This is a genomic window from Streptomyces afghaniensis (assembly GCF_044327915.1).
GTDB lineage: Bacteria > Actinomycetota > Actinomycetes > Streptomycetales > Streptomycetaceae > Streptomyces > Streptomyces afghaniensis.
Map to the genome: position 1 here is coordinate 68,514 of NZ_JBIRGJ010000013.1, position 56,237 is coordinate 124,750.

49 protein-coding genes and 1 pseudogene (1 of these 50 only partly in view) are annotated in these 56,237 nt (G+C 72.4%); 22 read left to right on the forward strand and 28 right to left on the reverse strand.

Translation table 11 applies throughout. The features are described 5' to 3' along the window. Window positions 1-124: 124 nt before the first annotated feature. The 5 genes from ACH4G3_RS40300 to ACH4G3_RS40320 form a co-directional block, all read right to left on the reverse strand. Window positions 125-1,492 (reverse strand): carbohydrate-binding protein, encoded by a 1,368-nt coding sequence (locus ACH4G3_RS40300; RefSeq protein ID WP_397629127.1) that lies wholly within the window; start codon window positions 1,490-1,492, stop codon window positions 125-127. A gap of 146 nt (window positions 1,493-1,638) precedes the next feature. Continuing rightward, window positions 1,639-3,303 (reverse strand): alkaline phosphatase D family protein, encoded by a 1,665-nt coding sequence (locus tag ACH4G3_RS40305; protein ID WP_397629128.1) that lies wholly within the window; start codon window positions 3,301-3,303, stop codon window positions 1,639-1,641. A gap of 163 nt (window positions 3,304-3,466) precedes the next feature. Continuing rightward, window positions 3,467-4,231, reverse strand: a complete 765-nt coding sequence (locus tag ACH4G3_RS40310; protein WP_397629129.1) for a metallophosphoesterase family protein — start codon at window positions 4,229-4,231, stop codon at window positions 3,467-3,469. Further along, window positions 4,228-4,515, reverse strand: coding sequence for a BON domain-containing protein (locus ACH4G3_RS40315; protein ID WP_020270681.1), 288 nt, complete (start codon window positions 4,513-4,515; stop codon window positions 4,228-4,230). The genes ACH4G3_RS40310 and ACH4G3_RS40315 overlap by 4 nt, the downstream gene beginning before the upstream one ends. 25 nt (window positions 4,516-4,540) lie before the next feature. Continuing rightward, window positions 4,541-5,218, reverse strand: coding sequence for a nucleotidyltransferase family protein (locus tag ACH4G3_RS40320; protein WP_037667622.1), 678 nt, complete (start codon window positions 5,216-5,218; stop codon window positions 4,541-4,543). A gap of 346 nt (window positions 5,219-5,564) precedes the next feature. On the opposite strand from ACH4G3_RS40320, the gene ACH4G3_RS40325 reads away from it, so the two are divergent. From ACH4G3_RS40325 to ACH4G3_RS40335, 3 genes are all read left to right on the forward strand, one after another. Next, a complete protein-coding gene (locus ACH4G3_RS40325) occupies window positions 5,565-5,807 on the forward strand; it encodes a hypothetical protein (RefSeq protein ID WP_397629130.1) in 243 nt (80 codons plus the stop codon). Between the two features lie 107 nt (window positions 5,808-5,914). Further along, window positions 5,915-6,493, forward strand: coding sequence for a hypothetical protein (locus tag ACH4G3_RS40330; protein ID WP_397629131.1), 579 nt, complete (start codon window positions 5,915-5,917; stop codon window positions 6,491-6,493). Window positions 6,494-6,509: 16 nt separating this feature from the next. Then, window positions 6,510-10,847 carry a cation-translocating P-type ATPase gene (locus tag ACH4G3_RS40335; protein WP_397629132.1) on the forward strand — a complete coding sequence of 1,446 codons (4,338 nt, stop codon included), beginning with the start codon at window positions 6,510-6,512 and terminating at the stop codon, window positions 10,845-10,847. Between the two features lie 122 nt (window positions 10,848-10,969). Here ACH4G3_RS40335 and ACH4G3_RS40340 read toward each other — a convergent pair whose 3' ends face one another. Further along, window positions 10,970-11,419 carry an SRPBCC family protein gene (locus ACH4G3_RS40340; RefSeq protein ID WP_397629133.1) on the reverse strand — a complete coding sequence of 150 codons (450 nt, stop codon included), beginning with the start codon at window positions 11,417-11,419 and terminating at the stop codon, window positions 10,970-10,972. Window positions 11,420-11,514: 95 nt separating this feature from the next. On the opposite strand from ACH4G3_RS40340, the gene ACH4G3_RS40345 reads away from it, so the two are divergent. After that, the gene (locus tag ACH4G3_RS40345) at window positions 11,515-11,967 is read left to right on the forward strand and encodes a flavodoxin family protein (protein ID WP_397629134.1); all 453 of its coding nucleotides are present in this window, start codon (window positions 11,515-11,517) and stop codon (window positions 11,965-11,967) included. 5 nt (window positions 11,968-11,972) lie between these two features. Here ACH4G3_RS40345 and ACH4G3_RS40350 read toward each other — a convergent pair whose 3' ends face one another. Continuing rightward, on the reverse strand, window positions 11,973-13,079 hold the full coding sequence (locus tag ACH4G3_RS40350; protein ID WP_397629273.1) for a YihY/virulence factor BrkB family protein: 1,107 nt from the start codon (window positions 13,077-13,079) through the stop codon (window positions 11,973-11,975). 158 nt (window positions 13,080-13,237) lie between these two features. On the opposite strand from ACH4G3_RS40350, the gene ACH4G3_RS40355 reads away from it, so the two are divergent. The 4 genes and pseudogenes from ACH4G3_RS40355 (at window position 13,238) to ACH4G3_RS40370 (ending at window position 17,953) form a co-directional block, all read left to right on the forward strand. After that, window positions 13,238-13,870 carry a GNAT family N-acetyltransferase gene (locus ACH4G3_RS40355; protein ID WP_397629135.1) on the forward strand — a complete coding sequence of 211 codons (633 nt, stop codon included), beginning with the start codon at window positions 13,238-13,240 and terminating at the stop codon, window positions 13,868-13,870. Between the two features lie 182 nt (window positions 13,871-14,052). Beyond that, window positions 14,053-14,724 carry a lytic polysaccharide monooxygenase auxiliary activity family 9 protein gene (locus tag ACH4G3_RS40360; protein ID WP_397629136.1) on the forward strand — a complete coding sequence of 224 codons (672 nt, stop codon included), beginning with the start codon at window positions 14,053-14,055 and terminating at the stop codon, window positions 14,722-14,724. 252 nt (window positions 14,725-14,976) lie between these two features. Continuing rightward, window positions 14,977-17,013, forward strand: coding sequence for a DUF1996 domain-containing protein (locus ACH4G3_RS40365; protein WP_397629137.1), 2,037 nt, complete (start codon window positions 14,977-14,979; stop codon window positions 17,011-17,013). Between the two features lie 191 nt (window positions 17,014-17,204). After that, window positions 17,205-17,953: pseudogene (locus tag ACH4G3_RS40370) on the forward strand (sulfite exporter TauE/SafE family protein). Window positions 17,954-17,963: 10 nt separating this feature from the next. Here the strand turns inward: ACH4G3_RS40370 and ACH4G3_RS40375 are convergent. From ACH4G3_RS40375 to ACH4G3_RS40385, 3 genes are all read right to left on the reverse strand, one after another. Beyond that, window positions 17,964-20,201 carry an MMPL family transporter gene (locus ACH4G3_RS40375; RefSeq protein ID WP_397629138.1) on the reverse strand — a complete coding sequence of 746 codons (2,238 nt, stop codon included), beginning with the start codon at window positions 20,199-20,201 and terminating at the stop codon, window positions 17,964-17,966. Between the two features lie 59 nt (window positions 20,202-20,260). Then, entirely contained in the window at window positions 20,261-21,250 is a 990-nt protein-coding gene (locus ACH4G3_RS40380; RefSeq protein WP_397629139.1) for a DMT family transporter, read from the reverse strand. Window positions 21,251-21,338: 88 nt separating this feature from the next. Next, window positions 21,339-22,160, reverse strand: coding sequence for a chitosanase (locus ACH4G3_RS40385; protein ID WP_397629140.1), 822 nt, complete (start codon window positions 22,158-22,160; stop codon window positions 21,339-21,341). A gap of 217 nt (window positions 22,161-22,377) precedes the next feature. Between ACH4G3_RS40385 and ACH4G3_RS40390 the strand changes: the two genes are divergently transcribed. Then, on the forward strand, window positions 22,378-22,560 hold the full coding sequence (locus tag ACH4G3_RS40390) for a hypothetical protein (protein WP_397629141.1): 183 nt from the start codon (window positions 22,378-22,380) through the stop codon (window positions 22,558-22,560). Between the two features lie 13 nt (window positions 22,561-22,573). Here ACH4G3_RS40390 and ACH4G3_RS40395 read toward each other — a convergent pair whose 3' ends face one another. After that, the gene (locus ACH4G3_RS40395; RefSeq protein WP_397629142.1) at window positions 22,574-23,302 is read right to left on the reverse strand and encodes an ankyrin repeat domain-containing protein; all 729 of its coding nucleotides are present in this window, start codon (window positions 23,300-23,302) and stop codon (window positions 22,574-22,576) included. 182 nt (window positions 23,303-23,484) lie between these two features. Here ACH4G3_RS40395 and ACH4G3_RS40400 point away from each other — a divergent pair, with 182 nt between their 5' ends. Beyond that, a complete protein-coding gene (locus ACH4G3_RS40400) occupies window positions 23,485-25,620 on the forward strand; it encodes a SpoIIE family protein phosphatase (RefSeq protein WP_397629143.1) in 2,136 nt (711 codons plus the stop codon). Window positions 25,621-25,638: 18 nt separating this feature from the next. Here the strand turns inward: ACH4G3_RS40400 and ACH4G3_RS40405 are convergent, their stop codons facing one another. Together ACH4G3_RS40405 and ACH4G3_RS40410 are read right to left on the reverse strand one after the other, a co-directional pair. After that, window positions 25,639-26,304 carry a GAF and ANTAR domain-containing protein gene (locus ACH4G3_RS40405; RefSeq protein WP_397629274.1) on the reverse strand — a complete coding sequence of 222 codons (666 nt, stop codon included), beginning with the start codon at window positions 26,302-26,304 and terminating at the stop codon, window positions 25,639-25,641. A gap of 112 nt (window positions 26,305-26,416) precedes the next feature. Further along, window positions 26,417-28,987 (reverse strand): SpoIIE family protein phosphatase, encoded by a 2,571-nt coding sequence (locus ACH4G3_RS40410; protein WP_397629144.1) that lies wholly within the window; start codon window positions 28,985-28,987, stop codon window positions 26,417-26,419. A 148-nt stretch (window positions 28,988-29,135) separates the two neighbouring features. On the opposite strand from ACH4G3_RS40410, the gene ACH4G3_RS40415 reads away from it, so the two are divergent. Next, window positions 29,136-29,723, forward strand: a complete 588-nt coding sequence (locus tag ACH4G3_RS40415; protein WP_397629145.1) for an AMIN-like domain-containing (lipo)protein — start codon at window positions 29,136-29,138, stop codon at window positions 29,721-29,723. 48 nt (window positions 29,724-29,771) lie between these two features. On the opposite strand, the gene ACH4G3_RS40420 is transcribed toward ACH4G3_RS40415, so the two are convergent. The 4 genes from ACH4G3_RS40420 to ACH4G3_RS40435 all read right to left on the reverse strand — a co-directional run bounded on the left by ACH4G3_RS40420 (window position 29,772) and on the right by ACH4G3_RS40435 (window position 33,920). Next, the gene (locus ACH4G3_RS40420) at window positions 29,772-30,875 is read right to left on the reverse strand and encodes a GNAT family N-acetyltransferase (protein WP_397629275.1); all 1,104 of its coding nucleotides are present in this window, start codon (window positions 30,873-30,875) and stop codon (window positions 29,772-29,774) included. A 719-nt stretch (window positions 30,876-31,594) separates the two neighbouring features. Beyond that, window positions 31,595-32,284 carry a hypothetical protein gene (locus ACH4G3_RS40425; RefSeq protein ID WP_397629146.1) on the reverse strand — a complete coding sequence of 230 codons (690 nt, stop codon included), beginning with the start codon at window positions 32,282-32,284 and terminating at the stop codon, window positions 31,595-31,597. 71 nt (window positions 32,285-32,355) lie between these two features. Then, window positions 32,356-33,414: an LLM class flavin-dependent oxidoreductase gene (locus ACH4G3_RS40430; protein ID WP_397629147.1), complete on the reverse strand. Its 1,059-nt coding sequence runs from the start codon at window positions 33,412-33,414 to the stop codon at window positions 32,356-32,358. After that, window positions 33,414-33,920, reverse strand: coding sequence for an SRPBCC family protein (locus ACH4G3_RS40435; protein WP_397629148.1), 507 nt, complete (start codon window positions 33,918-33,920; stop codon window positions 33,414-33,416). The genes ACH4G3_RS40430 and ACH4G3_RS40435 overlap by 1 nt, the downstream gene beginning before the upstream one ends. A gap of 325 nt (window positions 33,921-34,245) precedes the next feature. Here ACH4G3_RS40435 and ACH4G3_RS40440 point away from each other — a divergent pair, with 325 nt between their 5' ends. Further along, window positions 34,246-35,598 (forward strand): diacylglycerol/lipid kinase family protein, encoded by a 1,353-nt coding sequence (locus tag ACH4G3_RS40440; protein ID WP_397629149.1) that lies wholly within the window; start codon window positions 34,246-34,248, stop codon window positions 35,596-35,598. Between the two features lie 125 nt (window positions 35,599-35,723). Here ACH4G3_RS40440 and ACH4G3_RS40445 read toward each other — a convergent pair whose 3' ends face one another. From ACH4G3_RS40445 to ACH4G3_RS40470, 6 genes are all read right to left on the reverse strand, one after another. Next, complete coding sequence (locus ACH4G3_RS40445; protein ID WP_397629150.1) at window positions 35,724-37,100, reverse strand: pyridoxal phosphate-dependent decarboxylase family protein; 1,377 nt, start codon at window positions 37,098-37,100, stop codon at window positions 35,724-35,726. Window positions 37,101-37,171: 71 nt separating this feature from the next. Further along, window positions 37,172-37,852, reverse strand: a complete 681-nt coding sequence (locus ACH4G3_RS40450; RefSeq protein WP_397629151.1) for a haloacid dehalogenase type II — start codon at window positions 37,850-37,852, stop codon at window positions 37,172-37,174. A gap of 115 nt (window positions 37,853-37,967) precedes the next feature. Further along, window positions 37,968-39,104 (reverse strand): N-methyl-L-tryptophan oxidase, encoded by a 1,137-nt coding sequence (solA, locus tag ACH4G3_RS40455; protein WP_397629152.1) that lies wholly within the window; start codon window positions 39,102-39,104, stop codon window positions 37,968-37,970. Between the two features lie 169 nt (window positions 39,105-39,273). Next, window positions 39,274-40,332 (reverse strand): tartrate dehydrogenase, encoded by a 1,059-nt coding sequence (locus tag ACH4G3_RS40460; RefSeq protein WP_397629153.1) that lies wholly within the window; start codon window positions 40,330-40,332, stop codon window positions 39,274-39,276. A 73-nt stretch (window positions 40,333-40,405) separates the two neighbouring features. Beyond that, window positions 40,406-41,290 (reverse strand): LysR family transcriptional regulator, encoded by an 885-nt coding sequence (locus ACH4G3_RS40465; RefSeq protein ID WP_397629154.1) that lies wholly within the window; start codon window positions 41,288-41,290, stop codon window positions 40,406-40,408. Between the two features lie 116 nt (window positions 41,291-41,406). Further along, complete coding sequence (locus ACH4G3_RS40470) at window positions 41,407-41,736, reverse strand: antibiotic biosynthesis monooxygenase family protein (RefSeq protein ID WP_397629155.1); 330 nt, start codon at window positions 41,734-41,736, stop codon at window positions 41,407-41,409. A 114-nt stretch (window positions 41,737-41,850) separates the two neighbouring features. On the opposite strand from ACH4G3_RS40470, the gene ACH4G3_RS40475 reads away from it, so the two are divergent. Then, window positions 41,851-42,801 (forward strand): TIGR01777 family oxidoreductase, encoded by a 951-nt coding sequence (locus ACH4G3_RS40475; protein WP_397629156.1) that lies wholly within the window; start codon window positions 41,851-41,853, stop codon window positions 42,799-42,801. 7 nt (window positions 42,802-42,808) lie between these two features. On the opposite strand, the gene ACH4G3_RS40480 is transcribed toward ACH4G3_RS40475, so the two are convergent. Continuing rightward, complete coding sequence (locus ACH4G3_RS40480) at window positions 42,809-43,681, reverse strand: SCO4651 family lipoprotein (RefSeq protein ID WP_397629157.1); 873 nt, start codon at window positions 43,679-43,681, stop codon at window positions 42,809-42,811. 134 nt (window positions 43,682-43,815) lie between these two features. Continuing rightward, entirely contained in the window at window positions 43,816-43,962 is a 147-nt protein-coding gene (locus tag ACH4G3_RS40485; protein WP_274813646.1) for a hypothetical protein, read from the reverse strand. A gap of 138 nt (window positions 43,963-44,100) precedes the next feature. Here ACH4G3_RS40485 and ACH4G3_RS40490 point away from each other — a divergent pair, with 138 nt between their 5' ends. The 3 genes from ACH4G3_RS40490 to ACH4G3_RS40500 all read left to right on the forward strand — a co-directional run bounded on the left by ACH4G3_RS40490 (window position 44,101) and on the right by ACH4G3_RS40500 (window position 46,852). Beyond that, window positions 44,101-44,529 (forward strand): hypothetical protein, encoded by a 429-nt coding sequence (locus ACH4G3_RS40490; RefSeq protein ID WP_397629158.1) that lies wholly within the window; start codon window positions 44,101-44,103, stop codon window positions 44,527-44,529. 249 nt (window positions 44,530-44,778) lie between these two features. Continuing rightward, window positions 44,779-46,419 carry a phosphoglucomutase (alpha-D-glucose-1,6-bisphosphate-dependent) gene (pgm, locus tag ACH4G3_RS40495; RefSeq protein ID WP_397629159.1) on the forward strand — a complete coding sequence of 547 codons (1,641 nt, stop codon included), beginning with the start codon at window positions 44,779-44,781 and terminating at the stop codon, window positions 46,417-46,419. 145 nt (window positions 46,420-46,564) lie between these two features. Next, complete coding sequence (locus ACH4G3_RS40500; RefSeq protein ID WP_086602067.1) at window positions 46,565-46,852, forward strand: zinc-ribbon domain-containing protein; 288 nt, start codon at window positions 46,565-46,567, stop codon at window positions 46,850-46,852. Between the two features lie 33 nt (window positions 46,853-46,885). Here ACH4G3_RS40500 and ACH4G3_RS40505 read toward each other — a convergent pair whose 3' ends face one another. After that, a complete protein-coding gene (locus ACH4G3_RS40505; protein ID WP_397629160.1) occupies window positions 46,886-47,611 on the reverse strand; it encodes an ArsR/SmtB family transcription factor in 726 nt (241 codons plus the stop codon). Between the two features lie 66 nt (window positions 47,612-47,677). Here ACH4G3_RS40505 and ACH4G3_RS40510 point away from each other — a divergent pair, with 66 nt between their 5' ends. From ACH4G3_RS40510 to ACH4G3_RS40520, 3 genes are all read left to right on the forward strand, one after another. Further along, window positions 47,678-48,307, forward strand: a complete 630-nt coding sequence (locus ACH4G3_RS40510; RefSeq protein WP_397629161.1) for a flavin reductase family protein — start codon at window positions 47,678-47,680, stop codon at window positions 48,305-48,307. 142 nt (window positions 48,308-48,449) lie between these two features. Continuing rightward, on the forward strand, window positions 48,450-48,932 hold the full coding sequence (locus ACH4G3_RS40515; RefSeq protein WP_397629162.1) for an SRPBCC family protein: 483 nt from the start codon (window positions 48,450-48,452) through the stop codon (window positions 48,930-48,932). A gap of 281 nt (window positions 48,933-49,213) precedes the next feature. Next, window positions 49,214-50,221, forward strand: a complete 1,008-nt coding sequence (locus ACH4G3_RS40520) for a trypsin-like serine peptidase (protein ID WP_397629163.1) — start codon at window positions 49,214-49,216, stop codon at window positions 50,219-50,221. Window positions 50,222-50,379: 158 nt separating this feature from the next. Here ACH4G3_RS40520 and ACH4G3_RS40525 read toward each other — a convergent pair whose 3' ends face one another. Continuing rightward, window positions 50,380-51,243, reverse strand: a complete 864-nt coding sequence (locus ACH4G3_RS40525; protein WP_397629164.1) for an LLM class flavin-dependent oxidoreductase — start codon at window positions 51,241-51,243, stop codon at window positions 50,380-50,382. Between the two features lie 453 nt (window positions 51,244-51,696). Between ACH4G3_RS40525 and ACH4G3_RS40530 the strand changes: the two genes are divergently transcribed. Next, the gene (locus ACH4G3_RS40530; protein WP_397629165.1) at window positions 51,697-52,938 is read left to right on the forward strand and encodes a glycosyltransferase; all 1,242 of its coding nucleotides are present in this window, start codon (window positions 51,697-51,699) and stop codon (window positions 52,936-52,938) included. Between the two features lie 54 nt (window positions 52,939-52,992). On the opposite strand, the gene ACH4G3_RS40535 is transcribed toward ACH4G3_RS40530, so the two are convergent. Then, on the reverse strand, window positions 52,993-54,021 hold the full coding sequence (locus tag ACH4G3_RS40535; RefSeq protein ID WP_397629166.1) for a LacI family DNA-binding transcriptional regulator: 1,029 nt from the start codon (window positions 54,019-54,021) through the stop codon (window positions 52,993-52,995). 244 nt (window positions 54,022-54,265) lie between these two features. On the opposite strand from ACH4G3_RS40535, the gene ACH4G3_RS40540 reads away from it, so the two are divergent. Then, window positions 54,266-55,582 (forward strand): ABC transporter substrate-binding protein, encoded by a 1,317-nt coding sequence (locus tag ACH4G3_RS40540; RefSeq protein ID WP_397629167.1) that lies wholly within the window; start codon window positions 54,266-54,268, stop codon window positions 55,580-55,582. Window positions 55,583-55,626: 44 nt separating this feature from the next. Further along, window positions 55,627-56,237 carry the 5' portion of a carbohydrate ABC transporter permease gene (locus ACH4G3_RS40545; protein WP_397629168.1) on the forward strand. The gene runs 346 nt beyond the window's last position, so the window shows 611 of its 957 coding nt (coding positions 1-611); the start codon lies at window positions 55,627-55,629; its stop codon lies beyond the right edge, outside the window.

The window sequence follows — 56,237 nt, forward strand, 5'->3', positions numbered from 1 at the left end:
GCGCTCGCGCGCCCCCCCCGCGTTGCGGGGCGCGGTTTCCTGGTGTTGGGCGGTCCCCTGAGTGCCGCGGTGTCGGGGGGCGCTCGCAGGGGCGCCGGCGGCGCCGGACAGTCCTGACCCTTCGTCACACCCGCTGCCAGAGGGCCGGAGTGCGGGCGGGTGCCCACGCGCCCTGGGCCTGGTGGCTCTGCAGGCACCGGTAGCGCACACCGGCGTGGCTCACCGTGACACCGGCCTCATAGACCCGTCCGGCGGCCCACGCCTGCGTGACTTTGTCCTGCGGTGCCGAGGACCGGGCGGCGGCGGTCTTGAGGGTGAGGCCGAAGTCCCTGAGCAGGGGATTGATCGGCTGGTAGAAGGTGGTGCCCCCGCTCCTGCAGTCGCCCGTGCCGCCGGAGGTCACGCCCTGCGCCTGGACGCCCGCGACGAAAGGCCCGCCGGAGTCGCCCGGCTCGGCGCACACCGTCGTCCGGGTCAGGCCGTCCACCCTGCCCTCGGCGTAGCTGACACTGGTGTCGTGCTGCTCGATCTGCCCGCAGTGCCACCCGGTGGTGGAGCCGGAGCGGCAGACGGCGGCCCCGACGAGCGCCTGGACCGAGCCGGTGATCTGCACCTTCTGCTCGCCCTGGACCCTCACGTTCGCGGTGGTGGTCCACTGGTCGTTGACGGCCACCCAGGACATGTCCTTGCCGGGGAACGTGGAAGCCTGGATCGTGCCCTGCTCCGCGTTGTTGTACCCGGTCGTCCTGGCGCCGCTCTTGCCGCAGTGGCCCGCCGAGGCGAAGCCCTGCTGCTGGCCCTTGGTGACGGAGAAGCCGACCGAGCAGCGGGCCGAGCCGTCGATGTAGAAGGCGTCGCCGCCCGTGATCTCCGCGAAAAGGCGCGGCCGGTTCGCCGTCACCCTGACGCCCACGCTCTTGCCGTCGAGGCCTGCGGCCTTGACGAAGGCGGCGGCCGCGGCCTTGTTCGTGGCCTCCACCGCGACCCGGTTCGCCGGGATGTCGACGTACCACAGGGGCGTGTCACGCGTGCTGACGCGGCGCGCCGCCGCGTCCAGTTTCCGCTTGGCGGTCACGAGATCGCGGAGCGTCCTCTTCACGACGACCGCTTTGGCGCCTTGGGCCTTGATGGTGGGCACATCCGTCGCGTGGGTGGTCGCCACGATCAGCTCCTGCGACGTCGTGCCGCGCAGCCAGGCCCCCGCGAAACGGTTGCCCAGCGCGTTGCGCAGCCGCCCCGCCCGGGTGCCCGCCTCCGCCTCGTTGACCAGCCGCCGGGACGCCTGGGCCGGGGTCAGCCCGAGGTCGCGCTGCAGAGCACGCAGTACCGGAGCCGGTGCCCGGTCGGCGCCGACGGTCTGGGCGGCCGAGGGCAGAGGGCCCGCGGGCGGCGTCGGCTCGGCCGCCACGGCCGGGGGGATCCCGGTGGCGACGAGCGCGCCGAGCGCGGTCAGGGCCGCCCGGCGACCGGTCACGGCATGTCTGTGGACCATTCGGTGTGTCTCCTTCGCTCACGGTGGAACTGTCGCAAGGCCATAGGCCTTGCCGGAACGGCCCGGAGTGATGTCCCGGACCGCCGCGTTTCGCGCTTTGGCGCGGGGAAGGGGAGCCAACTGCAGTACTGCGGACGCCAGGCGGGTCACGCGGACTTCAGGCCGGGCGAACCCACCTCCGTGACGAAGGACGCGGCCGTCGAGACGGCACCCCCGGGCGTCGTGATGGCCGAGACCGTCCGGAAGTCGGCCTGGGCGTTCTCGCGGCCCAGCGCGACCCGGACGTAGCCGCGCCGGCCGTCGAAGAACTTCATGTGAGGGTTGGCCTTCATGTACGTGTCCCACTCGGTGGGCTTCTGGGCGCCGTTCCCGCCGCTGGCGATGGAGGTGCAGGTGAACTCCGTGCCCAGCGTCCTGGACGCCGGGTCGTCGAAGTCGTCCTTGATGTCGAAGGCGTACCCGACGTGGACGTCGCCGGTGAGCACCATCCAGTTGTCGACGCCCGCGGCCTTGGCGCCCGCCATGACGCGGTTGCGGGAGGCGCGGTAGCCGTCCCAGGCGTCCATGGAGACCCGGGCCGGCGCGGTCAGGTCGAACTTGCGCTGCGAGAAGCACACCTGCTGGGGCATCACGTGCCACAGCGCGGCGGAGTTCCGCCAGCCGTCCAGCAGCCAGCGTTCCTGCGCGGCGCCGGTGAGGGTGCGGGCCGGATCGTCGGACTCGGGGCCCGGCGCGTGCGGCCGGTCGTTGTAGGCCTGGTCGGAGCGGTACTGGCGGGTGTCGAGGATGTCGAACTGGGCGAGCGAGCCCCAGGCCAGCCGGCGGTACAACCGGGCGTCGGGCCCCTGCGGCAGCTGCTCGGCACGCAGTGGCTGGTTCTCCCAGTACGCCCGGTAGGCCGCGGCACGCCGCACCAGGAACTGCTCGGCAGGCCCGCCCTTCTCGTCGACGGCGCCCGCGTAGTTGTTCTCGGTCTCGTGGTCGTCCCAGGTGACGACGAACGGGTGCCGGGCGTGCGCGGCCTGCAGGTCCGGATCGCTCTTGTAGAGCGCGTAGCGCAGCCGGTAGTCCGCCAGCGTGGTGGTCTCGCGGTTGAACACATCGGGCAGCTTGCGGTCGGTGTAGCGGCGGTCCCCGCCGGCGGAGTCCACCGGGTACTCGTACAGGTAGTCGCCGAGGTGGAAGACCACGTCGACGTCCTCCTGCGCCAGATGACGGTGGGCGGTGTAGTAGCCGTCCTGGTAGGCCTGGCAGGCGACGGCGGCCAGTCGCAGGCTGTCCGTGTCACTGCCCTCGGCAGGTGCCGTCCGGGTGCGGCCGACGGGGCTGATCCAGGTGCCCACCCGGAACCGGTAGTAGTAGTGGCTGTCCGGCATCATGCCCTTGACGTCGACGTGCACGCTGTGCGCGTACTCGGGGTGGGCCGTGGCGACCCCCTGGTGCTGGACGATGACGAACCACTCGTCCAGGGCCACTTCCCACTGGACGGCGACCCGCTGCTGGCCCAGGCCGCCGTCCTGCGCGAACGGCTCGGGAGCGAGCCGGGTCCAGATCAGCACCGAGTCGGGCAGCGGGTCCCCGGATGCCACGCCGAGGGTGAACGGGTCGTTCGGGATCCGCGCCGCGTCGAGTTCGGGAGCGGCGGTGGCACCGCGGGCCGGCCGGTTGGTGGAGAAGGCGAGCATCGCGGCCGCCGCGGTGACGGTCAGGAAACGGCGGCGGGCCACGTGCGGTGCCGCGGTTCGCAGTACGGCGTCGTGCGGCGAGAAAGCATGCTCGGACGGTGTTTTTTGACGGCCCGTCAGCGCCATCTGTTGTCCTCTCGTACGGGGCGCGGAGCAAGCATGCTAAGCAGACAAAATGCCTGATAACGGCGCGACTTGCGGGGCGTTCACACCAGAGGCGGTACGAGAGCGGAACGGGACATGAGAACGCCGCCGGCGTGGGCCGGCGGCGGATGGGTGACTCGGCTGTCTAGTGGGCCGCGTGTGCGGCGGCCCCGGTGGTGGCGTGGTCGCGGACGGGCAGATGGTAGACGTGGAAGGCCCGCCCGATGACCGGCTGGGCGACGTTGCGCACCCGCACGCCGCCGCTCGTCATGCCGTGTTCCGTGCCGGCGTGCGCGTGACCGTGCACCGCGAGGTCGGCACCGGCGGTGTCGATCGCCTCGGCCAGCAGATAGCTGCCCAGGAAGGGATAGATCTCCAGCGGCTCGCCCGCCAGCGTGTCCGGGACGGGGGAGAAGTGCGTCAGGGCGATCCGTGCGTCACAGCCCTCCTCGCCCAACTGCTCCAGGGAGGTTCGCAGGCCGTCCGCGCACCGGCGCGAGTACCTGACGAACTCCTTCATGAGCGGCTCGCCGAACTCCCCGGCGCAGCGGCCGACGAAGCCGCCGCCGAACCCTTTGGTGCCGGCCACGCCGATCCGTGCGCCGCCGCTCGACACGACCGTCCCCTGCCCCTCCAGGACATGGGCGCCGGCGTCCCGGAGGATGGCCGTGACCTCGTCGGGCCGGTCGTCGTGATGGTCGTGGTTGCCCAGCACGGCGACCACCGGTACTCCGAGGTCCTGGATCTCCCGGGCCACCACCCGGGCCTCCTTGGGAGTGCCGTGCCGGGTCAGGTCCCCGGCCAGGAGCAGGAGGTCGGCGCACTCGGGCAGGGTCTCGAAGGCGGGGCGGAGCAGGCCCTGATCGTCGGGCCCCAGGTGGATGTCTCCGACGGCTGCGATGCGGATCATGCCAGTTCCTCCGCATGGTCGGGGGAGGACGTCTCGGTGACCACGAGGTCGCTGTGCACCGGGACCCCGGCGAGCTCCTCGTGGACGGTGCGCAGAATCTCCTCGCGGCAGGGCGCCGAGGGCACGGTGCCGGTCAGCAGCACCGTCTGGCCGCGGGCCTCGACCCGGACGCCCAGTTCACCGAGCTCACCGGAGGCGAGGCGGTCCTGGAGGTGGGCGATCCGGTAGTCCAGGTTCTGCGCCGGCTCCCCGCCGCCCGTGTGCTGTGGGCCGTGGGTACTCATGGATGTTCCTTCCGATCAGAGGCGATCAGATGACGTTCAGGCGCTCCAGGAGGAAGAAGAAGGCGGCGGGCATGGGCGCGTCCCCGCACTCGCGCCGCACCCGCTCCCAGTCGACCTTCTCGCGCAGGGCACGCGCGATGGGCAGGGCCGCGCCGAAGTCGCAGTGGTGCTCGGAGAACGCGGCGATCAGGCTCCACAACAGGTCGGTCGGGGCCAGCACGGGCATGCGCACCGAGTCGACCGAGACCTCCTCCGCCCGCTCCAGCATGTCCGCGCCGACCGGCCGGTGCGCCAGCTCGAAGATGATGTCCACCGGCTGGCCGAAGCAGGTGGCCTTGATCAGCCAGTCCTCCGGCGGGCTGTACACGGTCAGCCCGGCCTCGCGGAGCGTGGCCGCCACCGCGTCCGCGTCCTCGGGGCGGATGGCGAAGTCGACGTCGTGCTGGAGGTTCTTCTCGCCGCCGTGGGCGTAGGCGGCCACGCTCCCCGCCAGCGCGAACAGATGCCCCTTGCGCTTCAGCACGGCACCGACCTGCTTGGCCGCCTCCAGGATCGCCTGGTTGCGGTCCAGGGGCAGCTCCTGCGGCGGCTCGTCGGCCTGCGGGTCCTGTGGTGGCGCGGGCTCGGGCCCGTCCGGGGCCAGCCGGAAATCGGGGATTCCCGGTCGCCGGACGAGCGTCGCGTCATCACCGTTCTGCGTCATGACCACTCCATTCGCCGAACCGGGCACCCGCCGCCGCGCGGTGCCCGGACCCGTGACGGCCTGCGTGCCTGCACTGAGTACCCGGAGCCGTCACGCCGACACGGGAGGCTTACGAGGGTCCCCGGCCGAGGACCACTTACGGCCGACGCCGGCCGTGGCGGTGAGGGCTGGCTGTGGCGGGGAGGGGTGCTGTGGCGGGGAGGGCTGGCTGCTGCGGAAGGGGCGCTGTGCAGTCGGACCCTCCTCCCCGATGCGGCCCGGGCGGAGCACGTCCGGTGGCAGGCCTGGCCCGCCCTGGTGACGCTGGCATGGCACCGACACCCCCTCCCTGCACGAAGGAGCCCCCGTGAACAGGCTGAACAAGCTGCCGTACGCCCTGCTCACCGCCCTGGCCGGGATGGTGCTCGCCGCGCCCGCGCACGCCGCGGCCCGCCCGGCGGACGTCACCGCGAGCCAGTGCATCGCCGGCGGCGGCTCGATCGTCATCTCCGCCGTGGGCGACGGATGGCAGTCGTACACCAAGCGCTGCATGGGCGGCGCCCACGACGGCGAGACCGTCCTGCGGGGCCTCGGCCGGGCCCTCGCCTGAGACCTCGGCTCAACCCGACAAGCACTCGCTCCAGCAAAGGCGGAATATGGGGCAGAGAGCTGGGAAACCGGTTGAAGCCGCTGGACAACGCGCTTGTGGAGGTCGCCATGAACCAGGAGACATCACGTTCGCCCGATCTTCCGCAGCCGTTGCGGGCAGTCGCCTCAGGCCTGAGGCACCTGCCGGGTGCGGAGCAGGTGGGCAAGGTGGCCGGAGACACCCTGGACCGGATCGGCGCGGTGTCGCCGCGCGGGCGCCGGATGGCCGTCTACGCCGGTGCCGGTGTGCTCGGCGTGGCCGGAGTGGTGGAGTGGCCGGTGGCGCTGACCGGCGCGGCCGTCGCCTGGCTGACCCAGCCGAAGCCCGGACAACGACCCGACGACGCATCAGGGAACGGCGGCACGCAGACCGCCGGGGCCCGTGAACGCCGCGCCGGCGACCAGGCCAGGCCGGACGACGAGGGCACCTCCTCCTACGGCCCCGGCGACAAACTCGCCGCCTCGCACTACCGGCACGATCGGCCGGAACACCACATCCACGAACAGCCCGCCAAGGTGGGTGACACCGTCACCGCCTCCGCGCTGAAGCAGGTCGCCGAAGCCACCGCGCACCACGACCAGCACGGCGAGGAGCCGGACCGGGAGCAGGCCCACCGGCACGGACACGACAGCCGGCCCACCGGCTGAGTCGGGACAGCAGGAGATGCTCACACGCTTCGACGTCGCCCCGCTCGTCGGGGCCATGGCCGGGGCGGCGGCCGGCGCCGCCCGCAGCACCGCCCAGGGCGTGACGTCCGCCTACGACACCACGCGGCGCGTCCGCAACGTCGCGCGCAACGCCCTGTCCGGCGGACAGCACTGGATGGCGGGGCAGCGCGTCCACGTCGCCCTGCGGCGGTCCGACGGCGAGACCGGCGGCATCGCCCGCAAGGTCGCCGGGGAACTGCTCGACCACCCGGACGTCATCGCGGCGTACTGGGACGAGGGACTGTCCCGCCTGGTGATCACCGTGGCCGAGGACGCCGTCACCGACCGCGTCAGCGAGCGCGCCACCGCGCTCGCCGCCCGCTTCGGCCTGACCGAGGGCGCCGACCCCGAAGCCGAGGAGACCACCCACCCCGGCGACCCCGGCGAGGTGCGCCTCACCGCGGCGGCGGTGCTGCTGGACGCCGCAGGCGCCGCCGGCGCGCTGGCCGGCCGGTCCCTGCGCCTGCCGCCCACCTCACGCATCGTCACCGCCACGGTCACACTGCTGCGGGAGAACCCCCGCTTCCGGGCCCTGCTCCGGCAGCGGTTCGGCACCCACGGCATGGAACTCGTCCTCGCCGCCGCCAACGCCGCCGCACACGGCGTCGGCCAGACCCCGCTGGCGCTCGTGCTCGACGGTCTGCTGCGCAGCACGCAGCTGACCGAGGCCGTGGCCAGGGCCGCGGCCTTCGAGGCGCTCCACGACGACATCTGCCACGAGGAGCGCACCAGCCTGCCCTGCCCTCCGGACACCCGGCCGCCGCTCAAGGTGACGCCCGCCCAGGAGTACGCCTCCCACGCCAGCACCGGCAGCCTCGCGGGTGCCGCCGCCACCTTCCTCGTCACGCACTCCGCGAGGGAAGCGGCCGAAGCCGTCCTCGCCGGATCCCCGAAGGCGGCCCGGTACGGACCGGCCGCCTTCAGCGCCACTCTCGGTACCTTCCTCGCCCGGGCCGGGATCCTCGTGCGCAGCGCGGAGCGCCTGCGTCAGCTGGAGATCGCCGACGCCCTCGTCCTGCACGCCGACGCCCTGCGCAGCTCGCGGCAGGACGCCGAACGCGACTCCGACGGGCTGCCCGACGACCCGGTCCATCCCTTCGCGGAGGCCGTCCTGGACGCCGCCCGCCGGGCAGGACTGCACGTCGTGATCGCCGGCGGCTCCGACCTGAGGGACATCACCCGGCTCGCCGACGAGGTCGCGCCGGGCGCCAAGCCGTTCGGCGACGTCGTACGGGCCCTCCAGGGCGAGGGGCACGTCGTGGTGACCGTCGCCCGCCTGGACGGGTCCGGAGGCGGGCACGTGGCGGCCGGACTGCCCGCCGGCGACGTGGCGATCGCCCTCACCGACGACCGCGCGGCCGTCTCCTGGGGCGTCGACGCGCTGGCCCCGGGCGGACTCGCCGACGTCTGGCGGCTGCTGACGGCGATCCCGGCCGCCCGGCGGGTCGGACGCCGTTCGCAGACCCTGGCCCGTGCGGGGGCGGCCCTCTCGGGGCTCCTGGTCGCACGCGGCGGGCAGCCCCCGGGCCGCCGGCTCCTGTGGCCCCTCACCCGGCACGCCCCCGTCAACATCGCCGCCGCGAACGCCCTGCTCGCGGGCTGGCTCGAAGCCACCCGCGTGGCCCGGGCCACCCCGCCCCCGCCCCGGCTGCACATCCCCTGGCACGCCCTGGAACCCCACGAGGCCCGTGACCGGCTGGGACGCCCCGACAGCGACGGCGAGCCCACCGGAATCGCCCTCCTCGCCGACCGCTCGCGGCAACGCGCCGCGCGCGTCGGCCGCCACCCGGCCATGGCCCCCGCCCGCTGGACCTGGCAGGCCGCCGGCGCCGTACGCCGCGAACTGGACGATCCGCTCACGCCCGTCCTGGCCACGGGCGCCGTCGCCTCGGCGCTGCTCGGCTCGCTCGTCGACGCGCTGCTGGTCGTCGGAGCCATGGACCTCAACGCCGTGACCGGCGGACTCCAGCGGCTGCGCGCCGAACAGGCACTGGCCCGGCTGGCGGCCCGGCAGCAGCCCAAGGCCCGCAAGCGGGACGGCCGCAGGCGCACCGTCACCGTCGACGCCGCCCGGCTGCGACCCGGCGACGAGATCACCCTCGGCGCCGGCGACGTCGTGCCCGCCGACGCCCGGCTGCTCGACGTCGACGGTCTCGAGGTCGACGAGTCGGCGCTCACCGGCGAGTCCCTGCCGGTCACCAAGGCCCTCGAGGCCACCCCCGGCCTGCCGGTGGCCCAGCGCACCTGCATGGTGTTCGAGGGCACCACCGTCGTGGCCGGCAGCGCCACCGCCCTCGTCGTCGACACCGGCGACCAGACCGAGGCCGGCCGCGCCGTCACGCTCGCCGCCCGCACCCCGCCGCCCGCCGGTGTACAGGCCAGGCTCCAGGAGCTGACCCGCAAGGCCCTGCCGGTGACCTTCACCGGTGGCGCGGCCGTGACCGGGCTGTCCCTGCTGCGCGGCAGCCCCGTACGACGCGCCGTCAGCGGCGGTGTCGCGGTCGCGGTCGCCGCCGTACCGGAGGGGCTCCCGCTCGTCGCGACGGTCGCGCAGATGGCCGCCGCCCGCCGGCTGTCCCGGCGCGGTGTCCTGGTCCGCACCCCGCGCACCCTGGAGGCGCTCGGACGGGTCGACACCGTCTGCTTCGACAAGACCGGCACCCTCACCGAGAACAAGCTGCGCCTGGTCCGCGTCGCCACCGCCGACGGCACCGTCCTGTCCGTGGAGTCCGAGCAGGCCCTGCCGCTCCTGCGCCTGGCCGCCCGTGCCTGCCCGCAGGAGGAGACGGGCCAGGGCCGCCGGGTCGCGCACGCCACCGACGAGGCCGTCCTCGACGTCGCCCCGCCCGACGAGGGCTGGACACCCACCGGCGAGCTGCCCTTCGAGACACGGCGGGGCTACGCCGCCGCGGTCGGCCGCGACGGCGACCCGGACTTCGGCGAGCTCCTCGTCGTCAAGGGCGCCCCGGAGACGATCCTGCCCGCCTGCCGGGACCTCCCCGACGGCACGACCGACACCGCCCACGAACTGGCGGGACAGGGGCTGCGCGTCCTGGCCGTCGCCCGGCGCCCCTGCCGGGCCGGCGACGCCGACGCCGAACTCGACGCGCCGCTCGCGGACCTGGAGTTCAGCGGGTTCGTCGCCCTCGCCGACGTCCCGCGCGAGACCTCGCACGCGCTGCTGGCGTCACTGCGCCGCTCCGGCATCCTGCCCGTCATGCTCACCGGTGACCACCCGGAGACCGCCCGCGCCATCGCCCTGCAACTGGGCTGGCCGGAGGAGACCGAGGCGGTGACCGGCGACGAACTGGTCGCGATGGAACGCCGCGAGCGTGTCCGGGTGCTGCGTGGCGCGGGCGTCATCGCCCGGGTGGCCCCCGAGCAGAAGCTGCACGTCGTGGAGGCCCTGCAACAGGCCGGGCGGGTCGTGGCGATGGCCGGCGACGGCGCCAACGACGCCGCCGCCATCCGCGCAGCAGACGTCGGAGTCGGCATCGAGGCCCGCGGCTCCGCCGCCGCCCGCAACGCCGCCGACCTCGTGCTCACCTCCGGCGACCTGTCCGTCCTCGTGGACGCGGTGGCCGAGGGACGTGCCCTGTGGCGCAGCGTCGCCGACGCGGTGAGCATCCTCATCGGCGGCAACGCCGGCGAGGTCGGCTTCAGCGTCCTCGGCACCCTGCTGGCCGGCGCCTCGCCCCTCTCGACGCGTCAGCTCCTGCTGGTCAACCTGCTCACCGACATGTTCCCGGCCATGGCGGTGGCGGTCACGCCGAGCGACGACCCCTCGACGGCGGAGCACGCCGCGACCGGCCCGATGGGTCTCGACGTCCTCGGCGCGCCGCTGCTGCGCTCCATCCGGCGCCGGGGCATCACCACTTGCCTCGGCGCGGTCACGGCGTACCTCATCGGCCGCCTCACCCCCGGCACCGAACGACGGTCCACCACCATGGCCCTGTGCGGTGTGGTCGGCGCCCAGCTCGTGCAGACCCTCTCCGGCCGGCGCCACAGCCCCCTGGTGTGGGTCACGGCCCTCGGCTCCGCCGCCGTGCTCGCCGCCCTCGTCCAGACGCCCGGCGTCAGCCACTTCTTCGGCTGCACCCCGCTGGGTCCCGTGGGCTGGGCCGGCGTGGCCCTGGCCATCGCCCTGTCGGCGCTGGCCCCGCGCCTGGAACGCCTCCAGGCGGTCCACACCCTCTACGACGCCGCGGCACGACTCGCCCTGCGCCTCGACGACCTGAGCCGGCAGGCCCGGGAACGGCTGCAGAGCGCGACGGCCCGGCCGGCCGCGGCGTAGCGGTCGAAGACCGAAGGCGGCAGAAGGACCGAAGGCGGCAGAAGACGGCAGAAGAAGACGGCAAAAGACGGCAGAAGGCGGCCGCCACCACGATCAGTGGTGGCGGCCGCCGTTCTTGCTGATCACACCTCGCCGCGCCAGGCTCCGGTCTCCGTCCCACGGGACTCCATGAACTGCTTGAACCGCCGCAGATCACCGGAGACCTGCCGCTTCACGAACCCGAGCTTGTCGCCCACGGTCTCGGCCACGCCGCTGGGTTCGAACTCCATCTGGAGCATGACCTTGGTCGTGTCGTCCTGGATCCGGTGGAAGGTGACCACACCGGCCTGCCGGGCCTCGCCGTTCACGGTGGTCCAGGCGACGCGCTCGTCCGGGATCTGCTCGGTGATCTCCGCGTCGAACTCCCGCTCCTGGCCGCCGACCTTGGTCACCCAGTGCGTCAGGGTGTCGGTGCGCTGCTCGATGCGCTCCACGCCGTCCATGAACTGGGGGAAGTCCTCGAACTGCGTCCACTGGTTGTACGCGGTGTGCACCGGGACGCGGACCTCGATGGATTCCTCTACCTGTGACAAGGCGATACCTCTCTTTCACGTACGGAGAACGACGGACGGGTACCAGTTCTCGCGCGAGGCACTCATGGTCGTCACGACTTGTAAGGTCGGGTGACGTGGCCACCTTGCTGATCGTCCATCACACGCCCTCGCCCAACTGCCAGGCGATGTTCGAGGCCGTCGTCTCCGGGGCGAGCGACCCCGAGATCGAGGGCGTCCGGGTCGTCCGCGTGCCGGCCCTGGCCGCCACCGCCTCCGACGTCCTCGCCGCCGACGGCTGCCTCCTCGGCACCCCCGCGAACCTCGGCTACATGTCCGGCGCCCTCAAGCACTTCTTCGACCAGATCTACTACCCCTGCCTCGACGCGACCCGCGGCCGGCCCTTCGGGTACTACGTGCACGGCGGCAACGACGTCACCGGAGCCGTGCGGGGCATCGAGTCGATCACGACGGGCCTCGGCTGGCGCCGCGCCGCCGAGGCCGTGACCGTGACCGGCGAGCCCGGCAAGGACGACATCGAGAGGTGCTGGGAACTGGGCGCCACGGTCGCCGCCGGACTCATGGGCTGAACGGATCAGGTCCCTTCCATGCGGCGCCGGTCCTGGTCGTCCCACGCACGGGTGTCACGCGGCTGCGTGTACGGTTCCGCCTCGGGCGGATGACCACCGGCGATGGCCCGCTGCCGGACCGCCTCGGCGTCGAACTCCAGGCCCAGCAGGATCGCCAGGTTGGTGATCCACAGCCACACCAGGAAGACGATGACGCCGGCCATCGTGCCGTAGGTCTTGTTGTACGAGGCGAAGTTGGCCACGTAGACCGCGAAGCCGGCCGACGCGATCATCCAGATGAGCAGAGCCAGCAGACTGCCCGGCGTGATCCAGCGGAACCCCTTCACCTTGGCGTTCGGGGTCGCCCAGTAAAGGATCGCGATCATGATCGTGACCAGCACCACCAGAGCGGGCCACTTCGCGATCGACCACACCGTCAGCGCGGTGTCCCCGATCCCGAGCGCGGTTCCGGCCTGCCGGGCCAGCGCGCCCGTGAAGACCACGATCAGCGCGCTGATCACGGCCAGCACCATCAGCACGACCGTCACGGCCACCCGCACCGGCAGCAGCTTCCACACCGGCCGGCCCTCGGGCATGTCGTAGACGGCGTTGGCGGAGCGGATGAACGCCCCCACGTAGCCGGACGCCGACCACACCGCGAGGACCAGACCGACGATCGCCATCAGCGAGCCGATGCCGGCGTTGCCCTGCAACTGCTCGACGGCCCGGGTGATGATGTCGCGCGCCGAGCCGGGGGCGAACTGCTGGACGTTCTCCAGCACCTTGTCGGTGGTCGACTTGCCGGTGATGCCCAGCAGCGAGACCAGCACCAGCAGCGCCGGGAACAGCGCCAGCACCGCGTAGTACGTGAGGGCGGCGGCCCGGTCGGTCAGCTCGTCGTCCTTGAACTCCCGCAGGCTCCCCTTCAGCACCGCGCCCCACGACTTCCGGGGGAGCTCGCTCGGGCTGTCCGGCGCGGCCCCCTCCACTTCGGGCCCCGGCCCGGGCTCCTGCTCCGGCCGTGGAGCGGGCCTTTCCGCAGCCGGAGCGTGGGCCCGGCCGTGGGCGGAGTCCCGAGGCGGAGCAGCCTCGTTCGCGTGGTGTTCTTTTCGTCCCGGAATATGCAGCTTCACCATGGGGCCCGGGTAACCCCGAGCCGTGCGCTTAAGCCGCGCCCGGCAGGTCGGCATCGCCCATCCGTGGCCGAGTCGCCCCCGCGGGGCGAGCGTCCGCTGCCGCAATGCCTCCGATCGCATTGGGGGAGCGCTCCCAGCAAGGGCACGATGCCGTCATGACGACACTCCCCGCCATCCGCCCGTACCGCCCCGAGGACCGTCCGGCCCTCGACGACATCTGCGTCCGCACCGCGCACAACGGCCAGGACAGCCGCCCCCACTACACGGATCCGGGTATCTTCCCGGTCACCTTCGCGGCTCCGTACGTCCATCTGGAGCCGGAGCTGGCGTTCGTTCTGGACGACGATCAGGGACGGGCCGTCGGCTACATCCTCGGCACCGCGGACACCGCGAGCTTCGCCGAGGCCTTCCGCTCCACGTGGCTGCCGCTGGTCGCCGACCGCTACCCGGAACCGCCCCATCCGCCCCGCACCCCTGACGAGGCGATCGCCCGCCTGCTGCACCACCCCGAACGGATGGTGGTCCCCGAACTGGCCGCGTACCCGGCCCATCTGCACATCGACCTGCTGCCCGGCCGACAGGGCCGCGGCCACGGACGCCGGCTGATGCGGACGTTCCTGCAGGCCCTCCAGGACAGGGGAGCACCGGCCGTCCACCTTGCCATGGCAACCGCCAACACCCGGGCCAGGGCCTTCTACGACCGCATGGGCTTCCACGAGCTCGACGTCCCCGGCGGCGGCTCGGTCACATACCTGGGCCGCACCACCAAGGACCTCGACCGGCTCTGAGAGAACCCTCCGTCGAACGCATCGAACGCGCCAGGAGACACGGAAGTGGCGCAATCGGACGTTGCCGACCTCGGGCATCCGGCGCAGCCTGGGCTTGCGGGAGCGCTCCCACGCAAGCGCTCCCGCACCCCCACGGACGGCATGGAGAGCACCGCAACCCCCACACCCGAAAGAAGGAGATCATGGATTGTCATGGTCATGACCGCAGAGTCCGTTCCCGCTTGACGCTCGCCCTGAGTGTCCTGGTCGCCGCGCTGCTCAGCCTCATCCCCTGGAGCGGCACCGCCGTCGCGCACGGCTCGGTCGTCGATCCGGCCTCCCGCAACTACGGCTGCTGGCTGCGCTGGGGCAGCGACTTCCAGAACCCCGCGATGGCCCAACAGGACCCGATGTGCTGGCAGGCGTGGCAGGACAACCCCAACGCCATGTGGAACTGGAACGGCCTGTACCGCAACGGCTCGGGCGGCAACTTCCAGGCCGTGGTCCCCGACGGCCAGCTGTGCAGCGGCGGACGCACCGAGGGCGGCCGGTACAACTCCCTTGACACGGTGGGCGCCTGGAAGACCACCGACATCACGGGCAACTTCACCGTGAAGCTGTACGACCAGGCCAGCCACGGCGCCGACTACTTCCTGGTGTACGTCACACGGCAGGGCTTCGACCCCACCACCCAGCCGCTGACCTGGAGCGACCTCCGGCTCGTCGCGCGCACCGGCAAGTACGCGCCCAGCCAGAACTACGAGATCCCCGTGAGCACTTCGGGCCTGAGCGGCCGGCACGTCGTCTACACGATCTGGCAGGCGTCGCACATGGACCAGACCTACTTCCTCTGCAGTGATGTGAACTTCCGCTGACCTGCGGTTCCCCGCCGGCCCCTGGGACCGGCGGGGTTCGGGTGTTTCGTGGCTTCATGAGAGTTCTCCGAAAATTTTCGATACACGTGAACGCGCCAGTGCTCCCGTACGTATGGGGCGAGGGGATTTTCATGCCCGGTACGCCACAAGCGCAGGAGAGCACCCTTGGGACGCAACACGCGAAGACGCCCTACCGGCCCACGACGCGCGACCTTCGCCGCATTCGCACTGATCCTCGGCGGAGGCGGCCTGATGGCCGCGAACGTCTACGCCTCCGCGACCGACGGCGGTTCGGGCGGTGACTCCGCCCAGACGCGGTCCGGTACGGGGGTCCGGACCGCGGGCTCCACGATCGACTGTCCGGACGTCGGCAGCAAACTGACGTCGGTCCCGGAGCAGGCCCGGGGGGAGGTCGACAAGGAACTCGCCCTCCTGGACGAGCAGATCGCCAAGGCCTACCAGCGCCTGAGCGAGTCCGCGCAGCAGGTGCGGCAGGACTCCGGCTTCGCCGACAGCGCGATCATGAACCCGCTGAAGGACAAGCGGGCCGCGACCCTCGAGCGCATCGCGATCGCCATCGACCGGGTGGGGGACCGCCCCGAAGGGCTCGACGCCCTCGCCGCCTGCACGGTACGGGACTCCGGCAACCAGGCCCCCGCGCAGGGCGAAGGCCAAGGCGCCGACGGCGACCAGCAGCCCGGCCAGGAGCAGGAGCAGGACGGCCAGGAGCAGGGTGACGGCCAAGGTCAGGGCGGCCAGGGCAGCAACGGCGGGCAGGCGGGCAACGGCCCCGTCGCCGCCGACTTCGCGCCCATCACCAGCGTCCAGCCCAACGCCGGCACTCCCCCTCAGGGGACGCAAGCCTCCCGGGGCTCCTTCGTCACCGACTGCGGCGTGAACGAGAACGGCCTGTTCAACTCCGACAACATCATCGCCGCCCCGGGCGTCACCAACGGTGCCCACCACTTCCACGACTACATCGGCAACCAGGCCAACAACGCCTTCGCCAGCGACCAGGATCTCGCGAACGCCGAGACGAGCTGCGTCGACAAGGGCGACAAGTCCTCCTACTACTGGCCGGTGCTGCGCCTGCAGAACGGCTCCCAGGAGCAGGACGCCAACTCGCCCGGCGGCGGCATCGAGGGCAACGCCGGCGAGATCGTCACGCCGAAGCAGGTCACGCTGACCTTCGTGGGGAACCCGCGTGACAAGGTCACCGCCATGCCGCGGCTGCTGCGCATCATCACCGGTGACGCCAAGTCGTTCGTCAACGGCCCGGCCAACGCCAACGCCTCCTGGAGCTGCACGGGCTTCGAGGACCGGCAGCTGAAGGACAAGTACCCGCTGTGCCCGCAGGGCAGCGACGTGGTGCGCACCTTCAAGTTCCAGAGCTGCTGGGACGGCCGCAACATCGACAGCGCCAACCACCGCACGCACGTGGCGTTCACGGACGCCGCCGGCAACTGCCCGTCCGGCTTCCGGCCCATCCCGCAGCTGGTCCAGCGCATCGTCTACGACGTCGACGCGCCGAGCCTCGAGGACGGCGGCCGTACGACACCGCTGTTCGCGGTGGACTCCTTCCCGGAGCAACTGCACAAGCCGGTCACGGACCACGGCGACTTCATCAACGTCTTCGACGAGGACCTGATGCGGGACATGGCCGACTGCATCAACGACGGCCGCAAGTGCGGCGCCGGAGCAGGCGCCGAGCCCGGCGACAAGCCGGAAGAGGAGCCGCAGGAGCAGCCGACGAAGGCCCCCGAAGAGCCGACGAAGACCCCGGAGGCCCCGCAGGAGCAGCCCACCCGCACCCCGGACGCCCCGCAGGACGGCAACGCCGGCGGAAAGCCCGGCGACACGGGCGACGTCGACGGCGGGAAGGGTGACGGCGACGGCGGGAAGGGCGAGGCCGCCGAGCCGCCGGCGACGAACAAGCCGGCCCCCGAGCCGGAGCAGCCTGAGCAGGGCGGCTCGCCCACGGCCGCGCCGCGCACCGACGGACCGGAGGTGTTCGCGACGCCCACCCCCGAAGGCGGCACCGCTAACGCCGGTGAGCAGGGCGGCTCGAAGGACGACGCCGGCGAGGACACGGACGGCCTCGGCCAGTCCCAGGCCGTCGGAACGGCGACCAGCGCCGCTCCCACCCCGTCGCTCCCGTCCCGGACCGAGCCCCAGGCGGTCGGCAGCGGCGGACTCGCCGACACCGGCGCCCAGCTCTGGCCGGCCGCGGCGGGCGCCGTCCTGGTCATCGCGGGCTTCGTCGTCCTCCGTCGCGTCCGGCGAGGCTGACGGACAGGACCGGCACGACCGGCGAACAGCGGCGGGATCCGGCCCGGATCCCGCCGCTGTTGATCGTTCCCGGTCATCCGTCACCCTTCGACGGCCGCCGAACCGACCACCCTCTAGCGTGATCCCATGAACCTCAGCAGGAACGCCGGGCCCAACGATGCTGGTGGAGCGGCACTGTGACGCCGGGCGAGATGGCGGCCGTGTTCGCCGCCGGCATGGGCGCGGGTGCCGTCAACGCCGTCGTCGGCTCGGGAACACTGATCACCTTCCCGGTCCTGCTCGCCACCGGCCTGCCCCCGGTCACCGCAACGGTGTCCAACGGGCTCGGCCTGGTCCCCGGCTCCATCAGCGCGGCCGTCGGCTACCGCGAGGAACTGCGCGGGCAGCGCCGCCGCGTCCTGCTGCTCGCCATCGGTGCCGTGCTGGGCGGCCTCGCGGGCGCCGTCCTGCTGCTGACCCTGCCCGCATCGGCCTTCGAGCGGATCGTGCCGGTCCTCGTGAGCCTCGCCCTCGTCCTGGTCGCCTGCCAGCCGCTGATCTCCCGGAGGGTGCGCCGCCGTCGCCCGGTCGGCGGCCCCGCCCGTCGTGACGGCGGCCCGCTGCTGTTCACCGGCCTGACGCTCGCCAGCGTCTACGGCGGCTACTTCTCCGCCGCGCAGGGCATCATCTACGTCTCCCTGATGGGCATGCTGCTCGACGACACGCTCCAGCGGCTCAACGCCGTCAAGAACGTGCTGGCCGCCGTGGTCAACACCGTCGCCGCGGTGCTCTTCCTCTTCTTCGCGGAGTTCGACTGGACGGCCGTCCTGCTCATCGCCGTGGCTCCGCACTGGGCGGTCTGATCGGGGCCAGGACGGGCCGCCGCTTCAGCCCCGCCGTCCTGCGCACCCTGATCGTGTCGGTCGGCACCGTCGCCCTCGTCCACCTGGTGCTGCACTGAGCCCTGCCTGCTAGGCCCGTCCCCCCTCGGCGTCGATGTGCGGCAGCACCCGCTCCAGCCACCGCGGAGCCCACCAGGCGTGCCGCCCCAGCAGCGTCATCACGGCCGGCACCATGAGCAGGCGTACGACGGTGGCGTCGATGAGCACGCTGACGGCCAGCCCCAGCCCGAGCATCTTGACCACGATGCTGTCGCTGACGATGAACGCCGCGAACACGCTCACCATGATCAGCGCGGCGCAGGTGATGACCCGGGCCGTGATCTCCAGGGCGTGCGCGACCGAGGCCTTGGCGTCCCCGGTGCGCAGCCACGCCTCGTGGACCCGGGACAGCAGGAAGATCTCGTAGTCCATGCTGAGGCCGAAGATGATGGCGAACATCATCATCGGCACATAACTCTCGATGGGCACCGTGCCGTTGACGCCGAGGGCGGGGCCGCCCCAGCCCCACTGGAACACCGCGACGACCACGCCGTACGAGGCGGTGATCGACAGCACGTTGAGGACGGCGGCCTTCACGGCGACGAGCAGCCCCCGGAACACGGCCAGGATGATCAGGAACGCCACGGCCACCACGACGGCGATGATCACCGGCAGCCGGGAGGCGACGATGTCGCGGAAGTCGACCTGGGCCGCCGTCGTGCCGGTGACATAACCCTTGGCGTTCGTGCCCTGGACGGCGTCCGGCAGCGTGTCGTCGACCAGACGGTTGGTCAGGTCCGTGGTCGTGGCGCTCTGCGGGGACCGGGGCGAGTAGACCGTGCCGATCAGGACGTCCCCGTCCTGGGTGGCCGTCAAAGGGGTGACGACGGCGGCGTCTTTGGCCGAGTCGAGCGTCTGCTGGGCCTTCGAGGCCAGTGTGGAGCGCTGCGAGTCCGGTACGTCCGTCTGGTCGATGACCACGGTCAGCGGACCGTTGGAGCCGGGCCCGAACGCGTCGGTCATCAGGTCGTACGCCCGCCGGTCGGTGAAGGACGTCGGGTCGGCGCCGTCACCGATGTGACCGAGGCGGATGGACAGCACCGGGATCGCCAGGACGACGATCACGGCGACACCCGCCGCAAGGAACCACAGCGGCCTGCGCTCCACCCGCTGCGCGTACCGGTGCCAGGTGCCCTGTGGTGCGTCACCCGCCCCGGCGTCGGTCTCGGCGACGGGTCGGCGCACCCGGTAGCGGTCGATGTGCCGGCCGAGGAGCCCGAGCAGGGCCGGAACCAGGGTGAGCGCGCCGGCGACGGCCGAGACCACGGTGACGGCGGCGGCGAGCCCGAGCTTCGCGATGAAGGAGACCCCGGACGTGGACAGGCCCGCCAGCGCGATGATCACCGTGCAGCCGGAAACGAGGACGGCGCGGCCGCTGGTGGCGGCGGCCTGCCCGGCGGCCCGCACCGGGTCCGCTCCGTCGAGGAGGTTCTGCCGGTGACGGGTGATCAGGAACAGGGCGTAGTCGATCCCGACACCGAGGCCGATCATCGTGGCCAGGGTCGGTGAGACGGTCGCGAAGGTGAACGCGGCGGCCAGCAGCCCGAGGATCGCGAGACCGGCGACCACGCTGATCAGTGCGGTCAGCAGCGGGACGCCGGCGGCGATCACGCTCCCGAACCCGACCAGCAGCACGACGACGGCCACGCCGAACCCGATCAGCTCGCTCACCCGGTCGTCGGCGGCCGGCCGGGCGAGCTCGCCGAGCGGCCCGCCGTACTCCACCTCCGCCCCGGCCGAACGCAGCGGCTGTACGGCGTCGTCGACCCCGTTCAGATAGTCGTCGCCGAGGGTCGACGGCTGTACGTCGAAGCGGACGGTGATGTAGGCCGTCTTCCCGTCGTCCGACAACGGCCCCACGTTCTGCTGCGACTGACCGGAGGACGAGCCCGAGGCGGAGAGCGGGTTCTGGGCCGACAGGACGTGCGGCAGCTTCTCCAGGTCGGCGACCGCGGTGGACATCTGGGAACTCAGAGAGCTCAGGGACTTCCCGTCCTCGTGCAGCACGATCTGGCTGCTGTAGCCGCCGGCCTGCGGATCGTGCTTCTCGAGCACGTCCAGCCCCTTCTGCGACTGCGCCTGGGGCAGGGTGAAGTTGTCGGAGTACGTGCCGCCGACCGAGCGGCTGACGACCTGAAGTGCCACGAGTGCCACGAGCCAGGCGATGACGACGACCACGAAGTGGCGCGCGCACCACTCGCCCAGCCTCCGCAGGAGCCCCGCACGCGCGGCCTTCTCGTCCTCTTCACCGGTGCGGGTGTGCGGCATGGACGTGGACTCCTGTGTGGGCCGGAACGTGCGACGCCGTCCATTAGAGGCGCGAGGGATCACCCGGGCGTGCCGGACACGGCGTCGCCACGCCCCTCGGGGCGGCCGTTCCCCCGGAAGGCGGCCGCCTGGGGAGTGCGGTCGTCCGCCCGGATCGCCGACGGCCTGCCGCTGCCCGGCCGCGTCTGCGCCCCGGACCCCAGGGCGACACCGAGACCGACCAGCGCGCTGCCGGCCGCCTGCGCCAGGCCGTAGGAGCCCGTGCCGACGAGCGGTGCGGTGCAGGCCGCCGCGACCGGGATGAGGCCGGAGAACAGGGTGGCGCGTTCCGCGCCGATCCGCTGCATGCCCATGTACCAGCACACGAAGCCGACCACGGTGACCACCACCGCCTGCCACAGCAGCGCGGAGGTCTCGACGGCGTCCGGGCGTCGCAGCCACCCGCCGCCGTCGGCGAGCAGCCCGGCCGCCGCCGACTCCAGCGCGGCGACCGCGCACACCGTGGCGGACAGCAGCCGGGGGCCGAGGGGCCGCAGTACGGGTACGGCGAGCACGGCGAACCCGACTTCCCCGGCCAGGGCGCACACGGAGAAGGCGATGCCCGCGCCGTCGGTGCGCCCCCAGCCCTGGACGGTGCAGGCGCCGACGGCCACGAGCAACGCCCCGTACAGCACGGCCCGTTGCGGCCGACGCCCGTCCAGGAGGGGCACGAGCACCGCGACCACCACCGGCGCACAGCCGACGAACACACCCGGGACCGCCGGTTCCGCCGTGCGCTCCGCGGCGATGACGGCCAGGTTGAAACCGACCATGCCGACCGCGGCCAGCAGGGCGAGCCGAACCCACTGACGGAGGGTCAGTGCCCGCAGCCGGGCGGCCGTGCCCTTCCCGGCCAGGGGCACGAGCACCAGACAGGCCAGCCCGTACCGCAGGAACTGACCGCCCGCGTACGGGTAGTCGCCCAGGACGCTGTTGGCCGTGAAGGACCCGCCGACGAGGACACAGGCGAGCGCGGCGAGAAGGGCGCCGCGCGTGGTGGTGGCGTTCATACGGGCGACGCTAGGCAGCCGGGCGGCCCGGGAAGGAGTCCACTTCTGTGCCTGCTTGCAGGACCAATCCCCGCCCGGGCCGCGGTCGTCAGCCGATGTGATAGCTGTCGCCGTAGACCTTCCAGTCCAGCGGCGGGTCGAGGTCGAGGTTGCGCTTGCGCAGGAAGACACGCTGCGCCGTGTCGACCCTGCTGGTGTCGCTGTGCGCCTCCTCCTGCTTCATGGCCCACACGCGTGCGTCCAGGAAGGCGTCGAGATACCGCACCTCGTCACCGCCCCACGCCGGCGGGTTAGCCGTGCGCAGCGCCCGCTTGCGGATGCTGCGGAAGCTCAGGGGGTCGTTGCCGTCGCCGTGCATGACGATGGCGTCGTAGTACGCGAACTGGCCCAGGACCCGCAGTCCGTCCGCCTTCCCCTGCCGGACCGCCGGGCCGAAGTACACCCGGTCGCGCTCGTCGTCCTGGGCCCGCCGGAACTCGGCGTCGCGGGCCGCCCTGCGCCAGTCGCCGGGGAAGCCGGGGTCGAGCCCGTCGTGCGAGTCGGAACCGTCGACCCTGCGCAGCGCCGGCAGGTACTTCGCCAGGACGTTGCCTGGTTTGCGGTCGGTGTACAGCTCGACGAGGCCGAGCATGTCGCCGGTGCCGGAGCAGAACCCGATGATGCCGGCGGTGTAGCCGCGGCCGTCACCGATGTCCTCGATGTACTGGTACTGCGCCTTCCAGTCCAGCGAGGAGTTCTCCGCGCTCGACACGAGCTGCATGGCGATCTCCTTCTTCGCCGGGTCGTCGAGCCCGGCCGCACGGACGGACGCCGTGGCACGCGGGGGCTTGAGGAACGGGGTGGCGGCGAGGGCCGCGCCGAACAGCGCCAGAACGGTGCGGCGTGCTGCCGGGGTCGATGGGTGTCTCACGGGGCCTCCAAGCAGGGTGGGGGGTCGGGAGAGCTGGCCGTGCAGAACTGATAGGAAGGTTTCCTATCACTGGCGGAACCCAAGGAAAACAGCCGAGCGGAAAGTTCGTAGGGTCGAACAAGCGACCCCGCGGGAACCATGAGCCCGGCTCGCGCGTCAACTCTTTGCCCAGGGAGGCCGATCGGTCGTCACAGACCAGCCGGAGAGGGGAATCGCCGTGGACGACGGGACGTCGCAGCGGAGCAGCGAGGCGGAGGCAGCAGCACGCAAGGCCCGGTTCGGGACACTGCCGGAGCCGGTGCGCCTTGAGGACACGGTCGAGGAACGGGCCGCCGGCACGCCCGACCCGGCGCGCACCGCGTACAACCAGGACGAGTGGCTCGTGCGCTACTGCTTGTGAGACACCGCGGGCACTACGGGCGGCTCCGCGCACCCAGGCCGCGCAGCCACCGCACGACGTCGTCGGCGCCCTGGGCACCGGCGATGCCGAGCGGGGTCCGGTCGTCGTAGCCGCACCAGTCGATGTCGGCGCCGTGCCGGTGGAGATACTGCGCGGTGGGCAGGTGACCGCCGTGGCAGGCGCCCCAGAAGGCGCTGGTGATCTCGTCGGGCGCAGGCGGCTCGTCGGCCTCGACGTACGCCCGGACGCGGTCCAGCAGGCCGAGCGTGGCGGCGTCCTGGAGAGTGGTGCGGGCACCGTGCTCGACGAGACGGTGCGCGGCACGCCACTGACCGAAGGCCCGGGCGTCGGCGAGCGGTGTGCCGCCGGCGATCACCGCACCCGGGGCCTCGATGTCGGCCCCCGCGGCGATGAGCGCGTCCAGGACAGGCACGTCGTTGCTGCTGGCCGCCCAGTGCAGCGGCGTCTCCTCGTGCGCCCCGCCGAAGCGGGCGTTGGGATCGGCCCCGGCGGCGACCAGCGCGGCGATCACCTCGGGGCCGTGCGGGTAGTGACCGGGCCAGTCGGTCGCGATGTGCAGCAGACTGCGCGTGCCCTCGCCGTCCTCCCCGTGCTCGGTGACACGGACGGTGGCCAGGCCGGGATGCTCGGCGAGCAGGTGCCGGAGTCCGGGCAGATCACCGCCCCGGATCGCTTCGGTGACGGCGACGGCCAGCGGTTCCCGCGATGTCAGCGTCTGCAAGGCCGGCCTCCCGGTCGCCGTCGCGGACCTCCGATTCTGCCAGCCGGGCACACCGCCCGGCCATGCCTTCCGGCAACCGCCCGGCCACGCCCCGCACCACCACGCGTCCTGCCGCAGCCCGGCCTGTGACGTGCCCCCACGCCCCGCGAGGCGTAGCGTCCGGATAAGAGCGGGAGGACACCATGCCCGGGAGCGACGAGCCGCCCAGGGGCGCCGGATCGCTGGACGACGCCCTGGGGGCGGCCCTGGCCGAAATCGTGCGCGCTACCGGCGCCTCGATCGGCGGCCTCTACCTGATCGACGAGGCGGAGCCGCTGCTGCGCCTGGTGGCGCTGTGCGGTCTGCCGGTGTCGTTCACCGTCACGTGGCAGCGCCTGCCGCTGACGGCACCCGTCCCGGTCGCCGACGCGATCCGCGACGACACCCTGGTCCGCATCGGCAGCCAGGACGAGATGGCCCGCCGCTACCCGCGGGCCGCCGCCGTCCTGCCCTACCCGTTCGCCCTCGCCGCGGTCCCGCTGAGCGGTGTACGGCGCCGCTGGGGCGGCATCGTGCTGATGTGGCCCGCCGTACGTCCACGCAGGGGCACGTCCCGCGAACGAGGCGACATCACCGCCGGCGCCCGCCGCATGGCCCGCCTCCTGGACGAGGCCTCCCGGCCGCCCACCCTGCCGGACCAGCCGCGCGTCGTCCCCATCGAGGCCGCGCACCACCCCGTGCAGACCGGCCTGGCCGCCGCCGACTACCTCGAACGCCTCCCGGAGGGCGCCCTCAACCTCGATCTGGAGGGCCGCATCACCTTCGCCTCCGCCACCGCCGCCCGCCTGCTCGGCCGCCGCGCCGACCGGCTGCTGGGCACCCGGCCCTGGCAGTCCCTGTCCTGGCTGGACGATCCCGTCCACGAGGACCATTACCGCAGCGCGGTCGTCAGCCGCGCCCCTGTGTCCTTCACCGCGCTGCGCCCGCCGGACCGGTGGCTGACCTTCCAGCTCTACCCCGGCACCAGCGGCATCAGCGTCCGCGTCGCCCCGAGGGGAGAACAGAGCGAGGCTCCTCCACCGCCAGCCGCCGCACGGCCCGCTGCTGCCGCACCGACGGGACGCCTCTACCAACTCGTGCACCTCGCCGCCGCGCTCACCGAGACGGTGACCGTGCGCGACCTGGTGTCGCTGATCGCCCACCAGATCCTGCCCGCCTTCGGCGCCCAGGGCCTCGTGCTGTCCGCCGCCGAGGCCGGCCGTCTGAAGATCACCGGCTACCACGGCTACCCGGCCGACGTCATCGAACGCCTCGACGCCCTGTCACTGGACACCGAACTCACCCCTGCCGGTCAGGTCCTCGCCAGCGGCGCCCCCGCCTTCTTCGCCGACCCGGCCGAGATGGCCGGCACCTACCCCAGAGCACCCCGGATCAGCGGCAAACAGGCCTGGGCGTTCCTCCCGCTGGTCATCTCCGGCCGGCCGGTGGGCTGCTGCATCCTGTCCTACGACCACCCGCACACCTTCACCGCAGACGAACGCGCCGTCCTCACCTCGCTGTCCGGCCTGATCGCCCAGGCCCTCGACCGCGCCCGCCTCTACGACGCCCAGCAGCGACTCGTCCACGAACTCCAACGCGCCCTGCTGCCCCGGGCCGTGCCGCACCTGCCCGGGCTCGACGTCGCCGCCCGCTATCTGCCCGCCGGCCACGGCATCGAGGTCGGCGGCGACTTCTTCGACGTCCTGCGCCTGGACGACACGACCGCGGCCGCCGTCATCGGCGACGTCGAAGGCCACAGCATCACCGCCGCCGCTCTCATGGGCCAGGTCCGCACCGCCATCCACGCCCACGCCACCGCCGGCGCCGCACCCGGCCAGGTCCTCGCCCGCACCAACCGGCTGCTGGCCGACCTCGACTCCGAACTGCTCGTCTCCTGCCTCTACGCCCACCTCGACCTGGCACACCACCGTGCGGCCTTCGCCAGCGCGGGCCACGTGCCACCGCTGCTGCGCCCCGTCCACGCCACCGCAGGCATCCTCGACGTCGAACCGGGCCCCCTGCTGGGCATCGACACCGGCGCCGCCTACCCGGTCACCACCGCGCCCCTGCCGCCCGGCACCACCCTCGCCCTGTACACCGACGGCCTGGTCGAGCTCCCCGGCACCGACACGGCCCGGACCACCTCCGACCTGGCCGGGCACCTGAACGCCGGCGACGGCCACGAACTGGAACGGCTCATCGACAGGCTCGTCCACCACACGGCCCCCACCGGACAGCACGCCGACGACATCACCGTGCTCCTGCTGCGCACCGCCCACACCGACGGCGGCCCGGCGTGAGGTACCGCACCGCTCCGGTCATGCCTGGCCGGCAGCCTCGACGCGGACGTGCCGGGCGACGTCGCGCAGCTTGATGTTGTGGTGCTGGGAGATGCGCCGCAGCACGTCGAAGGCCTCGTCCTCGCTCATCCGGTGGCGCTCCATGAGGATCCCCATGGCCTCCCCGATGGCGTGCCGGGTCTCCAGGGCGTGCTCGAGCTGGTCGACGGTGCGGGCGGTCTTCAGCGCCACGGCGGCATGGGAGGCGAGCAGCCAGCCCGCGGCCTCGATGTCCTTGCCGAAGGCCCCCGGCCGGCGCGAGTACAGGTTGAGCGCGCCGAAGTTGTCCTCGCCGGTGTAGAGCAGCACACCGGTCATGCTGCCTATCCCGAGGTCGCGGGCCGCCTGGGAGAACCGCGGCCAGGACGGCTGCGGCTTCGTCATGTCGGCGATGCGGAACAGCCGCTCGCCGTCCACGCGCCGGGCCGCGTCGAAACACGGTCCCTCGCCCAGCTCGCCCTGCAGCCGGTCGGACTCCTCGACCATGTCGCCGCAGACGGAGAGCGTCACGGCCTTGCCCTTGGACACCGTCAGGATCCCGGCCGCGTCACAGCCCTCGACCAGCTTCACAGCGGCAGCCGCGATCTCGTCCAGCGTCGCCTGCACCGAATCCTGCGCCACCAGATCACGGGCGAGCATCGCCATCTGCTCGGCGTACCGCTGCCACTCCACCGCCACCACCGCCTCGCTCACACGTCCCGCCCACCGTACCCCGCGCCACGTCGCCCACGCCGGTCGCGTGAGCGGGCCCGGTCCCTCAGCGGTACGCCGTCAGCAGCAGCGCCACGTCGTCGGGCCGCTCCCGGGCGCGGCGGGCCGTCCGCACCAGCCGGTCCGCGAGATGGTCCACCGAGTCCGCCGGAGTGTCGGCGAGGCAGCGACGGACCTCCTCGATGCCGGCTTCGATGTCGCTGCCGGGCTGCTCCACGAGCCCGTCGGTGTACAGGGCGAGGACACTGCCCGGAGCCAGCGTGAGCTCCGTGACGGGATAGTCCGCGTCGGGCTGCACGCCCAGCATGACGCCGCCCACGAGATCCAGCGTCTCGGCGTGCCCGTCGGGGCGGCGCAGCAGCGGCGGGGGATGCCCGGCCCGCACGGCGAACGCACGCCCCGTACGCGGGTCCAGCTCGATGTAGCAGCAGGTGGCGCAGACGTCCGCCTCCAGCTCGGCCAGGTGCCGGTTGGTGTGCGTGATGACCTCCTGCGGTGGCCACTCGCTCGCGGCGAAGGCGTGCACCGCACTGCGCAACTGGCCCATCACCGCGGCGGCTCCGACACTGTGGCCCTCCACGTCCCCGATGACCAGGGCCACCCCGCGCCCCGTGGTGATCACGTCGTACCAGTCGCCGCCGATGGCCATGCCCTGGGTGCCGGGCAGATAGCGGCCGGTGGTGCGCAGCCCCACGACGGCGGGCAGCCGGTGCGGCAGCAGCCCCTCCTGAAGACCACGGGCGACAGCGGACTCGGCGTCGTAGAGCCGCGCCCGCTCCAGCGCCTGCGCGGCCAGCCCGCTCAGCGCGGTGAGCGCGGCACGCTCGTCCGGGGTGAACCGGTGCGGGGTGTCCCAGCCGAGGATGCACGAGCCGACGGGATGCCCGGAGGCGATCAGCGGCAGGAACGACCAGGCGCTCATGCGGTCCAGGGTGATGCCCGGGTAGGCGACGGATAGGTCCTCGGGCGACTCGAAGAAGAGCGGCAGCCGCGTGGTCAGCGCGTGCACGCCGGGCAGCTGCGTGTCGAGGGTGACACCCTCGAACGGGGCGAGGAAGCCCTCCGGGTAGCCCGACTCCCACAGCAGGTACATCCGGCCCTCGCGCACCGTGTACAGGGCGAGCTCCCGGACACCGAACGCGGGCAGCAGCTGCTCGGACACGGCCCGGCACACGTCCTCGACGGTGACCGCCTGGGTGAGCACGCTCGCCATCTGCACCACGTGGTACAGCGCACCGGCCCGCGCCGCGGCGACCGGCCCGGGCGGCGGCGTCACGGCTCCCGGAACGGGACCGGCGGTGGACCCCGCCTCGAGCGCAGGCCCGGCCTCGGTGGGCGGTCCGGCCGGACGGACCCGGCCCGTGAGCCCGTGCACATCCGGGTACAGCACGAAGCTCAGCCAGTTCCCGGCGGGATGCCGCACGAGGAAGGACACCTGTTCCTGCGACAGCATCGCCGCCCGGTAGCGGTCCTCGTACGCGGGATCCCGGAGCCAGGTGATCACCTCCCACGGATAGCGGCCCAGGAGCGCCTCCCGGCCGCCGCCCAGCAGTTCCTCGCAGCAGCGGTTGGCGTACGTCACGCGGCCGTCCTGGTCCAGGGAGAAGAGACCGTCGGGCAGCCGCTCGGCGGCCTCGGCCGCCGTGAGCCCGCTGACCGCGTCGACGAGGGCCCCCACCAGGACCCGGGCGGAACCGGCGCCGCCGTGCCCGAGATGCCCCCACAGCTCGACGGGCCGGTAGCCGGCCTCCGCCTCGCCCGCGGAGTCGTCCCGCACCCGCAAGTGCCGGGACCTGACCCGGCCGAGCGTGAGCGCGTCGCGCCGGCTCGCCCGCAGTTCGTGCAGGTCGTCGGGGCTGATACGGGCCTCGATGTCCGCCATCGTGCCGCCGAACTCCGTCCGGCCGATGCCGAGGAGAGCCAGGGCCTCGTCGTCCGCCGTGCACCGGTCGCTGTCCAGGTCCCAGTCGATGAGCCCGACCCGGACAGGAGGATGGACGGCGGGCGTGGGCAGCCGCACGCCGACCGGTTCGCCGTCGTACTCGACCCGGTACGCGGCAGGGCCCGTGCCCGGCCGGCCGGCGGCGAGGCGGGTGAGGCGCTCCTCCATGGCCTGCCCGGCGGGCCGCAGCGCCTGCTCCACCGCGGCCGCGTCCATCGGCGACCGGGCGGCCGAACGCAGCACGACCAGGACACCCACGGCCTCGCCGCCGGCCCGTACCGGCTGGTAGGCGGAGCCGAAGGAGTACGGCAGCCCGGCGGTGAAGTGCGGGAAGCGCACCATGGTGGCGCGCTCGTCCGGCAGCCACAGGGTCTCGTCGCGCCGGTAGGCCTCCGCCATGGGCAGCGCACCGCCCACCGGCACCCGCCACCAGGACCTGAGCAGCGACCGGGGCACCCCGGTCACCATCGCGAGCACGAGCGAACGCCGGTCGCGGGAGCGCAGGTAGACCAGTCCGCCGTAGCCCCCGAGGTCCCGTACGGCCCCGATCAGCGCAGAGGTCAGGGCAGCCTCGATCCAGCCGGTGTCCCCGGTCCGGACCCGGCCGTCACCACCGCCCCGGCCCGGGCCGTCGCGTGACCGCGGCCCGTCCGGTCCGGCGGCTGACTCATCCATCTCGCGTCCTCCCGGTACGGACGCACCGGACCCCATCGCTCCCCACCAGGATGTGCCATGGTCGGCGGTCCGGCGCGGTGGGTGCAACCTTTCGGTCCGGCCGGTCGTCTCACCCCATACCAGCAACATGCGAGCCTCGGGGGCGGAAATGGTACGAATCAGAACAGCATGCGCGACTCTCGCGCTCGTGGGTGCCACGGTGACCGTGGCAGCCGTCCCGGCCGGTGCCACACCGGTCGCCGCCCGGGCCGCCACTCAGGCCACGGCCTGCCCGACCGGCTGGGGCAGCCTCCCCAAGACCGACACCAGCGGCACGATCGCGCCGGTGAAGGACATCCGGACCGGCCGTCACACCTGCTTCGACCGGATGGTCGTCGACGTGCCCGGCGGGGGCAGCGACGTCGGCTACTCGGTCCGCTACGTCGACCGGCTCTACCAGGACGGCTCGGGCCGGGAGATTCCCGTGGCCGGCGGAGCCGTCCTCGAGGTCCGGGTGGCAGCGCCCGCCTACGACCCGGAGACCGGCGCCGCCACGTATCCCGGCCGGGTCTCGCGCCCGCTGCCGGGTGTGGACCTCACCGGCTACCGCACCTTCCGGGACACCCGGTTCGCCGGCAGCTTCGAGGGGGAGACCCAGATCGGGCTCGGCGTCCGCGCCCGGCTGCCCTTCCGGGTGCTGCAGCTGGACGGCCGCGTCATCGTGGACGTCGCCCACAGCTGGACCGGCACGAGCTGACCGCGGCGCGCCCGGTTCCCCGGAGCCGGGCGCCCGGCCGGGCCGGTCTCAGTGACCGCGCAGCCGCCCCACCTCCTCCAGGGCCCGCGCCGCCACGCCGGCCAGGCGAGGCCGGTTGCGAACGAAGCGACGGGCGGCCCGTGCGGGCTCCCGGCTCACCCAGTGGGCAGCCCCGCCCGGCACCGGCCGTACCACCACCCCCTCGTACACCGGCAGGTCACGGGTCTTGAGCGACTCCTTGTAGCGGGCCGGACCGCTCCCCAGGTCGACCGTCCCGACGCCGTCGGCCGCCGCGGCCTGAAGCATCCTCAGCTGGAGCACCAGGCCGGGGGAGTACTTGGCGTAGGCGCGGTCGTACGCCGGGAACCACCAGGACAGCACCGTGCGCGAGCGCAGCCCGAAGTGCGCGGCCACGGGCCGGTCCGCCGCGTACAGCACGGACAGCACGCCACGGCACTCCGGTTCCTCGCTCTCCCGGAGCAGCCCCACCAGCCGGGTGATCCACTCCTGCGAGAACCGGTCGCGCCGGCCGGTCCGCCGGTACTGCGCCGACTTCCACTCCATCAGCGCCCGCAAGGCGCCCGGGTCCCGGGCGTCGTACGCGAACCGCACCTCGCCGACCTGCCGGGCCAGCCTGCGCTCCTTGGCCAGGGTCTGTCTGAGGAAGCCCGGCGACTTCGCGCGCAGCCGCTGCGTGTACCGCTCGAACCCCTCGTCGATGTCGACGACCGGGGACGCGAGTTCCTCGACCGCGTGCGGCACGAACACCCCCTGGCCGGCTTCGAGGTTGTCGAACTCCCAGGACGACAGCGCGCAGGACCTCAGTAACCTGCGGGCGTCGAGCCGGATCCCGGGGCGCAGCACCGCCCCCTGACTGTCGGACACGCCGAGCCCGATGGCCCTGCCCTGCCCCAAAGGGCCCCTCTCGTACGGGAAGAACCCGACCGGGGAGCCGTCGTCGTGCAACACCGCCACTCTGGCCGCGGGCCTGACCTGGCCCACCGCCGTGGTGAACGCCGGGTCGAGAAAGGGATTCGCCGGGGCACCGGACTCCGTCCGTATCTCCCGCCACATCTTCCGGTCGGACGGGCTCAGTTCGTCCGGCTTCAGAATCAGAACACGCTTTCCGGGCAACTCCGCCTCCTGTGTCATCGGCATGGGGACACACGAAGGCCCGCACATCACCGCGTACCGGCACCAGGCAGTACTCGGGCCGCACGGCGCAGGCCCCTGTCGGTACTGCCGTCACTCAGCAGCGAAACGTCTGTAGTTCAGCGGCGTTCGGGGCGGTTGCGGCCACCCCTGGACACCGGCCCGTTCCCACCGCTCGGACGTCCGTACCACCCCGGTCCACCAGGGACGCGCCGGTCACCACGGCGCCCGCCCGGGCCGCTCCCGCCGTCCTCGGCGTCCGTGCCGCCGGCTTGCGGACCGACGGCTCCTCCTCGCACGGACAGGGCTCCCCGGCGCCTTCGGCCCCGGGCCCTTCGGAGCCGGTGCCCGAAGCCGGCCCCGGCTCCGTCGCGTCCACCGCCGCCGTGACCGCGGCCTCACCCGTGCGCCCGCCCGGGGCGAGCCCCGGGACCACGAGATGCAGCAACAGCAGGCAGGCCACCAGGCCCACCGCAGCTGCCCATCGTCGCCGCACCATCAGACCCCTGATCTGCGTCTCGGCGGGGGAGGACGGAGCGATTCGGCCCGAGGGGCCCGCGCCGGACCAGACCCCCGACACGGCCGGCTGCGCCTTCCAGTAGGCCGAGCGCATCTCGCCCCGTCAAGCCCTTGTGCGCCTGTTCGTCCCACTCGGCCAATTGCTGCCGAATTCCAACGGAAAGCGCTGTCGGCGATCGCCCGCTCTCCCGCGGCGCCGGTCAGCTGCCGCCCGGCACGCTCAGCACCTCGCCCGCCTTCGGCGCCCGGATGTCGAGCGGTTCGTCGAAGTCGCTGAAGGAGGTGGTGGTCTGCTGTGCGTCGCTCTTGTAGACCGTCCTGAGCAGGTACGGCCTGCCCTCGGCCGCCACGTAGAAGGTGTACGTCCCCGCCTTGTCCGCCTTGTCGGTCACCACCAGCTTGACGGCCTTCGTGCCCTCGACGCGGGCGGAGCCGCCCTTGCGTGCCGTGCCGAACGAGTCGAAGGGCCGTTCACAGGACGCGAGACCGTCGCGGCCGGCGCCGGCGGGGTCCACCGGCGTCTTCACCCACCGCTTCTGCTCGCCGGTGAGGCCCGGGTAGTTCTTCCACTTCTGCAAGTAGGCCCGGTTCGGCCGGACGTAGTCCGTCTCGCCGAGCCGAATCTGTTCCAGGGTGCCGCCCCGGGACCAGGTGGTCCTGGATCTGCACCGGCTGTCGAGGTCGGTCTGGAGACGGTTGGTGACCGAACCGCCGCTCGTCGTGCGGTTGGTGATGTCGACGGTGACCGAGTTCAGCTTCCGCATGGTCGCGTTGGCCTCGTCGAGGATGTCGTCGGCGGACTTCTCCTCGCCGGTGCCGCCGGTGCCGCACCCGGTCAGTGCGGCACCCGTCAGCAGGCATGCGAGCGCGGTCGTCGTCACGGTACCCATGGCCCGCACGGAGCCCCCCTGTTGTTCGTGTCGTCCGATGATCGGCAAGGGAGCCTACCTGCCTGCCCTGTTCAGGTCGTGGCGCCGACCTCACGGACCAACTCGATCGCCCGGCCGAGGGTGTCGAGCCGGTCCTGAAGGGTCTGTCCGGCCGGGTAGAGACGGACCGTGTCCACCCCGGCGTCCCGCCAGACGCGCAGCCGCCGCCGCACCATCTCCTCCGTGCCGATGAGCGTGGTCGCCAGCACCATCTCGTCGGTGACCAGACCGGCAGCACCGTCCCGGTCACCCGCCTGCCAGCGCTCCCGCACCTCCGCCGCGACCTCGGCCCAGCCCTGCCGGCTGTAGGCCCGGTTGTAGAAGTTGGCCGACGCGGAACCCATGCCGCCCAGGCTGAAGGCGAGTTCCTTCTTCCGGCCCGCGACCATGGCGCCCAGCGCCTCCTCGTCCGGGGCGAAGGCGACCTCGGCGCCCTGGCAGACGTCGAAGCCTGCGCGGCTGCGGCCGGCGGAGGCCAGCCCCTCGTCCAGCGGGGCGAAGTAGGCGTCCGCCGCACCCTCCGGGACGAAGCTGGTGCCGAGCCAGCCGTCCGCGATCCGGCCGGTCAGCCGCAGCATCGCGGGTGACAGCGCGGCCAGGTAGACGGGCACGGCGTGCTCGGCCCGCATGGACAGGCGCATCGGCACCGCCTCCCCGCCGGGCAGCGGAATCCTGAACTCGGAGCCGGAGTAGGAGATCTTGCCGCCCGCGAGCACCTGCCGCACGATCTCCACCGTCTCGCGCACGCGCACCAGGGGACGGGCGAACGGCACCCCGTGCAGGCCCTCCATCACCTGCGGACCCGAGGGGCCGAGACCGAGCAGGAAGCGCCCGCCGGACAGATTCGACAGGGTGATCGCCGTCTGGGCGAGCGCCACCGGTGTGCGCGTCCCGACCTGCATGACCGCGGAGCCCAGCAGCATCCGTTCCGTACGGGCCGCGTAGAAGCCCAGGGCGGACGGGGCGTCGGAGCCCCACGCCTCGGCCACCCAGCAGATGTCGAGCCCCAGTTTCTCGGCCTCGACGACGAAGTCGGCCTGCCGGGACCAGGAGCCGAGGCCCGATGCCTCGACGGTCGTCGCCGTCCGCATCACCCCTCCGCCCACTGCCGGATCCGCTCCAGCGCGGCGGTCATGCCGCGCTCGAACTCCCGCAACCTCACGAACACGATCTTCTGCTCCTTCTCCGGCATGGCGTCGATCGCGAAGGAGAGCCCGGAGCGACCGGGCCCCATCCGCATCCACTGCGACAGCTCGGTCCCGCCGTTCTCGGGTGCGAGGCCGAACCGCCAGACGGCACTGGGCTCGTCCGGATCACCGACCGCCCAGGAGAACACCCGGCCGGGCTCGCACGCGACGATCGTGGAGGTCGTCTCCCACTCGCCGAACGCCTCGTGCTTGTTCCGCCCTGCGAACCGGGCCCCGACCGTGGGACCGGTGGCCCCGTCGACCCACCGCACCGACTGGACTTCCTCGCTCAACTCGGGCATCCGCGTCACGTCCGACACCAGCGCCCACACCCGCCCCGGCGGGGCGTCGATCCACGTACTCACCTCGACCGTCGGTCCGTCCGCGTACCGCGCGCCCGTCCACTCCATCGCGTGCCGGCCTCCTCGTCGACAGGAACTGTGCCAAGCAGCAGAGTTGCGGAATGAGACTCACCAGGTCAAGGGGGAGTGCGGAACCACTGTCGGCAGCGGCGGCACGGTTGGGCACCGATGTGCCCCGGTGCGCGGAACAGCGCTCGCGGGGCCGCGTACGCTACCGATGGCTCCGCCCCGGAAGATCGTCACGTCTGACGCGCCCCACGGCGGGGGAGCCATCAGGGATGGCAGTGGCCATGCCGATCCGTCGGCGGGCACCATGTTTCACGGCCGAGCGCGGTCCGGAAGGCCCGCCCGCGCCTTCGAGTGGAGGAACCACATGGGATCGGCGATGAGCGAGCGGTATCACCGCCGGCAGAGATGGGCGGCCAGGGGCGCCCTCACCGCGGTCGCGCTGGCGGCGTTGCTGCCCCTCGTGTCCGGCGGTCTGAAAGGACTGCTGATGCTCGCCGTCGGCCTGGCGGGACTCGCCCTGACCGCGGCGGCGCTCTGGTGGGTCCTGTCCCGCCGGGGACCCGCCCGCACGGGGGCGGCCGCCCTGGCCGTCGGCACACCTGTCTCCGTCATCACCCTCTTCGCGGCCGCCAATCTGCTCTGGGTGGTCTTCGCGTCCCTGGTGCTGTGGTGCCTCGCGGTCTGGAGCGGCCGCTATGCCCTGCGCAGCACGGGTCTGCGGCCGGTACGGGTCAAGGAGCACCGCACGCCACCGCCGAAACGCCCCTTCCTCCTGCTCAACCCCCGGTCCGGCGGCGGCAAGGTCGAGAAGTTCGGCCTCAAGGAGAAGGCCGAGGCGCTGGGGGCCCAGGTCGTCCTCCTCGACGGGAACCAGCACCATGACGTCACCGCCCTGGCCAGGGCCGCCGTGGCCGACGGGGCCGATCTGCTCGGAGTCGCGGGCGGCGACGGCACGCAGGCTCTGGTCGCCGCCGTCGCGGCGGAACACGGCCTGCCGTTCCTCGTCATCTCGGCCGGCACGCGCAACCACTTCGCCATGGACCTGGGCCTGGACCGCGACGATCCGTCCACGTGCCTCGACGCCCTCACCGACGGCGTCGAACTCCGCGTCGACCTCGGCTTCGCCGACGGCCGCCCCTTCGTCAACAACGCCTCGTTCGGCGTGTACGGGGCCGTCGTCCAGAGCCCGGGCTACCGCGAGGACAAGGTGGGCGCGGCGCTGGAGCGGCTGCCCGACCTGCTCACCCGGCAGAGCGGCCCGCGGCTGACCGCCGGCGCCGACGGCACCACCATCGCCGACCCGCAGGCCGTGCTGGTGAGCAACAACCCGTACCGCATGGACGACCCGTTCGGTTTCGGCCGGCGCGAGCGGCTCGACTCCGGGAAGCTGGGCGTGCTCGCCGTCCGCGTCGACAGTGCCGTGGAAGCGGCCGAACTCCTGCTGGCCCCGCGCCCGGAGGGGCTCACGGTGCTCACCGCCCAGCACGTCGTCGTCGAGGCCGACGCCTCGCACCTGGAGGTCGGCCTCGACGGTGAGGCGCTCACCCTGCCCGCCCCCGTCCATTGCCGCATCGCCCGCCGGGCCCTGCGCGTCCGGGTGCCCCGCAACCGCCCCGGGGTCCCCGAGGCGCCACCGCGCCTGGACTGGCGCCGGCTCCGCAAGCTGGCGGCGGCGGTCGGCCGTACCGCCGCACCGTCGCGCTCCTGGCGTACCTGAGTACCTTGCCGAGGCCCACGCCGTGGTGCGGGAGGTGGGAGCCTCGCATCTCAAGGTGCAGCTCGGCCTCTACAGGGGAAAGCGCCTGAGGATCGTCATCGCGGGCCTCATGAGTGCCGCCAGGATCACGACGCCCGCGCCAGCCGCACGATCGCCGCGATCGACCGGTCGACGTCGGCCTCCGTCGTGCTGTGCCCGGAAACCGAGATGCGCATCAGCCGTCGGCCGCGCCAGGTGGTGGCGCCCATCCAGCAGGTGCCGTCGTCCTGGACCGCCCGCACGACGTGATCGGTGCGGGCGTCGTCGCCGAAGCCGACGAGGACTTGGTTGAGTACCACGTCGTTGACCACCTCGAAGCCCGCCGCGGACAGGCCGTCGGCGAAACGGCGGGCGAGCAGGCAGCAGCGGTCCACGAGCGCGGCCACGCCGTCACGGCCGAGTTCGCGCAGCGCCGCCCAGGTGGCGAAGCCGCGGGCATGGCGGGAGGACTCGGTCGTGTAGTCGGCGCCGCCGGCCGCGGTGCTGTCGGCGCGGGTGAGGTAGGAGGCGGTGTACGACAGGGCTTCGGCGTGAACGGCGGGGCGGGAGCAGAAGGCGTAGCCGCAGTCGTAGGGCACGTTCAGCCACTTGTGGCCGTCACAGGCCCAGGAGTCGGCCAGCTCGACGCCGTCGACGAGGTGGCGGGTCGCCGGGCTCGCGGCCGCCCACAGGCCGAAGGCGCCGTCGACGTGCAGCCAGCCGCCGTGGGCGTGGGTGAGATCGCAGGCGGTACGCAGGTCGTCGCAGGCACCGGCGTTCACGTTGCCCGCCTGGGCACAGACGATCGCCGGCGTGCCCCGGTCGGACGCCAGCACGCGGCGCAGGTCGTCGGTGTCCAGGGCGCCGCGTCCATCGGTGCGGACCGTCTCCAGGCAGTCGGTGCCCAGGCCGAGCAGCCGCAGCGAGCGGTCGATGGTGGCGTGGCGCTCCTCGCCCGCGACCACCCGCAGGCGCGGGGCGCCGCCCAGCCCCTTGTGCCCGAGGTCCCAGCCGGCCTCGGTGAGCAGGTGCTGACGGGCTGCCGCGAGGCCTGCGGTGTTGGCCGCCTGCCCGCCGGTGACGAACCCGGTGGACGCCGTGGCGGGAATGCCGAGCAGGTCCTTCAGCCAGCCACCCGCCGCCTCCTCCGCTGCGAGCGCGGCGGGCGAGAGCGCGGCGTTGAAGGCGTTCTGGTCCCACCCGGCGGCGAGGATCTCCGCGGCGGTGGCGGCGGGCAGCGCCCCGCCGACGACGAACCCGAAGAACCGCGGCCCCGCGGTGGCGACGAGTCCGGTCTCTGCGGCGGCCACCAACTCGTCGACCACCGTGAGCGGGTCGGCGGGTGAGTGGTTCAAGGGGCGGGAGAACGCGGCGCGCAGGGCCGCGTGGTCGACGGGCCGCGCCACCGGCCGCTCGGGCAGCGAGCGGCGGTAGGCGGCGGCGTGCTCGGCAGCGCGATGGAAGATCTTGGTCAGCTCGTCCATGGCACGACCGTAACCCCCGTCTGAGCTGCAGGGCACGGCCAAAAGAGGGAGCTCGGACTGCCTCCGGCGAGTCAGATGCCGAGCATGGTGTTGAGCTCGTCCAGGGACTTCACCGTCACGTAGTCGTAGCCGTGGGTGACCGGGTCGCAGCCGCGGTCCAGGAGGACGAGGTTGCGGAAGCCCATGTCGTGCATCGGCATCAGGTCGTAGCGGGTGTGCGAGGAGACGTGCACGAAGTCCTCGGGGGACGCGTCGAGCTGGTCGAGCATGTACTCGAACGCGGCGTAGCGGGGCTTGTAGTAGCCGGCCTGCTCCGCGGTGAAGACCGCGTGGAAGTCCGCCCCGAGCCGGGGCACGCTTTCGGCGAGGAAGGAGTCGTCGGCGTTGGAGAGGATGACCAGCTTGTAGTTCTCGCCCATCTTCTTCAGCGGGTCCGGCACGTCGGCGTGCGGGCCCCAGCTGCGGACGCCGTCGGCGAACCGCTTGCCCGCGTCCGGGGCCGCCTTCAGGCCCCACTTGCGGCAGACCCCCTCGAAGGCGGCCTGCAGTGTCTGCTCGTAGGGGTAGTACTTGTCGAGGACCGAGTCGTAGCGGTAGCCGCGGAACTCCTTGACGAACTGGTCCCAGTGCTCGGCCGGGATCTGGTCGCCGACGAGCTCACGCGTGGTGGGGGTCATCGGCCACTCGATCAACGTGCCGTAGCAGTCGAACGAGACGTACTTCGGGCGGAACTGGAAGGAGGGAATGGGCATGGAAGTGCTCCGTTTTCTTGCTACGGGGAACTGGTTACGGCCCGACGCGGGCCTTTTCGGGCATGCTCGTGACAGAGGTGTCGAGGTGGGGGATGCCCTGGACAAGCGCCGGGGATCAGGCGGCGCCGACTCCTGCCGGGGCGAGGAAGTCGACGGGGTGGTCCGTGGTGCCGTCGAGTGCCAGGTCGGCGGCGATCTCGCCCATGGCGGGGGAGAGCTTGAAGCCGCTGCCGGAGAATCCGGCCATGACGACGATGTCGTCCTCGCCGGGGAGATGACCGACGAGCGGGTTCCCGGACTCGGTGTAGCCCTCCATGTAGGCCGCCAGCCTGATGGGGTCGGGGTTCAGGTCGGGCATGAGTTCACGGATGAGCTCGCGGAAGGTGCCGAGTTCTTCGGGGCGGACCGTACGGTCGAGCCGTTCGGGCTCAGGTACCGGCGCATGGTATTTGAAGGAGAGACCGAGCTTGACGGAGATGCCGTCGGGCGACGGGATCCCGAAGCAGTCGTGGGGTGTGGCGCGCACGAAGGGAGGGGCCCCGCCCGCGAACCAGTCGTGGCGGGTGGGCAGGTGCCAGGAGCAGACCACCCGGCGGATGTCGACGCTCCGGGGGAGGTCCGGGAGCAGGGTGTTGATCCAGGGGCCCACGGTCACCACGGCGGTGTCGACGTGGTCCGTGCCCTGGTCGGTGACGATGTTCACCCCGCCTCCCGCCGCGGGGGCGATCTCCCGCACCGGGGTGTAGCGGCGCAGCCGGGCGCCCAGCTGCTCGGCGCGGGTGGCGGCGGCCTGGACCGACGCCTCGGGCCTGATGATGGCGCCCTCGCGGTCGAGGACGGCGGTGTGTCCGTCCGGGAGGCGGTGCTGCGGGTAGCGGCGGGCGAGTTCCTCCCGGTCCAGCACCTCGTGGTCCAGCCCATGGGTGGAGCTGGCGGACAGGAGGAGGCGCATGGCCGGTGATGCGGTCTCTCCCATCACGAGGCATCCGCTGCGGCGTCGCAGCGACCGGCCCGTCTCCGCCTGGAGCTGCTCCCACAGCCCGTCCGCGAGCCGCAGCAGCGGAACGTACCCGGCTTCGCTGAGGTGGGCCGCTCGGAAGATGCGGCTCTCGCCGCCGGCCGCGCCACGGTCGTGCCCCGGGGCGTACCGGTCGTAGCCGATGACCTCGGCCCCGCGGGCGGCCAGTCGCCACATGGCCTGGCTGCCCATGCTGCCGGCACCGATCACGGCGACGCGCTTCGGGATGCGCATGAGGCCGTCCTTTCGATGGTGTGGTCGGGTGGTAGTCGGGACCAGCGCGGTGCCGACACCGTGCGGAACCTTCCGGTTCGGGTCCCGCTGAGGATGGCGTTCACTTTCCGCCCGGGAAACCTGCAGGTCAACCCATGCCGTGTGCCACCTTGAGGCAGGTGGAGACGGCTCAGAGGAACTCGATCAGCTTGTCGGTGAACTCGGCGGTGGACGCGGTTCCGCCCAGGTCACGGGTGCGGACATCGGTCTTGGCCAGGACCGAGGTGATCGCGTCCGTGATGTCCCTGGCCGCAGCGGGATGGCCGAGGTGGTCGAGCATCATGGCCGCGGACCAGATCGCGCCCAGCGGATTGGCGATGCCCTGGCCCGCGATGTCGGGCGCGGAGCCGTGCACCGGCTCGAACATCGAGGGGAAGTCCCGCTCGGGGTTGAGGTTGGCCGCCGGGGCGACGCCGATGGATCCGGCGACCGCGGCCGCGAGGTCGCTGAGGATGTCGCCGAAGAGGTTGGAGGCGACGACGACGTCGAAGCGGGCCGGCTGGAGGACGAACTTGGCCGCGAGCGCGTCGATGTGCTCCTGGTCCCAGGCGACCTGCGGGAACGAGGCGGCCCGCTCGGTGACGAGCTGGTCCCAGAACGGCATGGTGTGCACGATGCCGTTGGACTTGGTCGCGGAGGTCAGGCGGCCGCCGCGCTGGGAGGCGAGCGTGAAGGCGTAGTCCAGCAGGCGTGTGACGCCGGCCCGGGTGAACACGGCCTCCTGCACGGCGATCTCGTCCGGGAAGCCTCTGTTGAGCCGGCCGCCGACCTCGCTGTACTCGCCTTCCATGTTCTCGCGCACGACGACGAAATCGACCTCGCCCGGCCGCGCGCCGCGCACCGGGCTGTCGATGCCTTCGAAGACACGGATGGGCCGGAGGTTGACGTACTGGCGGAAGCTGCGCCGGATCGGGATCAGCAGCCCCCACAGCGAGACATGGTCGGGCACCCCCGGGTATCCCACCGCGCCCAGCAGGATCGCGTCCTTGTCGCGCAGCTGGTCGATCCCGTCGTCGGGCATCATGGCGCCCTCCCGAAGGTATCGCTCGCACGACCAGTCGTACGACGTGTAGGACAGGCTGAAGCCGTGGCGGCGGCCGAGAACATCGAGCACCTGCCGGGCCGGGGGCAGTACCTCGGTGCCGATGCCGTCGCCGGGGATCAGGGCAATGCGGTGGTTCGTCGTCATGCCGTTGATTGCAGCAAGGCGGTCCGTGGCGCGTCCAAGACGCAATGCGGATCTGCCTTATAAGCGGCGCCTATCAGCTGTCGGCGGCCGAGGCCGCGATGGTGACGAACGCGGCGGCTGCGGGGGACAGGCTGCCGCGGCGGCTGACGAGGGCGATGTCCAAGGTGGTCTCCGGCTCGATGTCCACGACGCGGGCGCCCAGTCGCCGGGCCAGGTCCCGCCAGGAATCCGTGACCACCGCGAGCCCGACCCCGGCCAGTACCAGGGGCATGAGCGACACGCGGTGCTCGGTCTCGGCGGCGACGGTGAACTCGATGCCCTGCTCCCGCAGCGCGTCGACGTAGGCGCGCATCCCGGTACCCGCCTGCCCGACGATCAGCCGCTGTCCCGCAAGCTCCCGGCACTGCACCGCAGTCCGGTCGGCGAACGGGCCGTCGGTCGGCACCACCAGCACAAAACGCTGCCGCCCCAGCGCATGCGAGACGACCTCCTTGTCGGAGACCGGACCGGCGGACGCCAGGAGCCCCAACTCCACCGCACCCGTGCGGACCATGTCGATCACGTCGCGCGAGGTGAAGGCCGCATGGATGGCCACCGAGACGCCGGGATACCGGTGGCTGAAGGCACTCACCAAGGTCGTCAGCGGCTCCACCGCCTGCGACGGCATCGACGCCACGTCCAGGCGCCCCTCACGCAGCTCATGCACCGCCGCGACACTCGCCCGCGCCGTCTCCAGACTCCGTACGGCCTCCCGGGCAGGCTCGATCAGGGCCCTTCCGGCCTCCGTCAGCACTGCCCTGCGCCCGATGCGATGGAACAGCTCGGAGCCGAGATCACGCTCCAGTGCCCGCACGGCCTGCGACAGCGACGGCTGCGACACGTACAGAGCCGAGGCCGCACGGTTGAACCCCCCACGATCAACGATCGCGAGGAAGTACTCCAACTGCCGAATGTCCATACGCGCCCTCTGACCCTCACGAAATCAACCGACGACTCAATTGGTCCCGACCAGGCTCGGACTGGAGGACCGCGTACGCGACGCGGAAGAGGATGACGGCCAGAGGGCCCTGTGGATCAGGAGGAGCTCTTCGGCCCCGCCTGCTGCACGACCTCGAACGACCAGAGCGTCGAGTCGCTCGCCGCGGGCTTGGGCCGCTCGCCTCCCTCGCCGCCGCCCTGGTGCGCGGCCTTCATCGGCCCTTCCATCCAGGCCTGGAACGACGCCTCGTCACGCCACCGGGTGTAGACGAGGTAGGTGTCGGTGCCCTCCACGGGGCGGAGGAGCTCGAACCACTCGAACCCGTCGGAGCTCTCCACGGTGTGCGCGCGGGACGCGAACCGCTTCTCCAGCGTCTCCCGCTGCTCGGCGGGCACGGTCAGCACATTGATCTTGACTACGCTCATGGCCCCCATCTTGCCTGATGGCACATCCGCGCAGGCTGAGTCCTGCGCCGTCGAGTGTTTTGAACGCGTTCAAATATAGGCTAGGGTCGCTCCCACACGTCGAGGGGGAGTGACATGAAGATCGTGATACCCGGCGGGACCGGGCAGGTCGGTACGGTCCTGAAGCGCGCGCTGAGCGCGGCCGGACATGACGTCGTGGTGCTGAGCCGGCACGCACGGCAGCAGGGTGAAGTGCACTGGGACGGCGCGACCCCGGGGCCGTGGGCGGGGGAGATCGACGGCAGCGACGTCGTGGTCAACCTGGCCGGCCGGAGCGTGAACTGCCGCTACACCCCCGCCAACCTCCGGGAGATGATGGACTCACGGGTCAACTCCGCCCGGGTCGTGGGCGAGGCGATCGCAGCAGCGGCCCGGCCGCCCCGGGTCTGGCTCCAGATGAGCACCGCGACCGTCTACGCCCACTGTCACGACGCGCCCAACGACGAGGCCACCGGCGTGATCGGCGGCACCGAACCCGACGCCCCCGGCTACTGGGCCTACAGCGTCGACATCGCCAAGGCCTGGGAGCGGGAGCAGGAGACGGCCGGTACTCCGCACACCCGGAAGGTGGCTCTGCGCGCCGCCATGGTGATGAGCCCGGACCGTGGCGGCGTCTTCGACGTCCTGCTGCGGCTGGCCCGGCTGGGTCTCGGCGGCCCCGTCGCCGGCGGCGCACAGTACGTGTCGTGGATCCACGACCAGGACTTCGTCCGGGCGGTCGAGTTCCTCGTCGCCCGGGACGACATCACGGGGCCGGTCAATCTGGCCGCTCCCGGGCCCCTGCCGCACCGCGACTTCATGCGCGCCCTGCGGACCGCGTGGGGTGTCCCGGTCGGCCTGCCCGCGACGCGCTGGATGGCCGAGGCCGGCGCCTTCGTCCTGCGCTCGGACACCGAACTGCTGCTGAAGAGCCGCCGCGTCGTCCCCGGCCGCCTCCTGGACGCGGGCTTCACCTTCGATCATCCGGACTGGCCGGCAGCCGCGGACGACCTCGTACGGCGGCTCCGTAGCCGTGAGGTGAGGTGAGCCGGGGTCAGCTCCGCCTCTTGCCCTGCTCCAGGGCCTTGCCGGTCATGTCGGTGACCTGTCCGGCCGGGGGCGCGTCCGCCTCCACCTCGGTGCCGAAGTCGGTGAAGTCCATGACCGTGCGCACCGTGACCTTCTGCGGCGCGGACGAGGCGTCGGTGGAGGACCGCTCCGTCGACCCCGGTGCGGCCTTGAGCGTCATGTCGATCTGCTGACGGCGCATGCGGCCCTCCTCGTCGAGCCACACGTCCATGGGGAGCGTCGGGCCGACCTGCTGCCGCAGCGCGTCACCGCCCGGCAGCTTCGCGACGTCGACGGAGACGCGGTAGCGCGTCGTCTCGACGCCGTCGATCGTGGCCGTGCCCTTCTCGGTGACGTCCTTGTCGGTGATCGCCTTCGCGTACGCCGCTGACTGCGCCGGGTCGCTCATGGACCGGTCGCCCGCGCCCTGCTGTGCGGAGACCTTCCCCAGGTCGATCTTGATCCAGGGCTTGCCGCCCGGCGCCTGACCGTTCGGCATCTTCTGGTACAGCACCTGATCGACCACGCGCTGCTCGATCCGCTGCCCCTGCACCGTGAGCGTCATGACGCTGTCGCCGTCGTCCAGATCCACGGCGCCCTGTCCGTTCGCGGTCTCCGAGGCGCCCTTTGCCGAGGTCCGCACGTGCAGCCTCACCTTGGCGGTGTCCTCCTCGGCCGTCCTGTCGTAGGCCGAGCGCACCGCCTGCGTGCCCTGCTCCTGGGCGTTGCCCTCCGCGGAGGAACCCCGTGCGCCGTCACCCGTGCCGTCATCGTCGCCGCAGCCGGCCAGCACCGTGCCGGCCAGCACACCGGCGACGCCTAAAGCACAGATCTTCCTGCCGTTCCCTGCCCTGCCCATCGAACCAGCTCCTCTCAGGTGTGGTGCGACCCAAGTGCCCATGCCGGGCATGAACACACGTATGTGCTCGAAGAGTTGGTTTCCGGGAGGCCCTGGTGCCGCCGGGTACTGCCGGTGCGGTCGGCGCGGCCCGGTCAGCGGCGGCCGCGGAGCTTCCCCAGCAGCCGCTGGGCCTGGGCCCGTTTGCGGGGATCGGCGGCGGCCCGCCGTGCCTGCTCGACGGCCCGCCGCCCCTGCGGGCTCCGGGCGAACTGCTTGATGCGGTTCAGGATGCCGGCCATGGTGCACTTCCCTCGTGTTCTGACGTCGTCTTGCCTGTAGCTCGCTTACCCCTCCGACGAGGTGCTCAGCCCTTCGCCGACCCGGACGGTGCGCGACCGAACGTGTTTGCCGCGGGAGTCAGAGGCAAGTCGGAGTCCATGACCGAAGAGAACAAGCGCACGAATCAGAAGCCGACCACCATACGGGCGACGGAGTCCAAGGCCCGCCGCACGGCGGACAAGGCGACCGCGCCGGCGACCCGGGCCGCGAAGGGAGCGACCACCAAGGCCGGTGACGCGGCGTCAGCCGTCAAGGCCGGCGCCGAGCGCTCCGCCGAGACGACGACGGCGGCCGTGCAGACCGCGGCCAGGAGTGTCGAGGCGGGCCGCCAGGCGGTCGTCGCGGCCTCGGGCCACGTCGCCGCCTCGGCGAAGACGGCCTGGACGGTGATCGCTCACCGCAAGGCCGTCGCCGCGGGCGTCGGGGCCGGCCTGACCGTCCTGAGCGCCGCGTCCTACGCGGTGGGACGCCGCTCGGAACGCCACACGCACGGCCCGCTCACCCGGCTCACCGGCGGGCGGATCTGACCCGGGGCACCCGAGGCGAGGGCGCCCGGCAGGACGCCCACCAGGCCGGAAGGCGGCGCCGCGTACCACCGGGACGCCCGGTGATACGCGGCGCCGCCTCTTCGTGGTGCGTCGCCCGGTCCGGCGGTTCGCCGCGTGGCCTGACGCACATCCGGCACTCACAGCGGTGCCCCTCTCGCGCGTCACGGCTGTGACGAGGAAGGATGAGTGCGCAAGCGAAGGATCACACCCATGTGGAGGAGCGGGCCCATGCAGCACGAGCGAGCGGGCAGTCCGGCCGGTCCCGAAGATCTCGTCGACGTCGCTCGGCTGGTCACCGCGTACTACGCGCTCCATCCCGACCTGGACGACCCGGGGCAGCGCGTCACGTTCGGGACCTCCGGACATCGCGGGACCTCACTGGCCGGCGCGTTCAACGACGACCACATCGCCGCGACCAGTCAGGCCATCTGCGAGTACCGCGCGGCCCAGGGCACCGACGGCCCGCTGTTCCTGGGGGCCGACACCCACGCCCTGTCGGAGCCCGCGCGGGTCACCGCGCTGGAGGTGTTCGCCGCCAACGAGGTGACGGTGCTGATCGACGAGGCGGACGGCTACACACCGACCCCGGCCGTCTCGCACGCCATCCTCACCCACAACCGAGGCCGCAGCACCGGTCTCGCGGACGGCGTCGTCGTCACCCCGTCCCACAACCCGCCCGCCGACGGAGGGTTCAAGTACAACCCGCCCAGCGGCGGCCCCGCCGCCTCCGACGCGACCTCCTGGATCCAGGACCGGGCGAACGAGATCATCCGCGGCGGCCTGAAGGACGTACGGCGCATCCCCCACGCCCGGGCCCTCGCCGCGGCGACCACCGGCCGCTACGACTTCCTGGGCGCCTACGTCACCGACCTGCCCGGCGTCCTCGACCTGGACGCGGTCCGTGCGGCCGGGGTGCGCATCGGGGCGGACCCGCTGGGCGGGGCGTCCGTCGCCTACTGGGGCCGGATCGCCGAGCAGCACGGCCTCGACCTCACCGTGGTCAACCCGCACACCGACCCCACCTGGCGTTTCATGACGCTGGACTGGGACGGCAAGATCCGCATGGACTGTTCGTCGCCGTACGCGATGGCCTCCCTCATCGGGCAGCGCGACCGCTTCGACGTCGCCACCGGCAACGACGCCGACGCCGACCGGCACGGCATCGTCACCCCCGACGCGGGCCTGATGAACCCCAACCACTACCTCGCCGTCGCCATCTCCTACCTGTACTCCCACCGCGACCGCTGGCCGGCCGCCGCCGGTGTCGGCAAGACCCTGGTGTCCTCCGCCATGATCGACCGGGTCGCCGCCGACCTGGGCCGCGAACTGGCCGAGGTGCCTGTCGGGTTCAAGTGGTTCGTGGACGGGCTGGTAGACGGCACCATCGGCTTCGGCGGGGAGGAGTCGGCCGGGGCGTCCTTCCTGCGCCGGGACGGCTCCGTCTGGACCACCGACAAGGACGGCATCATCCTGGCACTGCTCGCCTCCGAGATCACGGCGGTCACCGGGAAGACCCCCTCTGAGCACTACGCCGCGCTGACAGCCCGCTTCGGCGAACCGGCGTACGCGCGGATCGACGCCCCGGCGTCCCGCGAGGAGAAGGCCCTGCTCGCCAAGCTGTCCCCGGCCCAGGTCAGCGCGGACACCCTGGCCGGGGACGCGGTCACGGCGGTGCTCACCGAAGCCCCCGGAAACGGCGCACCCATCGGCGGCATCAAGGTGACCACCGACAACGCCTGGTTCGCGGCCCGCCCCTCGGGCACCGAGGACGTCTACAAGATCTACGCCGAGTCGTTCCGCGGCCCCGACCACCTCCGCCAGGTCCAGGAGGAGGCGAAGACCGTGGTGCTGACGGCACTTTCGGCCTGAGCACCGGAACGGGCCGGCCCGAGCACCGGAACGGGCCGGCCCGAGGTCCGGTGAGGGACGGCCCGGCGTCTCGACGTACCGGCTGGTCGGCGCGTACCGCGATACAGGACACTGGAGGAAGATCCGACCCGGGAAGGACCGTCACGTGATCATCTTCGGCACCAAGGGGTACCTGTACCAGCTGGCGATACTGACGCTGGTCTGCGGCCAGTGCGGCAACCCCGCCGCGCACACGCTCAGGAAGCGCGTCACGAAGTTCACGCTGTTCTTCGTGCCGCTGTTCCCGATCTCGACGAAGTACCTCACGCAGTGCACCTTCTGCGGTGCGGAACAGAAGGTGACCAAGGAACAGGCGGAGCAGTTGCAGGCCCAGAGCGCGAGCGGCGACGGCGGCCAGACGTACGGGCAGCCACAGCAGCAACACCGGTTCTGAGACCGGCCGGGCTTCCCGGGGCGGGGGAGGTGCTCACCCGGTCGTGAGCACCTCGTCCGCCAGGCCCAGGCGCCGCCGGAAGGCGTCGCGCCCCTGCTCCGTCAGCCGCACGACGCGGGAGCCGTCGCCGGGCACGAGCCAGGACGCCTCCAGCGCGCGGTGGAACAGGGCAGCGGCCACAGCGCCCGCCAGGTGCGGGCGCTGTTCCGTCCAGTCCAGGCAGGTGCGCACATGCGGACGGCCCGCCGCCCCCGCCGCTCCGTACGTGATTCCGAGGCCCGACAGCCATGCCGCGCCGGACGCGGTGAGCGCCGGGCCGGACTCCCAGGACAACAGCCCGCGAGCGGTCATGGCATCGGTCATCGCCACGGCGAGGGAGCCGCCGAGATGGTCGTAGCAGACACGGGCGAAGCCGACGGCCCGGTGCCGGCGGGCAGCGGTGAGGGAACGGACCGGGACCAGCCGGCGGGGCGCCCTGGCCGCCAGCGCCTCGACCATCTCCGCGATGCCGGGGTCCGCCAGACGCACATGGCGGTGCCGTCCCCGGCGTTCCTCCGCCAGCAGGCCACCGGCCACCAGCCGGTTCAGATGGCTCGTGGCCGTGGACGGCGCGACACCGGCCAGGCGGGCCACCTCGGAGGCCGTCCAGGCACGGCCGTCGAGCAGGGCGAGGCAGATCGCGGCGCGCGTGCGATCGGCCAGCAGCGCCGCCAGTGAGGCGAGATCAGGTTCTTCGGCATGAACGTCGGGGCTGGTCACCGACCGATTGTCCCCGGCCGACACTTCGACGGGCATCGAAACGTCCCACCCGTAGCGTCCTGGCCCATGACGACCGACACCCACCGAGTGATCCGGCCGAGCGTCCTCTACTTCGGCACGCCCGTCGTGCTGCTGACCACCGAGAACGACGACGGCACCTGCAATCTCGCCCCGATCTCCTCCGCCTGGGCCCTGGGACAGCACATCGTCCTGGGCATCGGCAGCGAGAGCCGGACCGTGCGCAACCTCGCCGAACGCCCGGAACTCGTGATCAACGTCGCCTCGCCCGAGCTGTGGGAGCACGTGGAACGCCTCGCACCGCTCACCGGGGCCGACCCGGTGCCCGAGGCCAAGCGGGCGCTGTACCGCTACGAGCCGGACAAGTTCGCCGCGGCTGGCCTCACCCCGGTCGCCGCCGACCTCGTGAGGCCACCGCGGGTCGCCGAGTGCGCCCTCCAGCTGGAGGCACGGGCCGCCGCGCTGACGCCCGGCGGGGCGGGCCTCTTCTTCAGCGTCGAGTGCGAGGTCCTGCGCGTCCACGCCGCCGACCGCGTCGTCGTACCCGGCACCCACCACATCGACCCGGCCGTCTGGAGCCCGCTCATCTACAACTTCCGCCACTACCACGGCCTGGCTCCCGAGGTCGGCCACGGCTTCCGCTCCCAGACGGCCAGGGCCACCGCCCCTGCCGTCTGACCCGCCCGCACCGCGCCTTTCGCCGGACGGCACCGAACCGTGTGGGAACCGGAAGATCCCGGGTACTCGTCCGCCACGGGCCCGGACCTGTGTGTGGGCCGATGGGCCTCCAGCAGTCGATCAGGAAAACGGAGGCATACAGATGAGCACCGTCAAGGAAACCGTGGAAGTCGACGTCCCCCTCCACACCGCCTACAACCAGTGGACCCAGTTCGAGGAGTTTCCGAACTTCATGGAGGGCGTCGAGGAGGTAAGGCAGCTCGACGACCGTCACAACCACTGGACCACCAAGATCGCCGGAGTACGGCGCGAGTTCGACACCGAGATCGTCGACCAGCTGCCCGACGAGCGCGTCACCTGGCGCACGACCAGCGGAGACACCAACCAGAAGGGCTCGGTCCGCTTCGAGCGCGTCGACGACACCCACACCCGCGTGGAGCTCGTGCTGGACGTCGAGCCCAGTGGAGCCGTGGAGAAGGCCGGGGACATGCTCGGAACGATCGACCGGCGGGTCAAGGGCGACATGAAGCGCTTCAAGCAGTACATCGAGGAGCGCGGAGCCGAGTCCGGCGCCTGGCGCGGCCGTATCCAGCCCGGCGGCGGCACCGGCCCCACCCCCCTCTGAGCGCAGGGCCCCGCTCACTCGGACCCGGCCTCCACCACAGACCTGGTGGAGGCCGGGTTCTTTTGTGCCCGGGTCCCGTCACGCCCGGGTCCCGGCATCCCCGGTCCCGGCGTCCCCGTGTCCCCGACGCGGGGAACATGTGGCGTTTCGGTCGTCTCGGTGACATGCACCTGTCCAAATCGGTCTCCCGGTGGCACGCTGCCCTCTGGTTCGCAGTGACACCCCTGCCTGACCGGGTGGATGAGCCCCGCCGCCCGGCCCCCACAGCAGAAGGAGACCGCGTGACAGGCATACCCCGTAGCCTTCGCCCCTCCGGCAGCGGCACCCGTGTTCCTCGCACCGTCCTCGGCGCACTCGCCGGCGTCGCCGCACTGCTGGCGACCGGCGTCACGGCCACACCGGCGAGCGCCGCGCCCGACCCCGGTGCGGTGGCGCCCTCGGCGCGGGAACGCGCCCTCGCCTTCTGGACCCCGCAGCGGATGCGCGAGGCCACCCCGCTCGACGTCCTGTCCGTCGACCGTTCCGACGTGCGGGCCGCGGCGCCCCGCAAGGGCAAGGCGACCGTCGTGGCACCCAGTACGCCCGCCGCCGATCCGGGCCCCCTGGCGATCCCGCACGGCGGCGGCCCCTGGACCGGGGGCGGCGCGGTGACCAAGACCGCCGGACGGGTGTTCTTCACCTACCAGGGCCGCACCGCCTCCTGCTCCGGCAACGCCGTCACCAGCGCCAACAAGAGCACCGTGATCACGGCGGGCCACTGCGTGAAGCTGGAGGGAGCCTGGCACACCAACTGGGTGTTCGCGCCCGGCTACCACGACGGACAGACCCCGTACGGCAAGTGGACGGCGGCCAAGACCCTCTCCACACCGCAGTGGACCGCCAGTGAGGACATCAACTACGACATCGGCGCGGCCGTGGTCGCCCCGCTGGACGGAAAGAAACTGACCGACGTCGTCGGCGGCCAGGGCCTGGCCTTCAACACCGGCTACAACAAGGCCATGTACGCCTTCGGCTTCCCTGCCGCCGCCCCCTACGACGGCGAGAAGTTCATCTACTGCAGCGGCACCACCTACCGTGACTTCCTGCTCTCCAGCGACCACGGCCTGACCTGCGACATGACCGGCGGCTCCAGCGGCGGCCCGTGGTTCACCCGGTTCGACGAGGCCACCGGGACTGGGCTGCAGTCCTCGGTGAACAGCTTCAAGTACAACTTCCTGCCCAACGCCATGTACGGCCCGTACTTCGGCGCGGACGCACAGAACCTGTACCAGAGCGCCCAGTCGTCCTGACCCACAGGCCGGCCGGGAGCCGGGCCCTCCTCGGGACGGTGGGGGAGGACCCGGCTCCGGCGCGTCGCCGCGCGGACGACGAACACGTCGCGCTGACCTGACCGACCTGTTCGCCTACGCCGACGGGCCGGATCCTCCTGGAACTGGTCCGCTCGGGTTCAGCCGGTCGCCTCGGCGAGCAGCCCCACCTGTTCGAGTCCCGACGCCGCGGGCACGAAGATGAGTTCGTCACAGCCGGCCGCGGCGAACGAGTCGGCGTACGACCTCACCATCTCCGCACTCACCGCGGCACTCGCCGCGATCTGCGCGGCGGCGTCGCCGAGGAAGCCGTAGTAGTGCTGGAGATAGCCGTCCGCGTGCGCCCGGGCGTCCGGGCCGAGCGCGAAGTACGCCAGCGCCAGCTTGCGCGGCGCGCCGGTACGCCCCGCCTCCTTCCACGCGGCATCGACGCCGGCCGAAGCCTCCGCGAACATCTCCGGCGTACCGCCGCCCATGATCCAGCCGTCGGCCAGCCGGGCCACCCGCCGGAAACTGACCGGGCCCGACCCGCCCAGGACGAGTTCGGGACCGCCCTCGCGTACGGGCTCCGGCCCGATCGCACCGGCGAGCCCCCGCTCCTCGCCCGACCAGACCCGTTTCATCTCCGTCAGTTGTTCCTCCAGCCGGCGCCCCCTGCCCTCGGTGGACAGACCGCTCGCGGCGAAGTCGTCGTCACGCCCGCCCAGGCCCACGCCGAGCACGAACCGCCCCCCGGAGAGCCGGTCGACCGAGGCCGCCTGCTTCGCCAGCAGCGCGCTGTTCGTGTACAGCGGCCCCAGCAGCACACTCGTCGTCAGCCGGATCCGGCTGGTGACCGCCGCGGCCGCACTCAGCGCGACCAGTTCCTCGTACCCCGGGTAGACCAGCCGCCCGATCGTCCCGAGCGTGCTGAACCCCGCCTCCTCGGCCCGCCGGGCCCACTCCACGAGAACCGAACCCTCGGTCCCGGGAACCGTGTTGGGAAGGCCTATACCGATGTCCATGTCCGCCTCCGGTCTTGAGAGGAGGAGCGCCTACCCATCCGGTGCCGGGCGAACCGGATGTGACGTACTGATGGCGGAGTGAGGGATTCGCGACCGTCCTGCGGACCTGGCACTCGTTCGGACTCAACTCCCCGGAGCCCGGCCCCAGGCCGTGGTCACGGTCGAGCCGGACCGCCTGACCCTGGTGTTCCGCCGGAAGCCGACACCGGCACAGCCGACGAGCGACAACCCGTCCCAGGCGGTGATCACGCCGGAACCGGGTCCGGACACAACGCCCGCCCCGTCCGGCAGTTGACGCCTGGCGTCAGCGCCACCGGAACGGGGACACACCGGCTGCCCCTCCCACTCACCAACCCTTCGCACCCGCCCCGGGCATCACCTGCACCGGCGATTCTCGGACGCCTGCCGCCGTACACCGCGTGTCGCCCGCCCGGCAGGTCCACACTGGGACCCATGCGCGTGGTGATCATGACTGCTGGATCGCGCGGCGATGTCGCGCCGTACACCGGGCTTGGAGCGGCGCTGGCGCGGAGCGGGCACGAGGTCACGCTTGTCACCCACGGCCTGTTCGAGCCGCTGGCCGCCGGTTCCGGGGTGCGCTTCCAGCCGACTCCGGTCGACCCGCACGCCGTGTCGCACTCCGACCGCGGCCGCAGCCTGCACGCCAGCACCACCGGGCTCGGCAAGCTGCTGCGCGCGGCGTCGATGGCACGGTCCGCGGCCGAGGAGATGACCGACGCCCTGGTCCGGGCGGCCCGCGGCGCGAACGTCGTCCTGGCCGCCGGTGCCGTGGCACCGCTCGGCCTCGCCATCGCCGAGGGCCTGGCCCTGCCGAGCCTGGGACTGTTCCTCCAACCCCAGCATCCGACACGCGAGTTCGGTGCGCCCATGCTCGGCGGACGCTCGCTCGGCGCCGTGGGCAACCGCCTGGGCGGAGTGGCCGTCGCCACCGCCATCGACCGGGTCTTCACCCAGGCCATGCGCCGGCTGCGCACCCGGCACGGCATGACCCTTCCCGGCACGGCCGCGCTCCGCCGGGCCCATGAGCGGGCGCGGTGGCCCGTGCTGCACGGATTCAGCGAACTGGTGGTGCCGCGCCCCCGGGACTGGCGGCCGGGACTGGAGATCGCCGGGTACTGGTGGCCGTACGACCCCCGCACGCTGCCCCGGGAGTTGGAGGAGTTCCTCGCCGCCGGACCCGCCCCTGTCTTCGTCGGGCTGGGCAGCGCCACCGTGCCGGACCCCGAGCGCCTCAGCGGCGAGATCGTGCGCGCCCTGCGCGCGGCGGGACTGCGCGGCGTGATCCAGCAGGGGTGGGCGGGCCTCGCCGCCGAGGCCGACGATGTGATCACGGTCGGCGACGTGCCGCACGCGCCGCTGTTTCCCCGTATGGCCGCCGTCGTCCACCACGCCGGGGCCGGCACCACCGCCGCCGTCCTGCGCGCGGGCGTCCCCACCGTGCCGGTGCCCGTGCAGTTCGACGGCGGCTTCTGGGCGGCCCGTCTCGTCGCGCTGGGCACCGCGCCCGGCGCCGTCCCGCTGCGCCGCCTCACCGCCGAGGCCCTCGCCCCCGCCCTGCGCCGCGCCACGAGCGACCCCGCCCACCGCCACCGCGCCCAGGCCCTGGCACGCCGGCTGGCCCAGGAGGACGGCGTGGCACCGGTCCTGGCCGCGCTCGACCGGCTCTCCCCGTGACCGCTCACCCTCGCCCCATGACCGGTCGCCCTCGCCCCGTGACCGATCACCGGCTCACGTCAGCGGCACCGTCGACCCCCTGATCACCACCCGGCAGGGCAGCGCCTCGACTCCCGACCGCCGCGTGCCGGCGATCGCCGTGAACAGGGCGTGCGCCGCCGCGCGGCCGACCTGTTCGAGGTTCATGTCGACACTGGTGAGCGGTGGCCGGGAAGCCGACGTCAGGACCCGCCAGTTGTCGAAGCCCATCACCGCCACGTCCCCCGGCACCCGTCGACCGCGCTCGCGCAGCACGTCCATCACGCCCCGGGCGATCTGGTCGCTGCCGCACAGCACGGCGTCCACGTCCGGGTGCCGGTCGAGCAGCATCGCCGTGGCCGCCCGGCCCCAGCCCTCCGACCACGCCCCGAAGGCCGGCTCGCCGGCCAGCGCCAGTCCGGCGTCGGCGAGCGCGGCCCGGGCACCCGCGGCCCGCTCCTGCGCCGCGGCGTACCCGGGGTCACCGGTGATGTGCGCGATCCGGGTACGGCCGCAGGCCAGCAGATGGTCCACCGCGAGACGGCCGGCACCCACGCTGTCCGGGACGATGGACAGATCCTCCGGATCCTCCGACGGCGCGTACGCGTAGACGACGGGGACGGGCAGCTCGCGGCCCAGGGACGGACGCGGATCGGTCCGGCTGCCGACCACGATGAGGCCGTCGACCCGGCGCCCCAGCAACGCGCGGACATGGTGCTGTTCGCGGATCGCGTCCCCCCGCGCGTCACACAGGAACACCGCGACCTCGCCCGCTCCGAAGGCGTCCTCGGCACCCATCAGTATCGGGATGCTGAACCGGCCCTCCAGGTCGCTGGTGAGCAGCCCCACCGTGCCCGTCCGCCCGGCCAGCAGGCCCCGGGCCACTTGGTTGGGCCGGAACGCCAGCCGCTCGGCCGCCTCGATGACGCGCTGTCTGGTCTCCGCCCGCACCTGGCTGCGGCCGTTGAGAGCCTTGGACGCCGTGGCGATCGACACGCCCGCCAGCCGGGCGACGTCGCTGAGCGTGGCGGGCTGCGAACGAGCGGGGCGGGTGGCCTCTGCCATGAGAGTTCTCCTGTCTCGTCTCGCGTCACACACTACGCGAGGCGTTTCGGTCAAGAGGCTCTCAGTGGTTTCGGTGATGGGCCAAGAGCCGTCTGCTACAGGGGGATTGACGGGTGGTGAGTCGAGTCCTAGCGTCTCAGAAAGCCTTTTCGGTTTCTTTCCGCCGCTCAGCTCAGTGCCACCACAGCCATCGTCCCGACCGGCAGGCCCGCGCACGGTCCGCCGCGACACGAGGGGATCGACCATGGGGAGCACGGCCGGACCACGTGGACACCTGCGCCGCCTTGTCACCGGCATCACCGCGCTGCTCGCCGCCGCGAGCCTGATGACGGCCTGCGGGTCGGGGGGCGACGGCTCGGGCGGAGGGGGAGGAGGGGGAGCGGTGGATGCCAAGGGTGTCGACGACGGCACGAAGCTGACGATGTGGACGCGTGCGGCGACCCGGCCGCAGAGCGAGGCCCTGGTCGAGGCGTACAACACGAGCCACAAGAACAAGATCGAGCTGACCGTCGTCCCCACCGACGACTACCAGGCCAAGGTCGGCGCGGCGGCCGGATCCAAGGACCTGCCCGACCTGTTCGCCTCCGACGTCGTGTTCGTGCCCAACTACACCTCCAGCGGCCTCTTCGCCGACCTCACCGAGCGCATCGACGCCCTGCCCTTCGCCGAGCACCTCGCCCAGTCGCACATCAAGGCCGGCACGTACGAGGACAAGAAGCACGTGGTCCCGCACACCCTCGACCTGTCGGTGCTCTTCTACAACAAGGACCTCTACCGGAAGGCGAAGCTCGACCCCGACAAGCCGCCCGCCACCCTGCGCGAGTGGGACCGGCAGGCCCGGGCCGTGGACGCTCTGGGCGGCGGTGTCGACGGCACCTTCTTCGGCGGCAACTGCGGCGGCTGCGGCGTCTTCACCTGGTGGCCGTCGATCTGGGCCGCCGGCGAGGACGTCCTGAACGAGGAGGGCACCGAGGCGAACCTCGCCTCCGGCACCGCGAAGAAGGTCTACGACACCTACCGCGGCTGGGTACGGGACGGCATCGTCGCCCCAGGCGCGCGCGACGAGACGGGCACGACCTGGACCGGCGTCTTCCCCAAGGGCAAGGTCGGCGTGATGCCCATGCCGTCCACCACACTCGGGCTCATGCCCGCGGACCTGGACCTCGGCGTCGCACCCATCCCCGGACCCGACGGCGGCAGGTCCACCTTCGTCGGCGGCGATGCCATCGGCATCTCCGCCACCAGCGAGTCGGCCGACCAGGCCTGGAACTTCCTCGCCTGGTCCCTGGGCGACAAGGCCCAGGTCGACGTGGTCGCCGCGAACAAGGACGTGGTGGCCCGCACCGACCTCGCGTCCAACGAGCACTCCGAGGCCGACCCACGGCTGGTCACCATCAACCGACTCGTCGCCCACGGCCGTACCCCGTACGCCCTGAAGTTCGGCCAGACCTTCAACGACCCCAACGGGCCCTGGCTGACCCTCATGCGGGGCGCCGTCTTCGGTGACGGGACGTCCGTCGCGAAGGACAACGAGGCGGTCACCGCCTCCCTGGCCGACTGAGCGCCCGGCCCCGCCCCTCCCACGTCGCACGGCAGAGGAGAGCCATGCAGGTCAAGGCGCCCGACCGAACGGCCGCCGAGCCCCGAACGCCACCACACCGCCCGCCCCCGGCCGCTGCCCCGCCCTGGTGGCGGTCCCGCACGGCCCAGGGCCTCGCCTACGCGGCCCCCACGGCCGTCTTCGTCGCCGTCTTCTTCCTGCTGCCCCTGCTGCTCGTCGGGCAGATGTCGCTCAGCGACTGGCCGCTGCTGGCGGGCGACCGCGGCCTCAACGCCCCCGAGAACTACACCGACATCACCGGCAGCACCCTGTTCTGGCCCGCGATCCGCTTCACCCTGCTCTACACCGTGATCGTCACGGCAGTACTCCTCGCACTGGCGCTGGGCCTCGCCCTGCTCGTGCAGGAATCCCGGCCCGGAGCGGGCTTCTTCCGCACGGTCTACTTCCTGCCCAGCGCCCTCGGACTGGCCTCCGCCTCCCTGCTGTTCTGGGGCCTGTACAGCCCCACCACCGGCCCTCTCAGCCGCCTGCTGGAGAAACTCGGCCTGGTCGACGACCCGGTGTCCTTCCTCGGCAGCCCGACCTCGGCCCTGTTGTCGACGGTCTTCCTCATCGTCTGGAAGTTCGCCGGGTTCTACATGCTGATCCTGCTTGT

Bases quoted from the DNA above. Each gene is read 5' to 3' on its own strand.
- ACH4G3_RS40310 (WP_397629129.1), bottom strand. From the start codon at position 4,231: ATGATCCGCATCGCAGCCGTCGGAGACATCCACCTGGGGCCCGACGAT.
- pgm (WP_397629159.1), top strand. From the start codon at position 44,779: ATGCAGCACGAGCGAGCGGGCAGTCCGGCCGGTCCCGAAGATCTCGTC.
- ACH4G3_RS40365 (WP_397629137.1), top strand. From the start codon at position 14,977: ATGGCCGCGAACGTCTACGCCTCCGCGACCGACGGCGGTTCGGGCGGT.
- ACH4G3_RS40375 (WP_397629138.1), bottom strand. From the start codon at position 20,201: ATGCCGCACACCCGCACCGGTGAAGAGGACGAGAAGGCCGCGCGTGCG.
- ACH4G3_RS40490 (WP_397629158.1), top strand. From the start codon at position 44,101: ATGACCGAAGAGAACAAGCGCACGAATCAGAAGCCGACCACCATACGG.
- ACH4G3_RS40480 (WP_397629157.1), bottom strand. From the start codon at position 43,681: ATGGGCAGGGCAGGGAACGGCAGGAAGATCTGTGCTTTAGGCGTCGCC.
- ACH4G3_RS40405 (WP_397629274.1), bottom strand. From the start codon at position 26,304: ATGGCGATGCTCGCCCGTGATCTGGTGGCGCAGGATTCGGTGCAGGCG.
- ACH4G3_RS40415 (WP_397629145.1), top strand. From the start codon at position 29,136: ATGGTACGAATCAGAACAGCATGCGCGACTCTCGCGCTCGTGGGTGCC.
- ACH4G3_RS40425 (WP_397629146.1), bottom strand. From the start codon at position 32,284: ATGGGTACCGTGACGACGACCGCGCTCGCATGCCTGCTGACGGGTGCC.
- ACH4G3_RS40475 (WP_397629156.1), top strand. From the start codon at position 41,851: ATGAAGATCGTGATACCCGGCGGGACCGGGCAGGTCGGTACGGTCCTG.
- ACH4G3_RS40465 (WP_397629154.1), bottom strand. From the start codon at position 41,290: ATGGACATTCGGCAGTTGGAGTACTTCCTCGCGATCGTTGATCGTGGG.
- ACH4G3_RS40430 (WP_397629147.1), bottom strand. From the start codon at position 33,414: ATGCGGACGGCGACGACCGTCGAGGCATCGGGCCTCGGCTCCTGGTCC.
- ACH4G3_RS40320 (WP_037667622.1), bottom strand. From the start codon at position 5,218: ATGACGCAGAACGGTGATGACGCGACGCTCGTCCGGCGACCGGGAATC.
- ACH4G3_RS40380 (WP_397629139.1), bottom strand. From the start codon at position 21,250: ATGAACGCCACCACCACGCGCGGCGCCCTTCTCGCCGCGCTCGCCTGT.
- ACH4G3_RS40435 (WP_397629148.1), bottom strand. From the start codon at position 33,920: ATGGAGTGGACGGGCGCGCGGTACGCGGACGGACCGACGGTCGAGGTG.
- ACH4G3_RS40360 (WP_397629136.1), top strand. From the start codon at position 14,053: ATGGATTGTCATGGTCATGACCGCAGAGTCCGTTCCCGCTTGACGCTC.
- ACH4G3_RS40525 (WP_397629164.1), bottom strand. From the start codon at position 51,243: ATGGACATCGGTATAGGCCTTCCCAACACGGTTCCCGGGACCGAGGGT.
- ACH4G3_RS40515 (WP_397629162.1), top strand. From the start codon at position 48,450: ATGAGCACCGTCAAGGAAACCGTGGAAGTCGACGTCCCCCTCCACACC.
- ACH4G3_RS40315 (WP_020270681.1), bottom strand. From the start codon at position 4,515: ATGAGTACCCACGGCCCACAGCACACGGGCGGCGGGGAGCCGGCGCAG.
- solA (WP_397629152.1), bottom strand. From the start codon at position 39,104: ATGCGCATCCCGAAGCGCGTCGCCGTGATCGGTGCCGGCAGCATGGGC.
- ACH4G3_RS40510 (WP_397629161.1), top strand. From the start codon at position 47,678: ATGACGACCGACACCCACCGAGTGATCCGGCCGAGCGTCCTCTACTTC.
- ACH4G3_RS40485 (WP_274813646.1), bottom strand. From the start codon at position 43,962: ATGGCCGGCATCCTGAACCGCATCAAGCAGTTCGCCCGGAGCCCGCAG.
- ACH4G3_RS40330 (WP_397629131.1), top strand. From the start codon at position 5,915: ATGAACCAGGAGACATCACGTTCGCCCGATCTTCCGCAGCCGTTGCGG.
- ACH4G3_RS40355 (WP_397629135.1), top strand. From the start codon at position 13,238: ATGACGACACTCCCCGCCATCCGCCCGTACCGCCCCGAGGACCGTCCG.
- ACH4G3_RS40440 (WP_397629149.1), top strand. From the start codon at position 34,246: ATGGGATCGGCGATGAGCGAGCGGTATCACCGCCGGCAGAGATGGGCG.
- ACH4G3_RS40530 (WP_397629165.1), top strand. From the start codon at position 51,697: ATGCGCGTGGTGATCATGACTGCTGGATCGCGCGGCGATGTCGCGCCG.
- ACH4G3_RS40300 (WP_397629127.1), bottom strand. From the start codon at position 1,492: ATGGTCCACAGACATGCCGTGACCGGTCGCCGGGCGGCCCTGACCGCG.
- ACH4G3_RS40535 (WP_397629166.1), bottom strand. From the start codon at position 54,021: ATGGCAGAGGCCACCCGCCCCGCTCGTTCGCAGCCCGCCACGCTCAGC.
- ACH4G3_RS40410 (WP_397629144.1), bottom strand. From the start codon at position 28,987: ATGGATGAGTCAGCCGCCGGACCGGACGGGCCGCGGTCACGCGACGGC.
- ACH4G3_RS40305 (WP_397629128.1), bottom strand. From the start codon at position 3,303: ATGGCGCTGACGGGCCGTCAAAAAACACCGTCCGAGCATGCTTTCTCG.
- ACH4G3_RS40450 (WP_397629151.1), bottom strand. From the start codon at position 37,852: ATGCCCATTCCCTCCTTCCAGTTCCGCCCGAAGTACGTCTCGTTCGAC.
- ACH4G3_RS40400 (WP_397629143.1), top strand. From the start codon at position 23,485: ATGCCCGGGAGCGACGAGCCGCCCAGGGGCGCCGGATCGCTGGACGAC.
- ACH4G3_RS40335 (WP_397629132.1), top strand. From the start codon at position 6,510: ATGCTCACACGCTTCGACGTCGCCCCGCTCGTCGGGGCCATGGCCGGG.
- ACH4G3_RS40420 (WP_397629275.1), bottom strand. From the start codon at position 30,875: ATGACACAGGAGGCGGAGTTGCCCGGAAAGCGTGTTCTGATTCTGAAG.
- ACH4G3_RS40540 (WP_397629167.1), top strand. From the start codon at position 54,266: ATGGGGAGCACGGCCGGACCACGTGGACACCTGCGCCGCCTTGTCACC.
- ACH4G3_RS40460 (WP_397629153.1), bottom strand. From the start codon at position 40,332: ATGACGACGAACCACCGCATTGCCCTGATCCCCGGCGACGGCATCGGC.
- ACH4G3_RS40445 (WP_397629150.1), bottom strand. From the start codon at position 37,100: ATGGACGAGCTGACCAAGATCTTCCATCGCGCTGCCGAGCACGCCGCC.
- ACH4G3_RS40470 (WP_397629155.1), bottom strand. From the start codon at position 41,736: ATGAGCGTAGTCAAGATCAATGTGCTGACCGTGCCCGCCGAGCAGCGG.